Origin of the sequence: Dermacoccus abyssi, assembly GCF_003515945.1 — a bacterium.
Lineage (GTDB): Bacteria > Actinomycetota > Actinomycetes > Actinomycetales > Dermatophilaceae > Dermacoccus > Dermacoccus abyssi.
In genome coordinates this window covers 113,011-169,514 of record NZ_QWLM01000001.1, presented here as the reverse complement: position 1 = coordinate 169,514, position 56,504 = coordinate 113,011, and the positions used below count along the sequence as shown (strand labels likewise).

The window sequence follows — 56,504 nt, the reverse complement described above, 5'->3', positions numbered from 1 at the left end:
GCACCGTGATGACAGCAATGGCGGCGCAAAAGGTCCAGACGAGAAGCGCGAACGATCGGCCGGCGAGGAGCCACTCACGCATGGCGAGGCCGACGCAGGTGGCCGACACCGCAGCGAATTCGGGACCGACGACCATCGCGCCGACGACGAGCACCGACGAGTCGGTGAGAACCGCGATCGACGCGAGGGCCGTGGCGATGACGAGGAACGCCAGGTAGTTGACGGTGATGTGGCTTGCGCCCTTCGCGCGTTCGACGAGGAGGCGCCAGATGACGGCGTCGTCGGGGTCGCCGTGGGCCGCACGCTCCACCGATGAGGCGCGCTGGAACGGGGTGGCGAGGGGCTCGCTGAGGACGATGCCGCCGGAGTCGCCGAGACCCATGTCGGTGAGGTCGTCGATGACGAAACTGACGGCCTCACGGGCGACGTCGGCCTCGATGAGGTCGCCTTCGGGCTTGAGTACCGCACCGGGGGAAATAGTGACGTTGGTGACGGCCTCGTCGTCGACGAGGCGGGTGCGAACCTGCGACGACAGTGCGCTCGGCACGGTGAGGCGCAGGTGCATCAGCATGCGCTCACGATACGGCGGCCGCAGGGTACGCCCGGCGAATAGGTCGACCGATGGTCGGTCGGTAGAATCGTCGATCGTGGCACTCACCATCGGAATCGTCGGTCTCCCCAACGTCGGCAAGTCGACGATGTTCAACGCACTGACGAAGAACAACGTCCTCGCAGCCAACTACCCGTTCGCAACGATCGAGCCGAACGTGGGCGTCGTCCCGTTGCCGGACCCGCGCCTCAAGGTGCTCGCGGGCATCTTCGGCTCGCAGGCGATCCTGCCGGCGACGGTGTCGTTCGTCGACATCGCGGGCATCGTCAAGGGCGCCTCGGAGGGAGAGGGCCTCGGCAACAAGTTCCTCGCGAACATCCGTGAGGCCGACGCGATCTGCCAGGTCGTGCGTGCGTTCGTCGATGACGACGTGCACCACGTCGACGGCAAGGTCTCGCCGAGTTCGGATCTGGAGACGATCAACACCGAGCTGATCCTCGCCGACCTGCAGACGCTGGAGAAGGCGGTGCCGCGCCTCGAGAAGGAGGTCAAGGGCAAGAAGACGGACAGGGCCGTGTACGAAGCCGCCGTCGCTGCCCAGAAGATCCTCGAGGAGGGCAACACGCTCTCCAGCCAGGGCTTCGACGTGTCGGACATCCGTGAGCTCGGCCTGCTGACGGCGAAGCCGTTCATCTACGTGTTCAACGTGGACGAGTCGCAGCTGACGGACGAGGCGTTCCAAGCCGAGATGCAGAAGCTGGTGGCTCCGGCGGACGCGATCTTCCTCAACGCGCAGCTCGAGTCCGAGGTGGCCGAGCTGGACGAGGACGAGGCTAAGGAACTGCTCGAGTCGGTCGGCATCACCGAGCCGGGCCTGGAGCAGTTGGCGCACAAGGGCTTCAACACGCTCGGGCTGCAGACGTACCTGACGGCCGGCCCGAAGGAGACGCGCGCCTGGACGATCCACAAGGGGTGGACGGCCCCGCAGGCCGCGGGCGTCATCCACACCGACTTCCAGAAGGGCTTCATCAAGGCCGAGATCATCAGCTTCGACGACCTCGTCGAGTGCGGATCCGTTGCCGAAGCCCGCGCCAAGGGTAAGGCCCGCATGGAGGGCAAGGACTACGTCATGGCCGACGGCGACGTGGTGGAGTTCCGGTTCAACGTTTAGTCGCGTTCCGCCTCAACATCTGATTCGAGTGCCCGGATCTCCCACAGGGAGATCCGGGCACTCGATCTACGTGCGACCAGCAGGCGAGTCGCCGCAGCATGGGGCTAGCGAAATGTTCGGCTGATCGCGCTGCCAGTCTGGAACAGGGTGATCCACACCAGGAACTTCTGGATGGGACGTAGCGGCCATGCGACAAGTCCTCGCCACCCTCGGCGTCGCGACCAAGACCTAGTGATCCGCAGCTGTGTGCCACCGGTCGCGTTCGCCAAGGCGAATTCAGTCAGAACCGAATTGCTCTGCGCGACGTCGGGATAGCCGAAGCTCCATGCGATCCTGTCCGGTCGGTGAATTGCGATGAGCTCAACACTGCGTCGACGAAACTGAGGTTTGATCTTCACAGGCTTGCCGTCTGGATAGGTTGCGGGTGCCGTGCCCTCCCAGACCGTACCCGGCTTCGCTTCTTGACTGGTCTGGTCGAGAGTGCCGATGCTCGGCTCCCACTCGGGGATACGTGCGGGATCTGTGAGGAACGCCCATACTTCGTCCAGTGGTGCGGATATGAAATTCTCAGTCGGTCCCGTGGTCCGCCCCTTCACTTTCGCTGAGACGGGCATGGACTTCATAGAGGGCGAGTCGGCCCGATCGAGGCGTTCGATGAGCGCATCGGATGTCGTGCCAAGGCGGCCGAGGATACCGGTGATAAGGCCGCTGGGTTCTGCGACGAGTTCCCGGAGAACGGCGGCAGCGTCGCCTGGCTTGCCTTTGCTGCTGGACTTCGCGATGAGGTCCCGAGCGCGACGAGTCCACTCGTACCCATCCGTCTCATGGAACACGATGCGCCCGGCCTCGGGGAACGACGCCTCGATGCCGAGTGAGGTCAGCTGTGCATCACGTTGTTCCTCCACGGCGAGACGGGCGCTATCAAGGTCGATATCCAGCTCGCGCAGTGCGCGGCCGGCGGATTGGTCGTTGATGACCAATGCGAGGAACAGGTGGTCGATGTCGGCTTCGCGGAGCCCGAGCCGGGATGCTTCCTCCATGGCGGCCAGGGAAAGCGCTTGGCTGGTCTGAGCGGCGCGGACGAGTCTGTTCATCTGTTCCTCCTGGATGTCGAGATCGCGGGGTCAATTCTTTTGGAATGCTTCTTGTGGGCGGCTTGTCGCGTCACTCCGAGCGCGTCGGCGATCTCCTGCCAACTCATGCCCGAACGCAACGCGGCCTCGACCTGCCGAAGTTCCAAGGTGTCCGCGAGCACGCGTAACGACGCTACGGCCCGCAATCCTGCTTTCGGGTCGCTGGTATCGGCTGCTACTGCTGCGATCCGTGGAGACTCCATGCCGTCAACCTATGTTGCTAAGTGACGAGTTGTCAACCTGGGTTGCTTCCTCGCTCGTCAGGCTTGGTATTCGCAGGGTCAGGAGAGGGACGACGCTTCGGGGGAGTCGCCGGGTTCTGAGAGGTTGGTATGTGCCGGAACTCGGTTGAATTCAGGTTCAACGTATAAGCACGTGCGAGTTGCTCTTGCGATGTCTGCATGAATTCTCTCCGCAGGTGGCCGCAGAGTGCGTGCCGCGATGGGCGGCTTCTTGTTCGCTCGGACAGATGCCGGGCTGGGAAGTTCGCTGACGCGAGGGCCGTGCGAATCGCGGGTCACGACCGTTCGAGCGTGAGGGCCCAGAGCCGGTCAAGGCCCACTCCTGCAGGCGAATCAGGCTGCCGCGGTGACGCGAAGGAGATCGAGCTTGTTCTCGTCCGAGGAACCTGCGGCAGCGGTATAGGCGACGATGCGCAGATCGGCTCCCGGGACGGAGAGAACGTCGCAGTCGAGCGTGATCGCACCGACCTCGGGGTGCTCGATCGTCTTGCGGCTGCTGGTGTGCTCGGCCGGCGTAGCGTCCTTCCAAAGCCGAGCGAAATCGACAGAGCCTGTCCGGAGTTCACGCACGAGCGAGGCGAGCCGCCGGTCGCTGGGATATCGGGCCCGTGCATGCTTCAAGTCGGCGACGATGCTGCGCTCGAAATCATCGGCAAGTGCCGGTGACGAGGGATGCAGGGATCTCTGCGCGGCACCGTCGCCGAAGATCGCCCGAGCGAGATTGCGTTCCGGCAGTGGAAGTCTCTCAGGGGATCCGTGGAGCGCTGACCAGGTCGGGTTCCAAGTCAGCAGCGACCAGTCGGCGGCGAAGACGCCGACGGCTGCATCGCCGAGTCGGGAGACGAGGCGTTGTACGCCGGCCGGGATGAAATCGGAAACCATGCCATCCCTGGGTGGCAGCAGCCCGGCGGAGATGAACAGGGCCTCGCGCTCCGCGCGCGACAACTGCAATGCCCGGGCCAGCGAGGCGACGACCTGAGCCGACGGGCGGGTGGCCCGGCCTCGCTCGAGACGCACGATGTAATCGACCGACAGTCCCGCGAGCTGTGCGAGTTCCTCTCGCCGCAGGCCGGGGGCGCGACGGCGCAGTCCTGCTGTCAGGCCGACATCACCGGGGGTGAGCCTGTCACGCCACCGATGCACAAGATTCCCGAACTCCGACGCTCCCATGTCCTTCATTCTTGCGCGACCGCGCGCCCGGAGCCTAGGCACCGCCAGTCCTCCGTCTCCACGGAGCCCTGGGCGGCATGCGACCGACGACGAAGACTCGTCTTCCCGGGATGCTCGACGTCCGTCAGCATCGACGCCAACCGCGAGGAGGAGCCCATGGCTCAGCACACCATCGTCATGACCGGAGCCACACGAGGGATCGGCCGCATCGCTCTCGATCGCATCGCCACGCTCGACCCGGACGCCCACCTGGTCCTGCTCGCCCGTGGCGAGACCAGCTCCCGATTAGCCGCCGAACTCACCGCGGCAGGGCGCGCGGCATCGGGTATCGCCGTCGACCTGCTGTCCCTCGCCGGCACGCGACAGGCTGCTGACGAGGTCGCGCGGGGACTGGATGATGGCGAACTGCCGCCGCTGCGCGGTCTGGTCGGCAATGCGGGACTGCAGTTCACGAACGACCTCACCGAGACCGCCGAGGGCTTGGAAGCGACGTTCGCCATCAACGTGCTCGCCAACCATGTCCTCCTCCGTCGCCTGCACGATCGGTTCGTGTCAGGCTCGAGGATCACGCTCACCGTCAGCGATACTCACTTCGGCGATTTCCGCCACAATCTCGGTATGGTGCCTGGCCCGTCTTGGCAGGAACCGGAACGTCTGGCGCGGATCCGCGCGTTCCCGAATCCCGAGAGCGTGGTGGCGGGTCGTACCGCGTATTCGACGAGCAAGTTGGCTGCCATCCATCTCATCCACGAGCACGCGCGCCGTCTGCCGGACGGAGTCGACATCGTCGGATACAACCCAGGGTTCGTTCCCGGCACCGACCTCACGCGGGCCGCAGACGCGTTGTCGCGCTTCGCGATGCGCAGGATCATGCCGCTGATGACCCTGACGCCGCAGGCGACCAGCAAGGACGCCGCCGGGCGGTATCTCGCCGACGCGGCGCTCGGCCGCACGCGGGCGACGAGCGGGGCCTATATCAATCGCGGTGCCGAGGAGCGTTCGTCCGCGGAATCTTACGACCCGATTCGCGAACGTCAACTCTGGGACACCGCCGAGGAACTCACGCGATCGCTCGGCTGAGCGGCAACACGGGTCGGTCCAGTCGAGGCTATCTCCGCCGTCGGCCTTGGTCGCTGCGGCTGTCTGAAGCAGCTGTAGCGTAGCTGCGCCGAGACGCAACGATTCAGGCGCAGGTGACAGGACGGAGGGGAACCATGGGATCGACCGGCGAAAGCTTGACTATCGGAGAGGCCAGCCGTCGCACCGGGCTGAGCATCGACACGCTCCGCTTCTACGAGCGCGAGAAGCTCCTACCCGCCCCAGAACGGAGTGCGACGGGGCGCCGAATCAGACCCCGACCCCTCACCACAAGACGACCAGGCTCAGGTGGCGGGGAGCGTCTTGAGGTATGGCCAGAGCCATGACGCGCAGGTAGCCGCCGGGTTCGGTTGGCGCGGGCAGCAGGAACGAGGTCTGCGGCCCGCCGAGCATCGCGCGGGGCCGCGGCCAGTACTGGCGAGCGGGGGCGGAAGGCGGGGTGGTCGGGCAGTCCGGGCAGGGCCATGACGTCTCGTGACTGGCTGGACCTTGACCTCATTCCCCAGCATCCGCACCGACCTGCGCAACACCGGCGCGAATGTGGTGGACCATGGGGGTGGCTCGAGACGGGAACCTGGTCACCAGCCGCTCACCCGATGATCTCTTCCCTCTGTTCCGCCGTGGGAGTACTGTTCAGTCCACCGACGCCGGAAACTGCTCGTGAGCAGCCCGGTACGCCACATGGCGCAGGCGGGGCTGACCAGCAGCTCGACACCCGGCACCTCGGTAGCTCCAACCCTCCTGGAGGTAGGTAGCGCATGAGATGAGCTGCGTCCGGGCCGTCTTCCAAGTCGACCGATGACCCACGCAGTAAGCCAGCACCGGTCGCGGACGCGCCGGCCCTTCGAGGATCTCAGCCCACGTCCCACCTCAGGACAACCAGAAGGAAGTGATCGCGGATGCGACGGATAACGCTGCCGAGCGGGGAGTCCATCCCTGTGCTGGGCCAGGGCACCTGGGGCTGGGGTGAGGACCCCGGCCGCCGCCGCGACGAGGTCTCAGCGCTGCACGCCGGCCTCGAGCTGGGCATGACGCTGGTCGACACCGCCGAGATGTACGCCGACGGCGCCGCGGAGGAGGTGCTCGGTGAAGCATTGGCGGGGCGCCGCGACGAGGCGTTCGTGGTCAGCAAGGTCATGCCGTCCAACGCCTCCCGTTCCGGCACGATCGCGGCCTGCGAACGCAGCTTGAAACGCCTGGGCACCGATCGGATCGACCTCTACCTGCTGCACTGGCAGGGCAGGTACCCGCTGCAGGACACCGTCGCGGCCTTCCAACAGCTCGTCGAGGACGGGAAAATCCGATACTGGGGCGTCAGCAACTTCGACCACCGGGCCCTCGCCGACCTGCAGGACGTGCCGGGCAGCAGCGGGCTGGCCACGGATCAGGTGCTGTACAACCTGTCGCGGCGAGGACCGGAGTACGACCTCCTGCCGTGGTGCGCCGACCACCAGCTGCCGGTCATGGCGTATTCGCCGATCGAGCAGGGCCGCATCCTTCACGACACGACACTGAACGACGTCGCGGCGCGTCACAGCGTCAGCGCCGCGGCGGCGGCCATCGCCTGGGTGCTGCGCCGCGACTCGCTCTGCACGATCCCCAAGGCGAGCAGCCCGCAGCACGTGCGAGACAACGCCACAGCACTGGACGTGGAGCTGACCCGCGAAGACCTGGATGCTCTGGACCGTGCGTTCCCGCCCCCGAGCGGACCGCGACCACTAGAAATGCTGTGACCCTGACCAAGGGCGCAGCCCGGTTGGTCCGGACAGCGCGGCAGCACCGTCGGTGAGGATGGGAGTTGTCGGGCTTGAAAGAGGATGATTTCGCGGATGTCAGAGAACTCTGAGCCGGGCAGCGAGGCCGACTCGCGGGACAGCGACAGCGGGTCGGTGGGCAAGCTAGAGCTGTTCTTCGACCTGGTGTTCGTGTACGCCATGGCGCAGCTGACCGAGCTGGTGCGGGACGACGTTTCGTGGCGGGGCTTAGGTCATGGTGTGCTCGGCCTACTGGCGGTGTGGTGGGCCTGGGTCTGCTACACGTGGCTCACCAACACCTTCACTACGAATCGGGTGGTATTTCGCTGCCTGGTCATCGCCGCCATGGCTGCGATGCTGCTGGCCGCAAGCGCACTCCCGACCGCGTTCAGCACCGGAGCCCTCGTCTTCGGGCTTGCCCTGCTCGCCATCCGCGTCATCCACCTGGTCTTGTTCGTCGTGGACGCCTCCCACGACGACGAACACCTCCGCGCAGGCCTCCTGCGGCTGGCCCCGAGCCTGCTCATCGCACCAGTCCTGATCGCCGTCGCCGCCTTCCCAGCCCCATACCGAGAGCTGCTCTGGATCGGCGCAGCCATCATCGACTTCGGCGGACCCCTGGTCGCCGGGGTCGAGGTTTTCCGGGTAGTGCCCTCCTACTTCGTCGAGCGCCACGGCCTCATCATCATCATCGCGCTCGGTGAAGCCGTCGTCGGGTTGGGCACCGGGGCCAGCGAGCACCTGCAGCAACCGGTCGTGCTCGCCGCCGCCGTCCTCGGAGTCCTGATCGCCGCCTCGTTGTGGTGGACCTACTTCGGTCTGACCGCCGGCGCCGAGCAACGCCTCAAAGACACCGACGGGCCCGAACGCGCCCGACTGGCCCGCGACGCCTACAGCTACCTCCACCTTCCCCTAGTGATTAGGCGGGGCTGGTTGGGAAGGATAATGGCGAGCGCGCGTAGGCGTTTATTCTTTGGTTGCGCGCGTAGGCGAACTGCTCGGAGGCGCTTACGTATCGGAGGTATTGGTCCGTTGTTTGTGGAACGGCCGGGGTTTGGAAATCGTGGAAGTCGTGGAAGAACTTTACGTTTCCCGTGGTCTCGTCGACCAGATCTTCGAGCAGGAAGAACTCTACGTACTTCTCAAAATCAACAAACAATGTGAAGAAGTCCGAGTAGCGAGTCAGGACATCTGATAGGGGGTTCGGAACTCCTGCGTAAAATCTTCGGATGCATTCCAGGCTGAGGTCGAATCGATCTGCAATGCGGGGGTGAAAGCCGCGAGCAGCGTTTATGGTGGCCATTCCCTCTCTTCGATCACCGGGGAAAATGATCGAACGCCCGATCGTGTACTGCACGGGAGACGGTTGCCTGTGTCTTGGGATCCTAGTGATCACCTTGGAGGCCCTGCCGGGCAAGTTCGTTGTAATGGCATCGCTTGATAGGTAGTAGGTGCCTATGGGGGAGCGGTGCACGAGGTACGCCTTCTCTTCGGACGCGAGTGTGAAATCGATGCCTGAGGGGAGTGGTTTGCTCCAAAGGAGCTGGTGATAATACTTAAGAGTGGGGCTGGCCGCGTCGCTGTCCTTGCCCGGTGGCGTGTCACTGTGAAAGTCGAAGGACGTGTCTATGGATAGGCTCATGCGATGAGCCTATCAGCGGCTTGTTTGCGAAGACAAGACGTCGGCGATGATCCGCATACCTATCCACTCGACATACCTATGCACTCGACACGTGGCCAAATTCTGTCCACCCTCTTGAAAGACAGTTGTTTCATGACTGGGCCATCACGTTGGTCTGATGCGAAAGAACTGAGTGCCTCAGGCTCGAAATGTTCGCACCGTGATTGATTGGCCACCTGATTCCTCATGTTCGACGAGTGCGGAACCCTGTCGAATTTAGATTCAAAGTGTGATGTGAATGCCATCCCGTATGCCGCGGCCTCCCCTTCATCAGATAAATTGCCGAACGTTGGGTCCTTCCGCGGCGCGGATTTGTGTCGCGGGTCTGGAGTGGCGACCCTGCTATTCTCGACATTCCATAGTTCAGTTGAATCTGGTTTGCCGTGAAGGGCTCAAAGCGGCGCACGCGCATGAGGAACTGCTGGCACGAAAGATCAGTCGAATAAGATCCGGCTGATGGAAGCCGCCGAGGAACTCGAGGACATCGCAGCCTACGACGCAGCCAAGGCCGAGACGGGCGAGAGTGTCTCGCTCGATGAACTCCGCCGAGAGCTCGGTCTTTGATGTACTCGGTTCGGATCACACCCGCCGCGCGTCGGCAGATTCGCACGCTCCCTCGGGACGGCCAAAAGCGCGTCACTGCGGTGCTTGCGCTCCTCGCCGATGCACCTCGACCGCCGGCGGCGAAGAAACTTACCGGTCGGCACGCGTGGCGCGTGCGCACGGGGGATTGGCGGGGCATCTAGGAAATTCACGATGACCAGCTCCTCGTTTTGGTCGTTGCGGCCGGTCATGGGCGCGACGTCTACCGGCGTTGACGCAGGATGCGGCGCGTCGCTGGAACAACTCGGCGGCGTTCCGCCTCAGTCCGCTGTCCACGACGAGACGCCTGACGTGCCCGATCGCCGCCCGCCGGCCCCGGTGCGGCACGGCGACGTATGAGGCGCTGTTCGATTTGGGCCGACGGGTTCCAGGTCGAAGGGTCGCTCAGCGGCCCCTCCGCTTTCTCTTTGTCGCCGACGGTCGGCCGTTGCGGGAGCTCGCGCGGTTCGCGGACGTGCGGGTGGGTTTGCCGCGATCATTCTCGGCGGAACCGCGGGCCGGGGAGGCAGGCCCATTCTGGGTCGTTCGCGAGCTGTTGACCGTGCGGCCTCGGACCACGCCGATGAAGTCCTCGAGGCATGCGTTCTCATCGTCCATTCGCCAGGCGAGGGCGACTGGGGCGGGTTCAGCGTCGATGATCGGTCGGTAGGTCAGGTCGCGCCGGCTGGCACCGCGGGCAATGGACATCGGCACGACCAGCACAGCGCCGCCCAGCACGAGATCTGTTGCTGCGGCGTTAAGCTCGGTGACCACCTGCTCGTCTTCGAGGTCTGCGAGCCTCACGTCGTCCACAGCCGAGATGGGGTGCTCCTTGGACACCCACGCCACCATCTGCTCCTCGTAGAGCGGGATCGCGTGGAGACCCTCTCGGTCGATGGGCAGACGTACGAAGCACATGTCGAGGCTTCCGTCGCGCAGGCCGACGAGCTGTTCGGCGTCGGCCACATCGCTCACGGCGAGGGGGGACGCGAAGCGCTCGCCCCACACCCGCTGCCAGTTGGTGAGAGTGACGCCGCGCACCTTCCCGATCCGTAGTGCCGCGACCTCGGGGCTGTTCTCGCTCACGGGGGCAGGCTACCGCCGTCGCATGCTCAAGGAGTCGGTGTGGCATAGGCTCTTCGGGTGAGTCAGACCCTCAAGCCGTCCACGGCAGCCCAGAAGCTCGGCATTCTGCTGACCGCCGCGCCGGAAGACTTTCAGAACACCCCGATCACGCGCGCGCAACTCGACGCCCTGCGCGCGGACCCGCCGGCATGGCTGATCGACCTGCGCCGTAACGGTCCGTTCCCGCGTGAGGTCACGGCTGCGAAGCTGGGGATCTCCCACTCGGGGTTGCGGCGCAGCGGTGTCACCGAACCGTTGAACGCCGACCAGGTGGGTGAGCTCCTCACCGACCCGCCGGAATGGCTCGTCCACGAGCGTCAGGTTCACCGCAATGTCATCGCCGAGAACGCCAGGCTGAAGGAACGGCAGAAGGGCTGAGCCCGAGACGGCGGGTGGTCCGGCAGCGGTCGTGATCGGGCCTGGCCGAAGCCGGCCCTCGCCCTGAACTCCGAGAGAACCTGCGCGTTGCGTACGCGGAAATTGACGTCGCAGAACGGGGAGCCCCGATCGACGTGACGGCCGCGCTCGGTGACATGGTGACCTACAAGGGCGGCCGGCCGTTGGCCTGCCTGGCCTGAGCGAACGCCCGCAGGCTCATGGCTCGACCGGGCGGTGGGAGGAGCGACTGGTGCTCGCGCGCGGATGTCGAGGCGGCGTTTCGCCACGGCGGATCAACGAGATCGTCCACGGCAAGCGGGGGATTACGGCGGACAGGCGCTGCGCCTGGCGAAGTACTTCGGCACCTCTGCAGAGTTCTGGATCAATCTGCTAAGCCACTACGAACTGGACCGTGCCGAAGACCGTGCAGGGGAGCAGATCGCCTCCATCACTCCGTTGAGAGTCGCGTAAGGAACGTCCGGCAGATATCAGGCGGTCAGCTTCTGGTCTGGTCCGTGCGGAGCGGCGACTTGGCCGGGTTAAGCGCTCTCAGAGTTTCGCGTCGAGTTCGGTGAGGAACTTCTTCACCGTCTTGGCGTTCTTGCGCCCGTCCAACAGGGCCTTCGGGGAGTTGGGCACGTTGTCGTAGTCGACGCGAACGTCGGTACCCGAAGCGCCGGGTGAGAGCGTCATCGCCATCGCAACGCCCCAACTGTGGGCCGTCCGCTTGGTGTTCAGCTCGTAGCGCGACCCGTCGGGGCTCACCGAGCCGAGGTGGTGGCCCTGCTCCTGGCATACGGCTGCGATCGCCGCTCCCACGGCCTCTGGCGGTGTCACATACGTCTTCTCGATCGTGCCGTTCGACTCGAACATGGTTGCCTCCTGTGCTCCGGTGGTCCTTGTCGCGAACGTAGCACGGCTATGACGCGCGTCACAGGAAGGGTGGATGGCAGCGACCAGCTTCGCTCACGGGGTCTGGCGGGAACATCGGAACGGCGAGCAACGAGGCCGCGTCGCTTCGGTCGCTCGGTGCGGCGCGAGTGGGAACCGCCCAGCTGCCCAGGTGCTCACTTCAGAACTCCCAAGGTTGGGCGTGGGGCAGCCGGCGTGGCTCCGTTCGGCTGCAGAACTCCCAGCGTCGTGTGTTGTACAGGCGGTGTTGGGCCGTTCGGCTGTAGAACTCCCAAGGTCGGGCGTCTGCCCGCTGACGCCGCAGAGCCCGCCCGCTCGATCCCCGACGTCCGACCGCCGGGTGGGGGCGTCCGGGCATTCGGCTTCGGCGGGCCACCTCGATACCGTGACAGCATGCGTGTTCCCGCGGACGTCCTTGAGCTCGCCCACGCGGCGTGTGAGCTCACCGTTCTCACAGGCGCCGGAATGAGCGCCGAGAGCGGTCTCGCCACCTTTCGCGATGCACAGACCGGGCTGTGGGCGAACCAGGATCCCGCATCCCTGGCAACTCCGGAGGCGTGGGAGGCAGACCCGGCCCGCGTCTGGGCCTGGTATCGCTGGCGCATGACGCTCATGACCCGCGCCCAGCCCAACGCTGGGCACCGGGCGCTCGCCGAGTGGAGCGAGGTCGGCGATGCACACCTGTGGATCGTCACCCAGAACGTCGACGACCTGCACGAACGCGCGGGCAGCGACGTGCTCGCCCACCTGCACGGCAGCATCTTCGCGTTGCGCTGCTCCCGCTGCGGGCAGGACGCCGACGCCGTCGGCGAACCGCTCACCGAACCAGTCGAGCGCCTCGACCCGCCCGTCTGCGTCCACTGCGGGGGCCTCGTGCGGCCCGGCATCGTCTGGTTCGGCGAAGCACTCCCGCAGGATGCTCTGGAACGAGCCGAGGCCGCGACGCTCTCCGCCGACCTGGTCCTCGTCATCGGTACCTCCGGGATCGTCTACCCCGCAGCCGGCCTGCCGATCATGGCGCACCACCGCGGTGTTCCTGTCGTCGAGATCAACCCTGAGGAGACCGACCTCAGCGACATCGCCACCGCCACATGGCGCGTCCCAGCGGGTGAAGCCCTACCCGCGCTGCTCACGGCTCTTCGTGAGAACACGGCATAATCGATCAAAACCCCACACGATCCGTCGGCGTGATCCGTCGGCGCTTAGGAGGCACGCCATGTCCCCGACTCTGCACCCCCGGCTCGAGCCGGTCCGCGAGACGATCCTCAAGCGCAACCCCGGTGAGGCCGAGTTCCACCAGGCCGTGGACGAGGTGCTCATGAGCCTCGGCCCGGTGCTCGAACGCCGCCCCGACTACGTCGAGGCCAGCATCATCGAGCGCCTCGCCGAGCCCGAGCGTCAGATCATCTTCCGCGTGCCGTGGGTCGACGACCAGGGCCGCGTCAACGTCAACCGCGGCTTCCGCGTCGAGTACAACTCGGCCCTGGGCCCGTACAAGGGCGGTCTGCGCTTCCACCCGAGCGTCTACCTCGGCATCGTGAAGTTCCTCGGCTTCGAGCAGATCTTCAAGAACTCCCTCACCGGCCTGCCCATCGGCGGCGGCAAGGGTGGCGCCGACTTCGACCCCAAGGGAAAGAGCGACGCCGAGGTCATGCGCTTCTGCCAGTCGTTCATGACGGAGCTCTACCGCCACATCGGTGAGTACACCGACGTCCCGGCCGGCGACATTGGCGTCGGCGGCCGCGAGATCGGTTACCTCTTCGGCCAGTACAAGCGCATCACCAACCGCTACGAGGCGGGTGTGCTCACCGGTAAGGGCCTCTCCTGGGGCGGTGCCGCGGCGCGCACCGAAGCCACCGGCTTTGGCACGGTCTTCCTCACCCAGGAGATGCTCGCGACGAAGGGCCGCTCCTTCGACGGCACGAAGGTCGTCATCTCCGGCTCCGGCAACGTGGCCATCTACGCCGCGCAGAAGGTCGCCCAGCTGGGCGGCACCGTCATCGCGATGAGCGACTCCGGCGGCTACGTCGTCGACGAGAAAGGCATCGACCTCGAGATCGTGCGCGACCTCAAGGAGAACAAGCGCGCCCGCATCAGCGAGTACGCCGACCTGCGCAAGCAGTCGACGTTCGTCGCCGACGGTTCGATCTGGGACGTCGCCTGCGACGTCGCGCTGCCGTGTGCCACGCAGAACGAACTGCCGGCGGACGCGGCGAAGACGCTCGTCAAGAACGGCTGCATCGCCGTCGCCGAGGGCGCGAACATGCCCACGACGCCGGACGCCACCGACATCCTCCAGGAGGCCGGCGTCCTGTTCGCACCGGGCAAGGCTTCCAACTGTGGCGGTGTCGCCGTCAGCGCTCTCGAGATGCAGCAGAACGCCTCGCGTGACTCGTGGAGCTTCGAACACACCGAGCAGCGCCTCGAAACCATCATGAAGGGCGTCTTCGAGCGCTGCCAGAGCACCGCCGACGAGTTCGATGTGCCCGGCGACTACGTCAAGGGCGCCAACATCGCCGGCTTCGTCAAGGTGGCTGACGCCATGCTCGCCCTCGGCGTCGTCTGACCCGGACACTTCGCCGCAGAGCCCGCTCTAACCTCGCGTTCGGGCGGGCTCTGCGCGTTACAGCCGCCAACCGGTGCGGTAGCCGTGCAGCGCCGCGCGAAGGATCTCGGGCGGCTCGCGCGATGTGGCGAAGATCGGCGGGACGCTCCACACCTCGGGCGGGGTGAAGGCGTTCTCGACCCGGCCCGCGCCGGCACGACGGCGAGCGGCTGCTTCGGGTGTGAGGACGCAGTTGACCATGGTCGTGGTGCGCAGCCTGACCACCGTGATGTCGACGACGTCCTTCCACTCGACGGCCGCTACCTCTCCCTCGGATCCTCGCAGGAACCGCACGCCACCCCGGTCGATGACGAGTGCCGGCGGACGGACCAGCTGTGCGAGGAGGATGAACAGCCCGAGACCGAAGAAAGCCGAGCCGAGCAACGCGCCCCACGCGCCGGGGTGGGCCAGCGCGCCGGAGAACCCCCGATCCGTGACGATCGAGACGAGGGCGAAGAGGCACGGGGCGGCGCACAGCGCGGTGGCAGCGATGAGCAACGCCGACCTCGCGTGGTAGGGACCGATCGTGGTGGAGCCGCGCTGCCGCAGTTGCGCGACATGAGCGGCGACGATGTGCTGCCGCGGCTTCATGGCGCCCACCGTAACGAGGGCCGAAAGGGACTCATGGCGATCGGGATCAGCGAGGCAGGCGCCAACCGGTGCAATAGCCGTGCAGCGCCGCCCGAAGGATCTCGGGCAGCTCGCGCTGGTACTTGAAGATCGTCGGCACGGTCCACACCTGGGTACCGACGACTGCCGCGTCGCCCGGGCCAGGCCCCGCGCGACCGCCCCCGACGTCGCACGCCGGAGATCGGCCGCCTCGGGCGTGAGGACACAGTTGGTCATCGACGTACTCCGGTGACGGAACTGGCTGACCTCAGCGACGTTCTGCCACGCCAAGGCTGCAACCTGGCGCCCATCGCCGCGCAGCACGCGTACCCCCTCGCGTTCGATGACGAGCGTTTGGCGACGTAGGAACTGGATCGTCAACGACGGGATGCCGAGCACCCCGAAGAACAGCACCGCGACGAGGCACACCCACGAGCCCGGTGTGCTCGTGAACGCGCCGAGCACGCCGCGCTCGCCGATGACGACCGTGAGACCGGCGCCGCCGATGGCCGTGAAACCGAGCGCGCCGACCATGCACGCCACGAGCTTGCCGGTGCTCGACACGATACGCGTCGCGCCCGTACGCCACAGCTCCTGCACGTGGGCGTCGATGATCTCGGGGCGCGCCTTCATGCCTCCCAACCTAACGAAGCGGTAGGCGCCTGCGGCCCCGTTGCAGGGGAGGGACTTCTACCGTGGGTGGCATGGACGCGATCAACCTCGGACGCAGGATTCAGGGCGACATCTACGGCGCCGGTGTCTACGGACGCACCCCGGTGGTTCCCGTCGAACCGGGGCGACTGCGCGAGGCCACCCGCAAGGCGATGAGCGATCGTGCGTTCGCCTACGTCGACGGCAGCGCGGGACGGGGACGCACGAACGACGCCAACGTCGAAGCCTTCGGGCGCTACCGCGCGGTGCCCCGCATGCTGCGCGACGTGCGTGAACGCGACCTCGGCGTCGACCTCTTCGGCCGTCGCTACGCGCACCCGCTCCTGCTCGCGCCCATCGGCGTCCTCGAAATGGCGCACCCGCAGGCCGAGCGCGCCGTGGCGAAGGCCTCAGTGGCCACACAGACGCCGATGATCCACTCGACGCAAGCCAGCGTCGCCATGGAGGAGGTCGCCGCCGAACTCGGCGAGACGCCGCACTGGTACCAGCTGTACTGGAGCAACGACGACGACCTGGCCCGTTCGCTCGTCCAGCGCGCCGAGGCGTGCGGTGCGGAGGCAGTCGTCGTCACGCTCGACACGCACCTCATGGGGTGGCGGCCCGAGGACCTCGACCTCGGGCACCTGCCGTTCGCGCGTGGCCAGGGCCTCGCGCAGTACCTCAGCGACCCGGTCTTCATGGCGCGGGTCGAGGAGCGCGCAGCCCGCGGATCGGCCCGACCGACCGAACGTCCGACGCCCGCGGCGGCCCGCTCGCTGGTGTCGATCGCCCGGCACTACCCGGGCGACCTGCGCGAGAACCTCCGTTCGCCGCTGCCGCGCGCCGCGGTCGAGACGTTCCTCGACGTGTTCCCCTCGAGCGGTCTCACCTGGGACGACCTGGCCAAGCTGCGCGAATGGACGTCGCTCCCGATCCTGCTCAAGGGCATCCAGAGCGTCGACGACGTGCGCCTCGCCGCCGATCAAGGGCTCGACGGCATCGTCGTGTCGAACCACGGCGGCCGGCAGGTCGATGGCGCCGTCGCCTCGCTCGACGTCCTCGCGAGCCTGGGTGACGAGGTCGGCGATCTCACCGTGCTCTTCGACTCCGGGGTGCGCTCGGGCTCGGACGTTTTCACGGCGCTCGCGCTCGGGGCAGACGCCGTCATCCTCGGGCGGCCCTACGTCTACGGTCTGGCGCTCGCGGGCGCCGAAGGGGTGCAGGCCGTCGTCGAGCACACCCTCGCCGAGCTCGACCTCACGATGGCGCTGACGGGTCACGCGTCGGTGGCCGAGATACACCGCGGCGCGCTCGCTCGGTGACCGAACGAACGCGCCGCGACGAGGCTCGCGCTCAGGAGCGCGGGTGCTCCGCGAGGTACTCGGCGACGTAGTCGACATCCTTGTCGCCGCGCCCCGAGAGATTGGCGACGACGATGCCGTCCTCGCCCAGCTCCCGAGCCAACTTCATGGCGTGGACGATGGCGTGCGAGCTCTCCAGCGCCGGAATGATGCCCTCCACTCGCGAGAGGGTGCTGAAGGCATCGAGACATTCGTCGTCCGTGGCCGTCACGTACGTGACGCGGCCCAGCGACGCGAGGTACGCGTGCTGCGGGCCCACGCCCGGGTAGTCGAGACCTGACGCGATGGAGTGCACCGCCGACGGCTCGCCGGACTCGTCCTGCAGCACCGTGGTGGCCATGCCGTGCAGGGTGCCGGGGGTGCCCTTCGTCATCGTCGCGGCGTGACGGCCGGGCACCTCGACGCCCTCGCCGGCCGGCTCGACGCCGTAGAGCGCGACGCCCTCGTCGTCGAGGAAGCCGCTGAACAGGCCCATCGCATTCGACCCTCCACCGACGCACGCGACCGCGGCGTCCGGCAGGCGGCCCTCGAGCGACAGGATCTGCTCGCGCGCCTCGCGCCCGACGACCGACTGGAACTCGCGCACCATCGACGGGTACGGGTCGGGGCCGACGACGGAGCCGATGCCGAAGAAGACGTCCTCGAAGTCACGGGCGTAGGTGTCGAACGCCGAATCGACGGCCTCCTTGAGCGAACGCCCGCCGAACTCGACCGGCACGACCTTCGCGCCGAGCATCTCCATGCGCACGACGTTCGGGTGCTGCTTGGCGACGTCGATCGCACCCATGTGGATCTCGCACTCGAGACCCATGTACGCGGCCGCCGTCGCGAGAGCGACGCCGTGCTGGCCGGCACCCGTCTCCGCGATGAGCTTCTTCTTGCCCATGCGCTTCGCGAGCAGGGCCTCGCCGAGGCAGTGGTTGATCTTGTGCGACCCGGTGTGGTTGAGATCCTCACGTTTGAGGTAGATGCGCGCGCGCCGACGTGGCGCGTCAGGTTGTCGGCGGGGAACAGCACCGACGGGCGGCCCGCGTAGAGGGTGAGCAGACGCTCGTACTCGCCGAGGAACGTCGGGTCGGCCTTCGCCTCGGCCCACGCGCGTGCCACCTCGGCCATCGGCTCCTCGAGGTGCGGCGGCACGAAACGGCCACCGAACTCACCGAAGAATCCTTCGGCGTTCGCGTCGTATGAGGTCATGGTCGAACTTCCTTTCGCGGGTGGGGCGTGGCACGACCGTAACCGGCGGGAGGATGCTCGCCGCACCCTCGAGCGGCGGACGGGCCGGCCGTCTCAGCCCGTGATCGTCATGGGGCTGCGTCAGGCGGTGGTCAGGCCTGAGAGGCCGAACTCAGCGTCTGCTTGACGTCCTCTTGAGCACCTTGCCGACCTCCGAGCGCTTCAGGCCGGGCCACACGGAGACCTCCTTGGGGGCCTTCACGCTGCTGATGCGTTCCTTCGTGAAGGCCGCCACCTGCGCCGGATCCGGGTTAGCGCCGGGCGTTGGCTGGACGACAGCGACGACCCACTCGCCCCACTTCTCGGGGCGCGAGCCGTGTTTCGATGCCTTCGCGTTCTCCTTCCGAGGTCTTCCATCACCCGGGCACGGTCCAGTCGCTGCTCGAGCCGGCCCCGCGTGACGAGGTCGCCGCCATCTACGCCCGGTTGGAATCGAGCGGGCGTGTGTGCTCCTCGACGCGCTGGTTGCTCCGTCGACAGCGTGACGCACCAGACTTTTCCTCTTGTTGACCAAAAGGGGTTCGATCGGGCTACTCTTTTTCCGGTACGACTTTGTGCCTAACTGACGAAAAGAGTGCCCATGTCCATGACGACCGAACACCGAACTCGCGAGGAGCGTCTCGACGCCCTGCCGTTCAACCGTCGTCACCGTTCGTTGCTCGTCGGCTCCGGCCTCGGCTGGGCGCTCGACGCCATGGACGTCGGCCTCATCTCCTTCCTCATGGTTGCCGTGAAGAAGGAGTGGGGCCTGTCGACCACCGACCTGTCGTGGCTCGCCTCGATCGGCTTCATCGGGATGGCGATCGGCGCCGGCGCCGGTGGCGCCCTGGCCGACCGCATCGGCCGCCGCACGGTCTTCGCCGGCACGCTCGTCGTGTACGGCCTTGCAACGGGCCTGTCAGCCCTCGCACCGACGTTCCTCGTGCTGTGCGCTCTGCGCTTCGTTGTCGGTCTGGGCCTCGGCGCCGAACTGCCCGTCGCCTCGACGCTCGTGAGTGAGTACGCGCCGCGCCGACTGCGGGGCCGCATGGTCGTCGCTCTCGAGTCGTTCTGGGCCGTGGGCTGGCTGCTCGCCGCCGTCATCGGCTTCACCGTGGTGCCGCGCGAGAACGGGTGGCGTTGGGCCATGCTCCTCGGCCTCGTGCCCGCGCTCTACGCGGTGTGGGTGCGTCGAGGCCTGCCCGAATCCGTGCGCTTCCTCGAACGCGCCGGACGTGAGGAGGAGGCCGAGCGATCCGTCCGCGAGTTCGAATCGGCGTCCGGCATCGAAGCTCCGAAGAGCGCCGCCGTCGCGCCGACAGACCACGAGGCTGCGCCCAAGCCGAAAATGACCGACGCCTTCGCGCCGGCGTACCGCACCCGCACCGCCGCGCTGTGGACCACGTGGTTCGGCGTCAACTTCGCCTACTACGGCGCGTTCCTGTGGATTCCGACGTTCCTCGTCGCCGGTGGCTACCCGGTGGCCAAGTCGTTCGGCTTCACGCTCATCATCACGATCGCGCAACTGCCCGGGTACCTCGCGGCTGCGGTGCTCGTCGAGAAGATCGGCCGACGTCCCACGCTCGCCGCCTTCCTCGCCGGCTCCGCGCTCTCGGCGCTCGCGTTCGGCAACGCCGGCTCCGAAGCCACGATCATCGCGGCCGGATGCGCACTCAGCTTCTTCAACCTCGGCGCCTGGGGTGCGCTCTACGCCATCACGCCGGAGATCTACCCGACCGCGATCCGCGCCGCGGGTGCCGGAAGCGCGACGGCGTTCGGCCGCATCGCGTCGATCGTTGCGCCGCTCATCGTGCCGGTCGTCTTCACCGAGCACGGCGAGGTGTGGACGTTCGCGCTCATCGCGTTCGCGTTCGCCGTCGCCATGGTGGCGTCACTGCTCCTGCCCGAACGACGTGGCGCGAGCCTCGAGGAGGCCTGAGCAGGCTCGTTGGGTGTCGCTCAGGCGCCTACGCGCTCGTCCTGCGGATCGCGCAGGGCGGGCGTGAACGTCAGCGCGGTGAGCAGCAGGCCCGCCACGAGCGGTAGGAGCATCGCGCGCTGAATGTCGAAGTGTGAGCTGAGGTAGCCGATGACGCCCGGCCCGGCCAGGAACGCGGTGTACCCGAAGCCGGTGACGATGGCGAGCACCCGACCGCCGCCGATGTGGCCCGCGATCGCGTAGATCTGCGGCGCGATCATGCCGACACCCAGGCCCACGAGCAGCCAGCCGGCGAGGATGACGGGCAGGGACGACGCCACCACCGTCACCGCGAAACCGGCGACGGCCACCGGAGCTCCGAATCGGACGACCGCGACGCGTCCGTAGCGGCGCACGAGCGCGTCGCCGACGAGGCGGATGGCGACCATCGTCGCCGACACCGCGACGAGACCTGCTGCGCCGGTGCCGGCGTCGACCTTCGCGACGTCGGTGACGTGGATCGAGGCCCAGTCGATGGCCGTTCCTTCGGTGAAGCCGAAGAACAGGGCCATGACGCCGAGCAACCACGCCTGCGGCGGGATGCCCGTGGCCTTCGTGGACGCCGAAACGTCGGCCTCATCCGTCTCCTGCGCGCCTGCGTCGTCGTGGGGGGCCTTGGGGGTGCGGGCCAGCAGCGCGGCGAGCGCGAGGAGCGCCGCGACGGCGATGACGATGAGGGCCGAGCGTGGATCGGCGTCGTCCTGCAGGCGGGCGAACGCCACGACGATGACCGCGCCGACGAAGCCACCGAGCGAGAAGAACGCGTGGAAACGACTCATCGCCGGTATGCCGGAGGCCTTCTCCGCGTCGATGCCGAGGGCGTTCATCGCGACGTCCATCGTGCCGTTGCTCGCACCGATGAGCGCTCCCGCGAGGACGAGAGCCACATAGTTCGGTACGAACGCGAGGAGTCCGACAGCCGCAGCCATCGCGACGCCGCTCACGAGAGACGGCAAGCGTGGGGTGATGCGGTCGGAGACGCGCCCGCCGATCTGCATCGAGACGATGGCGCTCGCGCCGGTGACGAGGAGAACGGCGCCGATGCCGCCCGCGTCCGTACCGACGCGCTCACGCAGGCCCGGCAGCGAACCGCCCCATGCGCCCATCATCACGCCGTTGACGAAGAAGATCGCGAAAACGGCGCGCACGAGCGCACGTCCCTGCTCGCGCGTGAAGGCTGTGGGGGATTCAGGCATACCGACCATTGTGACGCGCGGCCCTAGGCTGGTCGAATGGACGACAAGGCGATGCTCAAGACCTACCTCGACTCATTGCGTTCCGCGGTGTTGTGGAAGCTCGAGGGGCTCGACGAGTGGCAGGCGCGATGGCCCATGACGTCGACGGGCTCGAACGTCCTCGGCATCGTCAAGCATCTTGCTGCGATGGAGTACGGCTATCTCGGCATCGTCTTCGCCCGCCCCGGTGAGGAGTTGCCCTGGATCGGGCCGGGTGCGGAGCCCAACGCGGACATGTGGGCGACCGGTGAGGAGTCGATCGAGGACGTCGTGCTCCTGTACCGCCGCGCTGTTGCCCACGCCGACGCGACGATCGATGCCCTCGATCTTGAGGCTCCGGGCAACGTGCCCTGGTGGCCCCAGCCCGACGTGACGCTGCACCGGATTCTCGTTCACCTTGTCGTCGAAATCGCTCGGCACGCAGGGCATCTCGATATTCTGCGTGAGCAGCTTGACGGACGCGTGGGGTTGCGTGAGGCGAACCCGAACCTGCCGTTCGGTGACGACGCGTCGTGGGCCGACCACGTCGATCGGCTGCGCGACGTTGCCATCGAGGCCCAGTGGCCGGGAGCCCGCGCCGGCCTCTACGCATTCCCGGGTCCGCTACGCGACACGCTGCTCGCCGCCATCATCAGCGGTACGAAGAGTTCCACGTCGGCATTGCTGGAGGGGTACCGCGCGGACGGTGAGCCGCTGCCCGTCGTGGGGGAGCGTGAGGTGCTCATCTCCTCGACCGGCCTGCCGGTCGGCATCACGGAGACGACCGAGGTGCGCGTCGTCAGCCTCGACGAGGTCGACCTCGATCACGCCCTCGACGAGGGTGAAGGCTTCCGGGACGTCGCCGAATGGCGGGAAGCGCACGAACGTTTCTGGACGAGTGACGACGTGCGCGCCGAGTTGGACGACCCGAACTTCACGGTGAACGACGACACCCAGGTTGTCCTCCAGCGCTTCGCGCTCGTGAAGAAGCTCTGAACGCGCCCTCTGGTTGACTGGGCACAGCCGCTCGATTCCACCGCAACGCAAGGAGAAGTCATGCGTGTCGCCATCGCCGGCTCGACCGGCCTCATCGGAACCAAGCTCGTCGAGCTGGCTCGCTCCGACGGTCACGACGTCGTCGAGGTGTCGCGTTCCTCCGGCTTCGACCTCACGGACGAGGCCGTCCTGCCCCGCCTCGCCGAGGCGCTCGCGGACGTGGACGCCGTCGTCGACGTCACGCAGGGCGCGAGCTTCGAGGAGGACGAGGCGGTCAGCTTCTTCCGTTCGGTGGCCGGCCATCTCGGCCAGGCAGCTCACGAGGCCGGCGTGCGACGCACGGTCGTGTTGTCGATCGTCGGCATCGAGGAGAGCCCCGACTACGGCTACTACGTCGGCAAGGTGGCACAGGAGAAGGCCCACCGGGAGAACTCCCCGGGCGTCCTCGTTCTGCGCGCCACCCAGTTCCACGAATTCCCGGGCCAGATGGTCGAGTGGTTCACCACCGACGGCGTGGCCGACGTCATGGACGTGGAATTCCAGCCGGTCGACTCCGCCGAGGTCGTTCGTCTGCTTGCTCGAGATGGCGACAGGGTCGTTCGACGGCGATGTCCAACTCGCCGGGCCGCGCACCGAGAGCCTCGTCGGCCTGGCCCGCGCGCACGTTGCGGCCAAGGGGCTCGATGCCGCGGTGAAGCCGGGCGAAGCGCCCGCATCCATGGCCGAGGGCGGCATGTTGCCGCGGCAGGAGGACGCCGTCATCGTGCGTGGCCGCTCGTGGCACGAGTGGATGGATCAGGAGAACTGACGCTCCCGCGCTGATTTCGGCGCGTGGCGCGAACGAGGGGCGCCGCACTCGTCGTGAGTGCGGCGCCCCTCGTCAATCGTGGTCGTGGCTCAGACGCCCGCGGTCTGACGGATCCAGGCGCGGTGGCCGGTGATGTTGGAGTAGTTCGAACCGGCGTGGATGTTGCTGCCCGGGTCGGCCGTGTCGCCCGTCGAGCAGACGCCCACGATCTGACCGTTGATGACGAGCGGGCCTCCGGAGTCACCGTGGTTCGAGGCGCCGTTGATGCCCTGGACGTGGATCGCGCGGCCGCGGTAGGCATCCGTGCTCGAGCCGAGGACGGTGACGTTCGCCTTGAACAGGCCGGTGGACTGCCGGCTGTTGGCGCGAAGGCCGTAGCCGCTGATGACGCCCGTCTGCCCACGCTGCGCCGTGTACGAGTTGGCCATCTGCATCGGGTTGACGCCGACCGGCTTGGCGAGGTGGACGAGTCCGACATCTCCGTAGGGGGAGTTGACGAGGCGGTCGCCGGAGACCGGCGTGCCGGGATTCGTCGTCGAGTTGGAGGTGTAGACCTTCATCCGGCTGCTGCCCTCGGTGCAGTGACGTGCGGTGAGGACCCACTGCGCGGCGATGACCTCGCCGGTGCAGCCGTACTGACCGCCGTCCTGCGTGAAGACGAGTTGTACGACGGACGGGTTGGAGGCCTGGGAGCCTCCGACGATGTACTCGGGCTTGTCGACCGTGGGGGAGGCGCCTGCCGTGGGGGCGAGCGCGAAAGCCATGGTCGTGCCGGCCGCGGCAGCGGCGAGGCGGAGCGTCGGTCGGGTCATTTTCATGCCTCTCTTCGCGTCGACCCCGGGAGGTGGGGTCGTGAGTGCCCACAACGCTTACATAGGCGATGCAAAGAGAGTGCATGAGCGAGGTCACAATAAAGTTACAAATTGTGAACCGTGGAACTATGTTGGTCAGTCGAGGAGATTGTTTTCCGTCTCGAACTCGCCGCGCAGCGACTCGAGGAAACCGACGAACGTCGCGCCGAGTTCGCTCAGTTCCTCACCCGTGCCGCGTTCGACGTCGACCCAGCGCGTCGGGTGGCCGGGAACGACACCGAAATCCCAGTCCTCACCGCGACCGAACACGCACGCCTCGCCCACCTTCGTCACCGAACTCGGGTGCAGCACACGCAGGTACGGGCCAGGACCGCCGTCGGCGGTGAGTACCTGGCCGTTGAAGGTGGCTGACGTCAGCCAGAAGGCACGCAGGTCGTCGGGGAACGTGACGCCGAGGGCCTCCTCGGCGTGAGCGATCTCGTCCTCGGTGGCGGGGGTGTCGAGTTGGTCGGACGCGAAGTACTCGGAGTAGGACATGGCGCCAGTCTGACATTCCCTGAGCCCTCCCGCGCCACGTCGTTCGAAGCGCTCTGGGGTCCTGGCCGAAGGCTATCGGGGCGAGCTTCTGCGTCGCCCGGCCGCAGACCGCACCGCGTGTGGAAGTGGGGGCTGGAGCGTGCCTAGAGTGAAGGTATGGCTACGCGTACTGAATCCGACAGCATGGGGCAGATCGAGGTCGACGAGGCGGCGTACTGGGGTGCTCAGACCCAGCGCAGCATCGAGAACTTCGACATCGGCCGCGACACCTTCGTGTGGGGTCCGGCGATGGTGCGGGCCCTGGGCATCCTCAAGAAGGCCGCGGCGCAGGCCAACGCGGAACTCGGCGAACTGCCCGCCGACGTCGCCGAACTCATCGAGCGTGCGGCGGACGACGTCATCGAGGGGCGTCTGAACGACCAGTTCCCGCTCGTCGTCTTCCAGACGGGCTCGGGCACGCAGTCCAACATGAACTCCAACGAGGTCATCTCCAACCGCGCCATCGAACTGGCCGGCGGCGAGCGCGGCTCGAAGAAGCCGGTTCACCCCAACGACCACGTCAACCGCGGCCAGTCGAGCAACGACACGTTCCCGACGGCCATGCACATCGCCGTCGTCCTCGACCTCGTGGAGCGCCTGTACCCGGCCGTCACCGAGTTGCGTGACGTGCTCGCCGCCAAGGCCGACGAGTTCGCGGACATCGTCAGCGTCGGCCGTACGCACCTGCAGGACGCGACGCCGATCATGCTCGGCCAGGAGTTCGGCGGCTGGGTGGCCCAGCTCGACTTCGCGCTGGAGCAGGTGCGTCAGGCGGAGCAGGCCACGCGCGCTCTCGCGATCGGCGGAACGGCCGTCGGCACGGGCCTCAACGCCCACCCGGACTTCGGCAAGCTCGCCGCGAAGAAGATCTCCGAGATCTCCGGCCAGGAGTTCCGTCAGGCCGACAACCTCTTCGCCTCGCTGTCGGCCCACGACGAACTCGTGGCCGTGTCCTCGGCGCTCAAGCTGCTCGGCGGCGCGCTCATGAAGATCGCCAACGACGTGCGCTGGCTGGCCTCCGGCCCGCGTAACGGCATCGGCGAACTCAACATCCCCGAGAACGAGCCGGGCAGCTCGATCATGCCGGGCAAGGTCAACCCGACGCAGGCCGAGGCCATGACGATGGTCGCGACGCGCGTGTTCGGCAACGACGCCACGGTGGGCTTCGCCGGCTCGCAGGGCAATTTCCAGCTCAACGTCTTCAAGCCCGTCATGGCGCACGCCGTGCTCGAGAGCATCCGCCTCATCTCCGACGCGTGCCGCTCGTTCACCGAGCACTGCGCACGCGGCATCGAGCCGAACCGCGAGCGCATCGAGGCGAACCTTGCCTCCAACCTCATGGTCGTCACGGCCCTCAACCGCCACATCGGCTACGACAAGGCGGCCGCCATCGCGAAGAAGGCCCACAAGGAGGGCACCACGCTGCGCGAGGCCGCAGTCGCCTCCGGTGAGGTCTCGGAGAAGGACTTCGACGCCTGGGTCGTGCCTGCCGACATGACGCACCCGTCGGCCTGACCCGCACACGCGAAGCCCCGGAGACGCCAAGGCTGTCTCCGGGGCTTCGTCGTGGCTGCTCGGCCGCCGCGACGTTCGTCAGGTCGCGCGCAGGTTCGCGTCGTCGACAATGCGCCCGAGCACCTCGGCCGAGTGGGCGAGGCCGGCTGCTTCGGCGTCGGTCAGGCTGAGTTCGACGACGCTGCGCACACCCTTGCGCCCCAGTACCGCAGGCACACCGAGGTAGAGATCGGTGACGCCGTAGGGCCCTTGCAGGTACGTCGAGATCGGGATGGCTGCGTACTCATCGCGAAGGAGCGCCCGGGTGATCCGCGCAAGGGCCATGCCGATGCCGTACGACGTCGAGCCCTTGGCGTCGATGATCTGGTAGGCGGCGGTGCGTGTTTCGTCGAAGATGCGCTCGATCTCGTCGCGTCGGCCGGGCACGGCGTCGAGGTCCCGCGCGAGGGGAGCACCGGCCACGTTCGCCGACGACAGCGCGGGCACCTCGGTGTCGCCGTGCTCCCCGATGATCGCGGCGTGCACCGACGTCGGCGCCACGTCGTACAGCTCACCGAGCATGAAGCGCAGGCGCGCGGTGTCGAGCGCGGTGCCGGAACCGATGACGCACTCCGACGGCAGGCCGGAGAACTTCCACGTCGCGTACGTCATGACGTCGACGGGGTTCGTGGCGATGAGGAAGATGCCGTCGAAGCCTGTCTCCATGACCGAAGCGACGATGGAACGGAAGATTTCGACGTTGCGGCCCACCAGGTCGAGGCGGGTCTCGCCGGGCTTCTGTGCGGCGCCCGCCGTGATGACGACGACGTCGGCGTCCGCGCAGTCGGCGTATTCGCCCACGGTGACGCGGGTCGGTGTCGGTGCCCAGACGACACCGTGATTGAGGTCCATGACCTCGCCGAAGACCTTCTGCTCGTTGATGTCGATGATCGACAACTCGTGCACGAGGCCCTGGTTGACGAGGGCGTAGGCGTAGGCGACACCGACGTCTCCGGCACCGATGAGAACGACTCGATCACTCATGAATCCACCGTAGGTGGGCCGGGTGAACGCCAGGTGATCGACCGGGCGTCAACGGGATTCGAGCGCGACGCCCTCGGAGCCCGGAACGAACTGTACGGACGCCAGGGATGCGACGACGGCGTCGGCGTCGAGTGCTTCGGCGGGCGTCGTCGACGTGAGCGCGAGCGTGGCGCATCCGGCGGCCTTGGCGGCAGCGAGACCGCTCGGCGCGTCCTCGACGACGAGGCAGTGGGTTGGGTCCACGCCGAGGCGTTCGGCGGCGAGGAGGAACGGATCGGGGTGCGGCTTGCCGCGCTCCACGTCGTCGAACGTGACGACGGCGTCGGGCAACGGAATGCCCGCTGCGGCGAGTCGGGCGAGGCCCAGCTCGCGCGTCGCCGACGTCACGACGGCGCAGCGCTTCGGGCCGATGGCCTCCACGGCCTCGATGGCGCCCGCGATCGCACGGACGTCGTCCGTGTCGGCGACCTCGAGTTCCGTGATGCGCGCCAGCGCGGCCCGTGCGTCGAGGTGCGGGGCGATGCTCGCGATGATCCCGGCAGCCGGCACGCCGTGATGTTGACCGAGCAGCGCGGGGTCGACGTCGTACTCACGAGCCCACGCGAGCCACGAGCGTTCGACCGCCGGGGTGGAATCGACGAGCGTCCCGTCGTTGTCGAAGAGGACGGCGGCGTAGGTGCGCCCGGTCAGAGCGGTGAGGTCGTCGAGCGTGGGCATGGGCTCATCCCATCATGTCGACGCGGGACGCTGAAGGGCACGCTCCGCGAGCTGCGGCGCGTGCCCTTCGGCGAACGATCAGCGGGAACGATCAGTTGCTCGAGCGGTTCTGCAACGACGCGGCGAGCACGGCCGACACGTCCTGCGGCGTCTTGGCCGTGTAGACCGTGCCACCGCTGCCGGTGATCTTCGCGATGTCGCTCAGTTCCTTCGTGTTGACGTCCTCGCCGATCGCGAGCGTCGAGATGTCGACGGGGCGCTTCGGGTCGACGGCGTCCCGCAGCTTCTTCTTGAGCTCGCTGAGCGACAGGCCGCCCTTCGGGTCGTCGTTGCGGCCGTCCGTGACGAGCAGGACCGTGCTGATCTGGCCGTCCTTGTAGTCCTTCTGGGCGGCCTGGTAGGTGGCCCAGATGGTGTCGTAGAGAGCGGTGTCGCCCTTGACCCGCTGCGGAAGGGTGTCGATCGAGGCCTGGATGCGCTTGAGCTTGGCAGGGTCGGAGATCGGCGACATCGGAATGCGCTCCTCGTAGTCCTTCTTGCCGTCGAGCTCCGTCGAGAACTCCCACACGGCGATGGACGTCGATGCGGGCACCAGGGAGAGTCCGTGCTTCGTCGCCTTGGAGACAGCCTCGATACGGCTGACGCCGCGGGTCTTCTCGCGCATCGAACCGGACACGTCGACGACTGTGGTCAGACGCAGCGGCTTGGTGGCCTCGGCCCAGCTGGCGACGACCTGGCTGACGCTCTCGTCGCTCGCACCGGAGGTAGCCCGCACCGCGTCGGCGCCTGCGGGCGCATTCGAGGGCGGGTTCGACCCGTCTGCGGTGCGGTACCCGGCCGCAGCGAAGGCCTTCTGGCCCTCGGCGGAGGTGAAGCGCGACATGAGGTCCCTGTAGGCCGCGTCCGTCTGCGGGTCGTCGGCGATGAGCTTGGCCGCGGTGACCTTGACGAGCGGTGAGCCGCCCTCGAGTCCGATCTCGGAGAGCTTGGTCGAACTCTTCGCGTTGCGAGCTGCCAGGGCGGCCTCGGATGTCACGTGCGGAGCGTCCGAGGGAATGCTGTCGCGGGCCGTCAGCGCGAGCCGGCCGAAGACCTCGCGGGCCTTGGATTTGTCGGTACCCAGCGCCTGGGACGCAGCGGTCACGGCGAGGGCGCTCGCACGATCACGCGTGATGTTGGCGACGGTCAGCGGTGGGTTGGCTGACAGGACCTTCGTCCATGCCGCCTCGTCCGTGCCCAGCTTCTTCAACTGCGCGCTCGGCCCGCTGATGATGACAGGCGATGAGGCGAAGGCGGTGCCCGGCGTGATCTTCGTCCCGGCGGCCTCGGAGGCTTCGTCGAACGAGCCGGGGTTGTCGCTCACCCAGATCTGGGCACTGGGGGAGCCGCTCTTGATCTGCTGCAGGGTCTCCGAATCCGTGGCGGCCTGCACGGCGTATGTGCGTTCGCAGCCCTGCTCGTCCTGGCCGCCCTTGTACCCCTCAAGGGCCTTCGAGAGGGGGCCGGACAGCGTCGGGTTCGCGGTGATCGTGATCTGGGCTCCGGCGCACTTGTCGCCACTGGCGGCGGCGTTCTCACCGTTACCGCCGTTGTCGTCACCCGCCTTGTTGCAGGCCCACGCTCCACCGCCGATGGCGAGCAGGGCAACGACCACCGCAGCGACGGTCTTGCCTGAGTTGGAGCGCGCGGACTCGCGACGGCGCGCAGAACGGCTCGTGTAGTCGGCCTCAGTCACGATGAACCTGCCTGGGGAGCGAAGCGACGGCGGCTGCTGCACCCACCGGCGCGTCGCCCGCACGGCAGTGCCCGAGAGACGACTACGTCGCGCGTCTCGCACCGGTAGTCTAGGGGGTCGACGTGATCGATGCCTCGGGTTCAGCGTTCGCGCGATGGTGCGACAGGCGCGGTCGAGCTCACGGGCACAAACCGGGGGCCGTGCGCGTTACCCACTGCTCGCACGCTCGATCCTCAGGTCACCAGGAAGGTTGCTTGCCATGCTCCGCACGATGATGCGCGCCAAGATCCATCGCGCCACGGTCACGCATGCCGATCTGCACTACGTCGGCTCGTGCACGATCTCCGCCGACCTCATGGAGGCCGCGGATCTTCTCGAAGGTGAACAGATCGACATCGTCGACGTCGACAACGGCAACCGCCTCACCACCTACGTCATCGAGGGGCCGCGCGGTGAGGGCCGCATCGGTATCAACGGCGCGGCGGCGCACCTCGTGGGCGTCGGTGACACGGTGATCCTCATCGCGTACGGCCAGTTCGGCCCGGACGAGCTCGCCGCCCACGAACCCCGCGTGGTGTTCGTCGACGGCGACAACCGCATCGTCGAGAAAGGCAGCGACCCGGCGCACGCGCCGCAGGGCTCCGGCCTCGTCGACCCGCGCGAGGGCTGACCGGTCGCAGGTGCCGTGTCGCAAACGTGACACGACGGGCAGTGTCGGGCTCAGCCGACGCCGGTGCCGACGAGCGCGCCCACGCCGAAGGTGATGGCCATGGCGAGCAGGCCGCCACCGACGTTGCGTACGACGGCGCGCTTGGGTGCCGCGCCGCCGAGACGGGCACTGACGAAACCCGTGACGGCGAGCGCCAGGACGACAGCGACGACGGTCACCGGAACCCGCAGGTTCGTCGGGGGCACCAGGATGGCGAGCAGCGGCACGAGAGCACCGAGCGCGAAGGCGAGGAAGGATGCGCCCGCGGCGCTCCACGGGTTCGTCAGGGCCTCCGGATCGAGGCCGAGTTCGGCCTCGGCGTGGGCCCTCAGAGCGTCCTTCGCCGTGAGTTGCTCCGCGACCTGACGGGCGAGCTCCGGCTCGAGCCCCTTGTCGACGTAGATGTCAGCCAGCTCGGCGAGTTCCTCGTCGGGAAGGTGTGCCAGTTCCCAGCGCTCCTTGGCGATGAGGGCCCTCTCGCTGTCGCGTTGCGTGGAGACGGAGACGTATTCGCCTGCTGCCATCGACAGCGCGCCCGAGACGATGCCCGCGATGCCGGCGACGAGAATGGGCGTGCGCTGCGTCGTCGCGCCGGCCACACCCATGACGAGACCGGCGACGGACACGATGCCGTCGTTGGCGCCGAGCACCCCGGCACGCAGCCAGTTCAACGTCGAAGCGTGAGTTGCATCATGCGGCTCTCCGGCATGCGCGGCAGGTGCGGAACTCGTCATGATCGTCAGTGTGAAGAACCAGCCTGCCCGCGCCAAGGTAGGAAAGCCTTGTGTCACTCGCCCGAGCGCCGACATGGTCACCACGGCGGCCGCAGCTCACGCCGCCGACGCCAGCGCCTCCGCCACCTCCATCGGCCCCGTGCACTTCTGGGCGTCGCGTGCCGTCGCGGCAGGTGTCAGACGATGTGTGCCTGGTCATGCTCCGAACGACGTGTCCTCGAGCACGGAAAAACCCTGCGACAATGGGAAGTATGGCTTTGAAGTCCCGTAACGACGTCCGAAACGTCGCGATTGTCGCCCACGTTGACCACGGTAAGACCACGATGGTCGACAAGATGCTCTGGCAGGCCGGCGTCTTCGCCGAGCGCGCCACGGTCGAGTCGACCGGTGAGCGAGTCATGGACTCGGGTGACCTCGAGCGCGAAAAGGGCATCACGATCCTCGCGAAGAACACCGCGATCCACTACAACGGCCCGGCGGCCAAAGAAGTTGCCGGTCTCGCCGACGGCGAATTCGTCACCATCAACATCATCGACACCCCCGGCCACGCCGACTTCGGTGGCGAGGTCGAGCGCGGCCTTTCCATGGTTGACGGCGTCGTCCTGCTCGTCGACGCGTCCGAGGGCCCGCTGCCCCAGACGCGCTTCGTGCTGCGCAAGGCACTCGACGCGAAGATGCCGGTCATCCTGTGCATCAACAAGGTCGACCGCCCCGACGCGCGCATCGGCGAGGTCATCGACGAGGTCTACGAACTCTTCATGGATCTCGACGCCGACGAGGACCAGATCGAGTTCCCGATCGTGTACGCCTCGGGTAAGAACGGCATCGCCTCGATGACGCGCCCCGAGGACGGCACGCTGCCCGAGGGTGACTCGGTGGAGCCGCTGTTCCGCACGATCCTCGACACGATCCCGGCGCCGACGTACGACGACGAGGCGCCGCTGCAGGCCCACGTCACCAACCTCGACTCCGACAACTTCCTCGGCCGCCTCGCGCTGCTGCGCGTGTTCAACGGCGAGATCGCCAAGAACCAGCAGGTCACGTGGTGCAAGGCCGACGGCACGCAGCAGAAGGTGCGCATCACCGAACTGCTCATGACCGAGGGCCTCGAGCGCAAGCCGTCCGAGAAGGCCGCTGGGCCCGGCGACATCATCGCCGTCGCCGGCATCTCCGACATCACGATCGGTGAGACGCTCGCCGACGCCGAGAACCCGATCCCGCTGCCGCTCATCACGGTCGACGAGCCGGCCATCTCCATGACGATCGGTACGAACACCTCGCCGCTCGTCGGCAAGGAGCGCGGCACCAAGGTGACGGCGCGCCTCGTCAAGGACCGCCTCGACAAGGAGCTCATCGGTAACGTCTCGTTGCGCGTTCTGCCCACCGAGCGTCCCGACGCCTGGGAGGTCCAGGGCCGTGGTGAGCTCGCGCTCGCCATCCTCGTCGAGCAGATGCGTCGAGAGGGCTTCGAGCTCACCGTCGGCAAGCCGCAGGTCGTCACGCGTGAGATCGACGGCAAGCTGCACGAGCCGACCGAGCGCCTCACGATCGACACCCCCGAGGAGCACCTCGGTGGCATCACGCAGCTGCTCGCCGCCCGCAAGGGCCGCATGGAGCAGATGACGAACCACGGCACCGGCTGGATCCGCATGGAGTTCGTCGTGCCGGCGCGTGGCCTCATCGGCTTCCGGACAGAGTTCCTCACCGAGACCCGCGGTACGGGTATCGCGCACAGCATCCACGAGGGTTACGAGCCGTGGTTCGGCGTCATCACGACGCGCGTCGCCGGATCGCTCGTCGCCGACCGCAGCGGCCCCGTCACGTCGTACGCGATGGTCAACCTGCAGGAGCGTGGCGTCCTGTTCGTCTCCCCGGGCACCGAGGTGTACGAGGGCATGATCGTCGGCGAGAACAGCCGCGCGGACGACATGGACGTCAACATCACCAAGGAGAAGAAGCTGACGAACGTGCGTGCGTCGTCGGCCGACAACTTCGAGAAGGTCATCCCGCCGAAGCAGCTCTCCCTCGAGCAGAGCCTCGAGTTCTGCCGCGAGGACGAGTGCTGCGAGGTCACGCCGACCGCCGTGCGCATCCGCAAGGTCGTGCTCAACGCGAACGAGCGTGCCCGCGCCACGTCGCGTGCGAAGAACGCGGCCAAGAGCTGACGCTCGCGTCTGACGAAGGCGGTCACCCTCTCGGGGGTGGCCGCCTTCGTCGTTGCCGGGGACGCTTCACGAACGCTTTGCGTTTCGATCGATCCCGTACGAAGGTTGACCTCATGGCCCGTCTGCTCTTCGTTCACGCACATCCCGACGACGAATCGCTGTGGACGGGCGTCGCGTTGGCCCATCATGTCGCCGCGGGCGACGAGGTGCACGTGCTCACGTGCACGCTGGGGGAGGAGGGCGAGGTCATCCCCGACGACCTCAAGCACCTCGAACTTCCCGCAGGCGAGGCGCGCGATCCTGATGCAGCCGACCCGCTGGCCGAGGTGCGCCGCGACGAGTTGCGCGCCGCGATGGAGGCCATGGCCGTCACCTCGTCGGTCGTCTTCGGCGACGAGGAGTTCCGTCGCCTCAGCGGGCGCGAGTCGGCGCCTGCGTTCCGCGACTCCGGCATGGCCGGCACGCCGTCCGCCGCGCACCCGCGCGCCTTCGCGAGCTGTGACATCGACGCCGTGGCGGCCGATGTTGCGGCCTACGTCGATGCGCTCGCCCCGGACGCCGTCGTCACCTACGACGAGCAGGGCGGCTACGGCCATCCCGATCACATCCGCACCCACGACGTCACCGTCGCCGCCGTCGCGGCGTCGCGAACACAGCCGCAGTTGTTCATCACGCTGACGCCGCGCTCGTGGGCCGTCGAGGACCGGGCCTGGCTGCACGCGATGTGCTCCCCGCAGTTCCTCGAGGAGACAGGCTTCCTCGTGCCCTCGGCCGACGACCCGTTCCCGCCGTCCGTCGCGGACGATGCCGAGGTGACGCACGCCGTCGTCGACGAGCAGGCCGTCACAGCGCAGATCCGGGCGCTTCGAGCCCACCGCACGCAGGTCACCGTCGCCGACGAGGTGTACGCCCTGTCCAACGACATCGCTGCGCGACTTTCCGGACGTGAGGGGTACGCCCGCTATGACGCCGAAGCGCGTGCACGTGTCGGTGCCGCGGCTCCCGGCGAGCACGCCGGGCCGGGAACCGACGGCCACCGAGCACCCCTGGTGACGCGATGAGCAGCCACCACGAACCGGTCGACCCGGACCACTACCGCAAGGCCATCGGGCGATTTGCCACGGGCGTCAGCGTCGTCACGACGAAGGCCGGCGGTCTTGATCACGCCATGACGGTCAACTCCCTGACGAGTGTCTCGCTCGAGCCCGTCCTCATGCTCATCAGCGTCGAGCGCGAGGCGCGCTTCTGGGATGCCGTCATGGAGTGCGGCGAATGGGGTGTGTCCCTGCTCGGTGCGGACGCTCAGAAGACCGCGAGTTGGTTGTCGACGCGTGGCCGTCCCCTGCACGGGCAGCTCGACCGCGTCCCGCACCACCGTGGCGAGGTCACCGATGTCGCACTCCTCGACGGTGCGCTGGCAGAGTTCGAGTGCCGCACGACCAGCACGCTTGATGCCGGCGACCACACGCTCGTCGTCGGTGAGGTGCTGTCGCTGGCGATCGGCGACGACCCCGGCGATGCCCTCACGTACTACCGCGGGGCCTTCGGTCGCCTCGTATGACACTCGTTCGGGTGAACGGCGGCGCGTCGAGCGTCAGAGTGCACGCCGCAGCCTCGAACTCGTGTTGCAATGGGTGTTCACACGACGAACGGTATTCAAGGGGTTTCAGTGAGCGACGACGCACGGAACGCATCTGCGCGCCGAGGGAAGAAGGGCCTGCTCATCGGCAGTGGCGTCGGTGTCGTCGCTCTCGCCGCGGCCGCCTACGTCGGCGCGTGCTACCACTACAAGGACGCCATCCCCGAGGGCACGACCGTCGCGGGTAAGAGCATCGGTGGCATGACGTCCGAACAGGCCACCCGCCAGGTCCTCACGCTCAAGCACCCGAACGCCTCGACGAAGGCGGACGTCACGGCCGGCGATCAGTCCTTCGATTTGGTGCCGGCATCCGCGTGGAAGCCCGACGCCGAGAAGACCTTGGACGGCGTCACCGAGTTCAGCCTCTCCCCGAGCCGACTGCTCGATCAGATCAACGGCGGAGGCGAGAAGATCGAGCCGGTGTACACCGTTGACAAAACCGCTCTGACCACCTTGGTCAAGAAGGCCGCGGAGTCGAAGATCGACGGCGCTCCGAAGCAGGGACGCGTCAAGTTCATCGGTGGCAAGGTGTCCATCGTCGACGGGGGACCGGGCCACGGCGTCGACGAGAAGAAGGTCGCCGACGCCATCGCGAGCGGCTGGCCGAAGAAGACGGACTACACGACCGAGCTCGTCGAGAAGAACTCCGACGCCTCGGACAACGCCGTGCAGGCTTTCGCGGAGGGCGACGCCAAGAAGGCGATGTCTGCCCCGCTGGTGGTCAGTGCCAACGGACAGAGCGTCACCCTGACGCCGGCTCAGGTCTCCGACGTCATCTCCTCCACGACCGGGGCCGACGGCAAGCCGGCGATCAAGGTCGACACCAAGGCTCTGCTGACGGCGGTTCTCTCGCGCGGCGACAAGATGCGCGTTCCGGCAGTCGACGCCAAGGTCGTCTGGAAGGACGGTCAGCCGTCCGTCGTCGAGGGTCGCTCGGGTAAGGAGATCGACGAGTCGAAGGTCGCCAAGATCGTCGGTGACGCCCTCGTGGGCGATCACAGGGCCACGCTCGCCATGAAGGAGCAGAAGCCGGCGGTCATGGCCAAGGACGTCAAGGTCGAGGCGCTGCCCACGACGTCGATGGCCCACTTCGAGTCAACGTTCCCCACGGGCCCGAGCCAGCAGGCGCGCATCCACAACATCACGACGGCGATCAATCGCCTCAACGGCATCGTCGTCCAGCCCGGTGAGCAGTTCAGCCTGCTGCGCGCCCTCGGGTACGAGTTCACGAAGGAAGCCGGCTACGTCGAAGCGGGCACGCTGCAGGGTGGTCTGCACCTCGACGGCATGGGCGGCGGTGTCTCGCAGGTCTCCACGACGATGTACAACACCGCGTTCTTCGCCGGTGTCCAGCTCGATGAGCACACGGCGCACGCCGTCTGGATCCCGCGTTACCCGATGGGTCGGGAGGCGACGATCTGGAACCCGGATATCGACAACAAGTGGACCAACGACACGGGCAAGCCGATCCTCATCAAGGCCCACGTCGAGTCGAACAAGGTCGTCATGGACTTCTACGGCACGAAGAAGTACGACGTGGCCACGAGCAGGAGCGGCAAGTACAACATCCAGGAGCCGAAGCACCGCACGGTCAAGAACGTCGACGGGTGTGAGGACACCGTCGGTGGCGGTACGGCGGGCTTCGACGTCGACGTCTACCGGGTGCTGAAGTCGGGTTCCACGACGGTGCGGACCGAGAAGATCCACACCACGTACAAGCCCGACGACATCATCACCTGCCAGAACTGACGCGGGCGGTAGCTGACGTCTTGACTCGTGACAGGGTGGCGCAGCGCCAGGGCGGCTCGGGGACAATGGCGACGTGACCACGATGCCGAAGCCTGCCGCCGAAGTGACCGCTCACGCCGCGACGATCGACGTCGAGACGATCGAGCACGAGCTGCGTCACCACGAGGTCGGCGACGTTCTCGTCGACGGTACGAACCGCGCCGCCTACTCGAGCGATGCAAGCCTCTACCGCGTGCTGCCGCGGGCGATCGTGCGTCCGCGCAACACCGACGACGTGCTGGAGACTCTCGCCGTCGCACGCATGCTCGGGGTGCCGATCACGCCCCGCGGCGCCGGTACGTCCTGTGCGGGCAACGCCGTGGGCCCGGGCATCGTGCTCGACTTCAGCAAGCACATGAACAAGGTGCTCGACGTCGATGTCGCAGCAGGCCGGGCCGTCGTCGAGGCGGGCGTCGTGCACCAGAGCCTGCAGAAGGCCGTCGTGCCGCACGGCGTGCGATTCGGGCCGGACCCGTCGTCGCACACCCGCTGCACGATCGGCGGCATGATCGGCAACAACGCCTGCGGTTCGCGCGCCCTCGCGTACGGCAAGACGAGCGACAACCTGCTCGGCCTCGAGATGGCCACGGCGGGCGGTGAGCTGCTGCGCCTCGAGCACGGAGTCTCCCGTGACGCCCTGCGCGGCGCACACCCCGACCTCGAGCGGCTCGATGCCCTCGTCGCCGGCAACCTCGCGACGATCCGTCAGGAGTTCGGCCGCTTCGACCGCCAGGTCTCCGGCTACGCCATGGAGACGCTCCTGCCCGAGCGCGGCTTCGACGTCACCCGCTTCATGGCGGGCACCGAGGGCACCCTCGGCGTCCTCACGGAGGCGACGGTGCGTCTTGTCACCGACTCGACGCACCGCGTCCTCGTCGCCCTCGGCTACGAGGACATGGCGAGTGCCGGCGACGCGGCACCGCTCGTGCGCGCCTTCGACCCCATCGCGTGTGAGGGCATGGATCGTCGCTTGGTCGACGTGCTCATCGCTCGCCGCGGCGCGCAGGCCGTGCCCGCGCTGCCGAAGGGCTCGGGGTGGCTGCTCGTCGAGATCGCGGGTGACGACCACGCCGAGGTCATGGCGCGCGCTGAGGCCTGCCTCGTCGGCTGCAATGCTCTCGACGGACGCGTCGTCACCGATGTCGCCGAGTCGACGGCCCTGTGGAAGGTGCGCGAGGACGGCGCCGGCCTGGCCGGGCGCTCGCCCAAGGATCTGCCCGCGTGGCCGGGTTGGGAGGACGCCGCCGTCCCGCCGGAGAAGCTGGGCGCGTACCTGCGTGACTTCGACGAACTCATGGCCGGTTACAACCTTTCCGGCCTGCCCTACGGTCACTTCGGCGACGGGTGCCTGCACATCCGCATCGACTTCCCCCTCGGCGCCCCCGGCGGCACCGACGTGCTGCACGAGTTCCTCGGTGAGTCGGCGAAACTCGTGGCCCGTTACGGCGGTTCGATGTCCGGCGAGCACGGCGACGGGCGGGCCCGCAGCGAGTACCTCGCCTCGATGTACTCGCCGGAGGCACTCGGGCTGTTCGCCGGCGTCAAGGAGATCTTCGACCCGACGAACCTGCTCAACCCCGGTGTTCTCGTCGACCCCAGCCCTGCTGCGGCCGACGTCCGGATGACACACGTCGCGCCCCTGACGAGGAACCTGGCTCTTGCCTACGCCCACGACGGCGGCGACTTCGCGAAGGCCGTCCACCGGTGCACCGGTGTCGGAAAGTGTCGCGCCAGCACGCTCGGCACCACGAACGTCATGTGCCCGAGCTACGCCGCCACCGGTGACGAGAAGGACTCGACGCGCGGTCGTGCTCGTCTGCTGCAAGAGATGGTGAACGGCGGCCTCGACGGCGGTTTCGTGCGCGACGGCTGGAAGTCGAAGGAGGTGCACGACGCGCTCGACCTGTGTCTGTCGTGCAAGGGCTGCACCTCTGATTGTCCGACCGGTATCGACATGCCAGCGCTCAAGTCCGAGGTGTTGCACCAGACGTACAAGGGGCGCGTGCGGCCGCGCTCGCACTATGCGCTCGGTCAGCTGCCGCGGTGGGTTCGCCTGGGCCGTCGCGCGACGGGGCTGTTCAACCTCGCGCTGGCCACGACGCAGAAGGTGCCGGTGCTCAAGAAGGTGGCCGGCGTCGACCCGCGCCGCAGCGTTCCTGCGATGGCGCGTGAGTCGTTCCGCGACTGGTGCCGCACCCACGACGTGGGCTTCTTCGAGGACGCCGACCGCGCCGGCACGGTGAGTGAGAACGCCGTCGTCATCATGGTCGACACGTTCACCGACCACTTCTCGCCCGACGTCGGTCATGCCGCCGTGCGCGTGCTGCGTCGTGCGGGATGGGAGCCCTACATCGTCGAACGCGCGGGCTGTTGCGGGCTGACGTGGATCTCCACCGGCCAGCTCGACGGGGCCAAGAAGCAGCTTCGCGGCCTCGTGGGGGATCTCGCGCCGGTCGCGCGCCGCCACGTGCCCGTCATCGGGCTCGAGCCGTCGTGCACAGCTGTTCTTCGGGGTGATTCCGCCGAACTGCTGCCCGGTGACGAGGACGCTGCTCTCGTCGCGCGATCGACCTCGACGCTCGCGGAGTTCCTCGCCGGGGACGACGCCTGGACCGCACCCGACTTGAGCGGCACCGACGTCGTCGCCCAGCCGCACTGCCACCACCACGGCGTCATGGGTTGGTCGCCAGACGCGAAGCTGCTCAAGGACGCCGGCGCGAACCTCCAGCAGCTCGGCGGGTGCTGCGGACTCGCCGGCAACTTCGGCGTCGAACAGGGGCACTACGAGGTCTCCGTCAAGGTCGCCGAACAGCAGTTGCTCCCCGCCATGGATGCCCGTCCCGACGCCGACGTGCTGGCCGACGGGTTCTCCTGCCGCACCCAGATCGCCGACCTCACGGAGCGTCGGGGCATCCACCTGGCGCAGCTGCTCGATCGCGCCCAGAGCGAGCAGTAGGGCAGTTCGGCGCGTTCGCGCCGCGTGGCCGTGCGGCGCGTCGACGGTGAACCCACGAGCGAAGGGACAACCGATGACGCACTGCAGGGCCACCGATCAGAGGGTGCCTGCGCTCCGCAGCGACCCGGGGTGGTCGTCGTGAGACGCAGTACGTCGATTCCGGCGGTGCTGCTCGCGGCCGTCGTCAGCTTCTTCATGGCTTGGTTCGGGTTCGTCGCGATCTTCGCCACGAACAACGGGTTCGACGGCCCGTCGGCCCTCGGTTCGACGCTCACGGTCGTCACCTGCGTCGGCACGGGCGTCGTAGCGCTCGTGTGCGTGTTGCGACTGTGGACCTCGCGCGTGGGCGATCTCGGCCGCGCCTTCGCCACGATCCCGTTCGTCCTCGTCATCGTGGCGGCGATCTGGTTCCTCGTCAGTGCGTTCGGCGGTGAGCAGGGCCACGACTTCGGCCTGGCCGGCCCCGATGGCGCCTGGCTCGCACTCGTCCTCACCTGCTTCAACCTTGCCCTCGCGGGCGGTTTCGTGGCCGGCCTCGGGGCGATCGAGCGGCATGCCGACCGGCGGTCGCAGACCCTGCTGGCCCCGCACAGTGCCGTCGAGAGTGCCCCCGTGGCGCCGAGCTCCTCGGCGGTGCCTCACGCCGGCAACCCAGTGCTCCGCGGCGTCGGCCAGTTGCACGAACTGCCGACGTGGTTCGAGTGGAGCAGCGCCGTCGCGGCGGTTGTCATTGCGCTCGCCCTGGCCCTCGTCAACCCCTACGTCGCGCTGTCCACCGTCAGTGGAAGCGGGAGCGCTGGAGCGTCGGGCCAGCGGGCTGTCATCGGGCTGATCGCCACGGCCCTCCTCCTCGTCTCGGCGATCGGGTGTGTGCTCGCGGTGCGTGGACAACCCCTCAGTTTCGGTACGCGCGCCGTTGCCTTCTCCGCCTACGGCCTCGCCGCGTTCGGTATCGGCACCGGGCTGCTCACCGAGATCGTCGCTTCCATCGCGTTTCCCATCACGGGCAGCGGCGGAGGCGGTCCGGGTGACTACGGGGTGCTCGTTCCGGCGCTGCTCTCGCTCGTCCTCCCGCAGTTCGTGCGACGTGGTGCCCGCACCGACGTCACGCAGCTTCCCGTCGGCTGACACGCGACGGGCACAGCCATCGCCACAGTGGCGCAGATCGGTTGCAACCGAACGGAGCGTCCCTGCGTCCTAGGGGTTGAAGGCGGTCGGCGAACGTCGATCGAACAACTGCAGGGGGTTGGTCATGGCCATGTGGGAAGCCACGCAGGAGCACGAGACGTCGTTCACCGAGGAATTCGGGCGTGACCTGCTCGTCCTCGCCGTTGGAATGGGCGTCGCTGCGACACTCGGCGCCGTTGCCGTCTGGGTCGTCGAGCCTGTCGGCCTGCTCACCGGGTGGAACCGCAGCGCCGCACTGTGGAGCCTCGTGCCCGCGCTGGCCTTACTCGTCGCGCACTGGCAGGTGGCCAAGGCCTGGACGGGCGGTGCGCGGGTTGCCGGGTTCGATTCGCGTGCCACGATTCTCGCGGCGCTCATGCTGGCGCCCGCCGTTCTCCTCCTGAGCGGAGCCCTCGTCGCGGCTCTCGTCGGTCTCGTGGGTGGGCCGAGGCACACCAACCTCGTGGCCGACGACCTCACGACGGGCGCGCACCTCTTGCGCGCCGGGGTGGGCGTGGTGATCGGCGTCGGGGTCGCCCTCGCCGCACGTCGCCTCACGCACCGTCGCTGAGGGAACCTCCGACCTCCGCGGTCACTCGGCCAGGCTCGGTCAGAGCGTTCGGCGCTCGCAGACGAAGCGCACGCGGGTGCCGGGCCGAGCCTGAGCGAGATGGTCGACGTCCTCGTCGCGGATCACGGCGATGACGGGGTAGCCGCCCGTCGTGGGGTGGTCGGCGAGAAACACGATCGGCTGACCGTTCGCGGGTACCTGGATCGCTCCGCGCACGAGTCCTTCGCTCGCCAACTCGCCAACGCGCGACCGCTCCAGAGCTGACCCCAGCAACCTGACGCCGACTCGATCACCCTCGGCGCTCACCTCCCACGCCTTCGCCGTGAACGCGGTGCGAGCTTCGTCGGTGAACCAGTGGTCACGTGGCCCCCACACCGCGCGGAGCAACAGGTCACCGGAGCGCACGAACGCGGTGCCGGCATCGACGCCCGGTACGTCGCCTGCGGTGTCGTCGCCGAACGGCAGTTCGTCGCCGACCGTCACCGGGGCGGGCCCCAGGCCTGTCGTCGGGTCGCTCGAACGCGATCCGAGCACCGGCGCCACCGCAAAGCCACCGCGAACGGCGAGGTAGGTACGCAGGCCGTGCGTCGGCGCACCGACGGCGATGTCGTCACCCGCCCGCACGTGCACGGCCTCGCCGAAGGCGACAGGACGCCCGGCCACGTTCACTGCCGCGGGCGCTCCGGTGAGCGCGATGACGGCTTCGGTCGTCACGCTCGCGCGCAGACCCCCAAGAAGCACCTCGACGGTGGCCGCATCCTCTGCGTTGCCGACGAGGGTGTTCGCCAGTCGGTGGCTCGCTCGATCGGCCGCGCCGGAGGGACACACCCCGAGGTGGCCATACCCGGGGCGTCCGAGATCCTCGACGAGGGCCAGCGGCCCGAGCGCCTTCACGACGAGGCTCATCGGTCCTCCTCGACAAACCGCACCCGCGTGCCTGGTACGAGCAGGGCCGGCGGCGTGCGATCCGCGTTCCACAGGTCGACGTCGCTCGTTCCGATGAGCTGCCAGCCACCGGGGGAGGAGCGGGGGTAGAGGCCGGTGAAGTCGCCGGCGAGCGCAACCGAACCGGCAGGAATCCGGGTTCGAGGTGACTCGCGGCGGGGAACGGTGAGGCCGCCGTCAGAGCCGATGAGGTAACCGAACCCCGGCATGAACCCTGCGAATTCGACCGTCCAGAGCTGGCCGGTGTGGCGCGACACGACCTCGTCGGCGTCGATGCCCAGGTGCTCTGCCACCCAGTCGAGATCCTCGCCGTCGTAGCGCACCCTGAGCTCGACGACGTCGCTCGTCGCTTCGTTGCCATGAGCTTCTTCGGTCAGGTCGAGCGCCCGCACAGCCGCTGCCACTCCGGCCACGGCGTCCGGATCGGTGCAGCGCACGAGCACGGTCGTCGCTGCCGCAACCTGCTCGACGACGCCGTCGATCGACGTGCGGCGCAGAGCCGCGTCGACCCTGCGACGTTCTTGGGCATCGGTGAGGTCGATGAGGAAGGCACGCTCCCCGACCGGGCGCAGCTCGAACGTCACACGAACGCCGCGATCGCCGCGCCGGCTCCGGTGAGCGACTCCTTGACGCGTACCGCCATGTCCACGGCACCGGGCGAATCGCCGTGGACGCAGATGGACTCGGCGTCGACGCGCACCCGCGAACCGTCGATGGCTTCGACCTCGCCGGTCGTCACGAGCGAGAGCATGCGCTCGGCGACGAGGGCGGGGTCGTGGAGGACGGCGCCGGGTTCGCGCCGCGGGACGAGGGTTCCTTCGGCGGTGTAGGCGCGGTCGGCGAAGGCCTCACGCACGGCGCGGATACCGCGGGACTCGGCGAGGTCGAGCACGACGCCACCGGGCAACCCCAGGATCGCGAGCGGCTGCCGCGCGGCCGCGTTGAACCGCTCGACGGCTCGGACGACGGCCTCGGCCTGCGCTTCGTGGTGAACGATGGCGTTGTAGAGCGCCCCGTGGGGTTTCACGTAACCGACGCTCGTGCCGTGCGCGCGGGCGACGCCGTCGATGGCGGCGAGCTGGTAGAGCACCTCGGCCTCGAGGCGGGCGGGTTCGACGTCGACGAAGGTGCGCCCGAAGCCGGCGAGGTCGCGGTAGGCGACGTGCGCGCCGATCGTGACGCCCCGCTCGGCCGCTGCGCCACACGTGCGGGCGAGGACGAGGGGGTCGCCGGCGTGAAAGCCGCAGGCGACGTTCGCCGAGGAGACGACATCGAGGAGGGCCGCGTCGTCGCCCATCGTCCAGGCCCCGAAGGATTCGCCCATGTCGGCATTGAGGTCGATGGTGCGCGCGTCGGCAGACATGCAGGCAGAATCGTCGACTCGCACGGGCGCGTCAAGCGGTTCGCGGGCTCGCCGGTTCGGGCGCGCGAAGGTAGACGTAGGTGTGGTGCACCGTGAACCCAAGGCTCTTGTAGAGCGCAACGGCAGGCGTGTTTTCGGCACCGACCTGAAGGTAGAGCGAGCGCGCACCGCGGCGAGCCGCTTCGTCGGCACACCGCCCGACGAGGGCTCGCGCGAGACCGCGTCGGCGCCGCTCGGGCGTGACGGCAACCTCGAACAACCCGCCCCAACCCTGAGCGAGGGCCATGCGCCCGTGCGCCACCGTCACGCCTTCCTCGCGCACTGTGACGAAGGCCTGATTCGGCGAGCCGGTGAGGATCCGTCGTGCCACGGCGTCGTGCGAGCGGGCGCGCTCGTCGGCGAGTTGCCACCACTCGGGCGTGATGTCCGCGTCGACCTCGACGTCCAGTGACCTCGCCGAAGGCTCGGTGCCTCGGTCGCTCACCTCGGCGCTCGCCGCCGTCATGACGAGCGTCGGGGAGGTCACCTGCCACCCCAGGGCCGTGACCTCACGGACGAAGTCGTCGTCCTGCGGTCCGAAGCCCGGTGCGAGCGGTACCTGGAGCAGGGGCGGCAAGCCTCGTTCGCGGTACCAGGTGATGATGTCGTCGAGCGCCGTCACGGTTTCCCGCTCGGTGGGCCCGAGAACGAGGCACGAGTTGGCCCGCCGCGTGTAGCCCTCGCCGGCTCGCAGCAGCCAGCGCCCACGGCGTTCGACCTCGAGCGGGCGCCAGCCGTCCACCATGAGTTCCTCGAGGTCGCTCACCGTGACGGCCCGGTGTGGGCGGCCTCGCCGCCCGGGCGACGGCGGAATCTCCTTGGCGGCCACGACATCCGACACCGCGATCTCGACGTGCGGCCCGCGCCGCGGTTCGACGACGAGCGTCGAAACATCGCGACGCACGAGGGTGCCGACGACGTCGGTGAGGGTGTGCCCGGCGTCCGGCGTCCCGGCGGCAGAGGCCCTCTCGGCGTCGCTCAACCGGCGGCGCACCATGACGCGGGTGCCCTCCCGCAGCGCGGACGTGGGGTCGGGCCGATTTCCAGGCGAGTTGCTCACATTGGCATACTAGGAGTGGGACTCGGAACGTTGGTAACGTAATGTTCTGAAATGCATAACGTTCGCTTTTGCTTCCGCAGTCGAAAGCGCAACGCACGACGATCAGCGAGGAGCTATTCGTGACCTACGTCATCGCCCAGCCCTGTGTCGATGTCAAGGACAAGGCCTGCATCGAAGAGTGCCCGGTCGACTGCATCTACGAAGGTGAGCGTTCGCTCTACATTCACCCTGACGAGTGCGTCGACTGTGGTGCCTGCGAGCCGGTCTGCCCGGTCGAGGCCATCTACTACGAGGACGACACACCCGAGGAGTGGGCCGACTACTACAAGGCGAACGTCGAGTTCTTCGACGACCTCGGCTCGCCCGGTGGCGCCGCCAAGATGGGCGTCATCAAGAAGGACCACCCGATCATCGCGGAGCTGCCTCCGCAGAACGAGGAGTGAGGCGAAGCCTCTTCGTCGTTACCGACGCTCGGCCCGTCGTCCCGTGTGGGGCGGCGGGCTTCGCGTATTTCCGAGAGCGTGGTCACCCGGATGTGTGGACAGCGCGAATCCCGCGTCGCACCCGGTGAGAGGATGGACGCATGGCGCTCGATCTCCCCGATTTCCCCTGGGATTCCTTGGCTGCGGCCAAGGCGAAGGCCCAGGGGCACCCCGACGGCATCGTCGACCTCAGCGTCGGCACCCCCGTGGACCCCACGCCCCGCCTCCTCCAGGAGACGTTGGCCGAGGCTGCCGACGCGCACGGCTACCCGCAGGTCTGGGGCACGCCGCCGCTGCGCGAGGCCATCGCGGGCTGGTACGCGCGCCGGCGCAACGCAACCGGCGTCAACCCGGACGGCGTCCTGCCGACGATCGGATCGAAGGAGCTCGTCGCGTGGCTGCCGACGCTGCTCGGCCTGGGCTCCGGCGACGTCGTCGCCTTTCCCGAGGTGGCCTACCCGACGTACGACGTCGGAGCGCGCCTCGCCGGTGCAACGCCGCGTCCGATGCGCAACCTCACCGAGTTCGGCCCCGAGGTGCCGAAGCTGCTGTGGCTCAACAGCCCCGGCAACCCGACCGGGCAGGTGCTGCCCGTCGAACACCTGGCCAAGGTCGTCTCGTGGGCGCGTGAGCGGGGCGTCATCGTCGCCAGCGACGAGTGCTACGCCGAGCTCGACTGGCGCGAAGGTGCCGCCAGCCCCGGCAACCTCACGGCGCCGAGCATCCTCGACGACCGCGTGTGCGGTGGCGACCACACGGGCCTTCTCTCGGTTTACTCCCTCAGCAAGCAGTCGAACCTCGCCGGCTACCGGGCGAGCTTCGTCGCCGGGGACCCGGCGATCGTCGGACGCCTCGTCGAGGTGCGCAAGCACGCGGGCATGATCGTGCCCCGTCCGGTGCAGCGGGTTCTCGAGGTGGCCGTCGGGGACGACGAGCACGTGGCCGCGCAGAAGAGGGTTTACGCCGCGCGTCGCGCGATGCTGCGCCCCGCCCTCGAGAAGGCGGGCTGGCGCATCGATCACTCCGACGCCGGGCTGTACCTCTGGGCCACCCAGGGCCGCCCGTGTCGCGAGTCGGTCGCCGACCTCGCCGAACTCGGGATTCTCGTCGCGCCCGGCGACTTCTACGGCCGCGCCGGGGAGGCGCACGTGCGCATCGCGCTCACCGCGACCGACGAGCGCATCCAGGCCGCTGTGACGCGCCTCACAACAATTTGACAGTCCGTCAACGATTTCCGACTACGTACGAGTAGCGGATTAAAAGCAGGGGAAATTCTCGGGTAACGTCGTGCTCGCTACTCCGGTACAACCCTGCCGGTCCGCAAGGAGGAACAACCGAATGACTTCACAGGGCAACGCCACGTTCTCGGTCGACGGCAAGGAACTCGAGTTTCCGCTCGTGCCCGCGGTCGAGGGCTGCAGTGGTTACGACATCTCGTCCCTCATGAAGGAGACCGGCAACGTCGCGCTCGACGTCGGCTTCGTCAACACGGCGGCGTGCAAGTCCGCCATCACCTACATCGACGGTGACGAGGGCATCCTGCGTTACCGCGGCTACCCGATCGACGAACTGGCCGAGCACGCCACCTTCCTCGAGGTCGCCGCTCTGCTGTTCGACGGTGAACTGCCGTCCCAGGAGCGCCTTTCCACCCTCAAGGAAGCCGTGCGCGAAGCGTCCGTGCTTCCCGAGGGCCTCGAGAAGATCTTCGACGCCTTCCCCGAGGGCGCGCACCCGATGCACATCCTCTCCTCGGTCGTCCCGGCGCTCGGCACCTACTACGCCGACTCGCTGTCGATCAAGGACGAGGACGCTATCGAGAAGGCCTCGGCCGCTCTCCTCGGCGCCATCCCGACGCTCGCGGCCTACGCGTACCGCAAGTCGATCGGCGGGAGCTTCATCGCTCCCGACCCGTCGCTCGAGTACGTCGAGAACTTCATGCACATGATGTTCGGCAAGAAGGAGGACAAGGAGACGGTCGATGCACTGGCCATGCTCTTCGTCCTGCACGCCGACCACGAGCAGAACTGCTCCGCCTCGACGGTGCGCATGGTGGGCTCCTCGGAGGCCGACCTCTTCCAGTCGATCACCGCAGGCATCGGCGCACTCTCGGGTCCGCTGCACGGCGGCGCCAACTCGGCCGTCCTCGAGATGCTCGAGACAATCCAGTCGACGGGCGACACGGCAGAGTCCTTCATGGACAAGGTCAAGAACAAGGTCGACGGCGTGAAGCTCATGGGCTTCGGTCACCGCGTCTACAAGAGCTACGACCCGCGTGCGGCCATCGTCAAGAAGACGACGCACACGATCCTCGAGAAGAACGGCAAGGACGAGCAGCTCGAACTCGCCATGGGCCTCGAGGAGACCGCGCTCAAGGACGACTACTTCGTCCAGCGCAAGCTCTACCCCAACGTGGACTTCTACACCGGCCTCATCTACAAGTCGATGGGCTTCCCGACGGACATGTTCACCGTGCTGTTCGCCATCGGCCGTATGCCCGGTTGGATCGCGCAGTGGCGTGAGCAGAACCAGGACCCGGCCAAGAAGATCGGCCGACCGCGTCAGGTCTACACCGGCGCCACCGAGCGCAGCTACCCGGCCTGATCGCCGAGTTGCCGAAGCGGCCCGCCACCCCTCGAGGGGTGGCGGGCCGCTTCGCGTGGTCGTGGGTGGCCTCAGAACAGGCGGATCCAGCCGAGGACGATGAGAAGAACAGGAGCGAGAACCGCCACGAGCAGGAGCCAGGCCACGATCCGGTTGCTGCGACGCTCACCGTTGAGCTGAGAGGCGAACTGGAGGCCGGGGGCTGTCGCGGCTTGGAGGCCGTGGGTACGAACCGGGTCCGGGCGCTCGGGAATCCTCGAGTCGTGTGAGGTCGTCATGGCGCGTCCTTCCGGTGCCGGGGTTGGTGGGCTCACTATGACACGCGGTGGGGCGCTCGGACACCCCTTGCGATGCCTGCAATTTCGCTGTGAACGACGAGCGGAACGAGCCGTGGCGTCAGTTGGCGTGCAGATCGGCGTTGAGCTCGATGCCCTTGCCCGCACGCGCACGGCACTCGACGGCGCCCGTGGCAGAGTTGCGGATGAACAGCATGTTGTTGCCGCCGGAGAGTTCGACGGCCTTCTTCACGCTGCCGTCGGGCATCGTCACCTTCGTGCCTGCGGTGATGTAGAGGCCCGCCTCGACGACGCAGTCGTCACCGAGCGCGATGCCGAGGCCGGCCTCCGCGCCGAGGAGGCAGCGCTCGCCGAGCGACACGCGCTGCGTGCCGCCGCCGGAGAGAGTGCCCATGATCGATGCTCCGCCGCCGATGTCGGACCCGTTGCCGACGACGACGCCCTGGCTGATGCGCCCCTCGACCATCGAGTGCCCGAGCGTGCCGGCGTTGAAGTTGACGAAGCCCTCGTGCATGACGGTGGTGCCCTCGGCCAGGTGCGCGCCCAGGCGGGCGCGGTCGGCGTCGGCGATGCGCACGCCGCTCGGGGTGACGTAGTCGGTCATGCGGGGGAACTTGTCGATGCCGTGGACCGAGACCTGCCCGCGCTGGCGCAGCCGGGCGCGCGTCATCTCGAAGCCCTCGACCGCGCAGGGGCCGAAGTTCGTCCAGACGACGTTGGCGAGGGCGCCGAAGAGGCCGTCGAGGTTGATCGTGTTCGGCGCGACGAGGCGGTGGCTGAGCAGGTGCAGGCGCAGGTAGGCGTCCGAGGCGTCGCGCGGGGCGGCGTCGAGGTCGACGACGGTGCGCACGACACGCAGGGTCACGCCGCGGTCGGCGTCCTTGCCCTCGAGGACGAGGAGCTCCGCCGGGGCGCCGGCGTCCTCGTCGGGTTCGCCCAGCGCTGGGGCGGGGTACCACGTGTCGAGGGTGGTGTCGTCATCGGTCACGGTGGCGAGGCCGAAGCCCCAGGCGGTACGTGCGTCAGTCATGCGCCCGAGCCTAGCGACCGGCCCCCGCTGCGGGCAGGTCGTTTCGTGAGCCGAGCACTTAGGGTGGGCGCATGGCTTCTCTCGATCTCACGCAGGACGTCGTCACGCTCACCGAATCGCTGTGCAACATCGAGTCGGTCTCGTTGAACGAAGCCGCACTCGCCGACGCCATCGAGGCGGAGCTCGCGAAGCTCGATCACCTCGAGGTCGTGCGGGACGGCAACTCGCTCGTGGCACGCACGAACCTGGGCCGTGACGAGCGCATCGTTCTGGCCGGGCACATCGACACCGTGCCGCTCACGAGCGAGCCGGCGAACCTGCCCGTCAAGCGCGTGAACGGCAAGCTGTGGGGGCGCGGTACGACCGACATGAAGGGCGGGGTCGCCGTCCAGCTCAAGCTCGCGCACGACCTCGTCGCACCCAACCGCGACATCACCTTCGTGTTCTACGAGGGTGAGGAGATCGAGGACCAGTACAACGGTCTCGGGCGCATCGCGCGCACCCGTCCCGAACTGCTCGAGGGCGCGGCCTTCGCCGTCCTGCTCGAACCGACGAACGGCGGCATCGAGGGCGGCTGCAAGGGCACGCTGCGCGTCCACGTGCGCACCAAGGGCCTCGCTGCGCACTCGGCGCGCCCGTGGAAGGGTGACAACGCCATCCACAAAGCGGCCGACATCCTGAACCGCCTGCGCGAGTACGAGCCGCAGACAGTGAACGTCGACGGCCTCGACTACCACGAGGGCCTCAACGCGGTGAACATCTCCGGTGGCATCGCGGGCAACGTCATCCCGGACGCCTGCACCGTGACGGTCAACTACCGCTTCGCCCCCGACAAGAGCGCCGACGAGGCGCTCGCCTACGTCACCGCCTTCTTCGACGGCTTCGACCTCGAATGCGACGACCTCGCCGGGGGAGCGCGCCCCGGACTCGACCGCCCCGCCGCGAAGGCCTTCGTCGAGGCGCTCGATCTGCCCGTCGTGGCCAAGGAGGGGTGGACCGACGTGGCCCGTTTCTCGGCCGTCGGCGTGCCCGCGGTCAACTTCGGCCCCGGCGACCCGAACGTCGCCCACATGGACGACGAATGGTGCCCCGAGGACCAGATCGTCGACGCCCTCGAGGCGCTCACCGGCTGGCTCGCCTGAGCGATCGGGTGCGGGAGGACGCTGTGAGCGAACCCGACGGACGGTCACCACTGGCGCGTCGTCTCCTGCCGGACGGCGAGGAACCCGACCCGCGCTTCACCCTGGCCAACGAGCGCACCTTCCTCGCGTGGATGCGCACCGCGCTCGCCTTCGTCGCGGGCGGCGTGGCCGTCGAGGCCTTCACGAACGACTTCATGCCCGAGGTGTGGCGACGCGTCGTTGCTGTGCTGGTCGTCCTCACCGGCCTCGTCATCTCCGTCATGGCGGGCGCTCGATGGCTGAGCGTCGAACGCAGCATGCGAACCGGGCGGCCCCTGCCGGTGCCGTTGCTCGTTCCGCTCCTGTGCGGCACGGGCGCTGTGGCGTCGATCGTGACCGTGCTCATGATCGCGACGCTGAACCGGTGACCGACCTGCACCCGGCGAGGCGTCGTCCCGGGTCCGCCGAGCGGCAGCACGCCGATCCGGGGCTGCAGCCCGAGCGCACCACCCTCGCCTGGGGACGAACGTGCCTCGCCCTGTTCGTGGCGGGGCTCTTCCAACTGCGCTTCGTCCCTGATTACGGCGTGGCCGCGCTCGTTCTGACGAGCCTCTGCGCGGCTGCGGCGCTCGTCCTGTCCGCGACGGCACGCCTGCGTCATCGCAACGCCACCCGGCGGCTGTTGCGCGAGCGGCGCGAGCCCGCGCTCAAGAGCGTCATCGGGCTGAACGCCGTCGTCGTCGTGCTCGGCCTCGGAGAGATCGTTCTCCTCCTGCGCGGCTGAGGGGACTCCGACTCGGCGCCTGCAAATTCGTGGTTTTGCGCGGCTGGTTCGGCGTGGCTGATCTTCCAACTAAATCGTTGGAATCAAATCCAGGAGACCACCTCATGTCTCAGGTGAGCCTGCTTCTGCGGCTGCGCCGCCTCGCCCGAACCGGCGCCTACGACACCGACTCGGACTGACCCCGCACATCTCATCGCCCCAAGGGGGATGCCCCGTGGACGTCGAAGACAAGGACAAGTGGACCGCCCCTACATCCAGGACCGCAGCCTCGACGACCCCGAGGCGCAGTGGCCCGTCGAGGCCGGCCGCTACCGGCTCATCGCCGCTCGAGCGTGCTCCTGGGCCAACCGCTCGGTCATCGTGCGCCGTCTGCTCGGGCTCGAGGACGCCATCTCGCTGGCCCTTCCCGGGCCGACCCACGACGAGAACTCCTGGACCTTAGACCTCGACCCTGGCGGCGTCGACCCGGTGCTCGGCATCCCGCGTCCCAAGGACGCGTTCGAGGAGCGCCACCCCGGCTATCCGCGCGGCATCACTGTGCCGACGATCGTCGACGTGCCGAGCGGCGAGGTCGTGACGAACAACTTCCCGCAGATCACCGAGGACTTCTTCTTCCAGTGGAAGAGCCACCACCGTGAGGGTGCGCCGAACCTCTGGCCGGACGAGGTGCGCGACGAGATGGAGGAGGTCATGGAACGCGTCTTCCGCGGCCGCAACTCGGGCGTCTACCGTGTCGGTTTCGCCACGGAGCAGGGCCGCTTTGAGGCTGCGTACGCGCAGCTGTTCGAGACGATGAACTGGCTCGAGGAGCGCCTCTCCACCCGTCGCTACCTCATGGGCGAGCACATCACCGAGGCCGACGTGCGCCTCTTCACGACCCTCGCGCGTTTCGACGCCGTCTACCACGGCCACTTGAAGTGCAACCGCAACAAGCTCACCGAGATGCCGGTGCTGTGGGCGTACGCGCGGGACCTGTTCAGCACGCCCGGCTTCGGCGACACGATCAACTTCACGCAGATCAAAGAGCACTATTACGTCGTCCACACCGACATCAACCCGACGCAGATCGTGCCGGTCGGCCCCTCCCTGGAGAACTGGGCGGAGCCGCACGGGCGTGAGGAATGCGGGGGAAGCCCGTTCGGCGACGGCACAGCTCCAGGTGCTCCCAGCGCCGCCGAGCGCATCACGCCGGCCGACAACCCGCTGCAAGATGACGAGGGGCTCGTCCGTCGTCGATCTCGGAAGGACGCTCCGCCCAGCGAGAGCGTCGGCGCTCACTCATATCCGTACGGAAGGAAGAACACTCGTGCTGCCGCTCGATTCCCGCACCACCCTCGTCGTCGACGACGTCCAGAAGGGCATCCTCGCGATGCCGCCCAAGGAGGTCGCCGATCAGCTCGTCGAGGCGAACGTAACGCTCGCCGACGCCTTCCAGGCGGCGGGGCTGCCCGTCGTCTGGGTGCACGCCACCGGTCTGCCGCCGGGACGCGTCGAGCGCCCGATTCCCGAGGACGACGAACTGCCCGAGTGGTTCGCCGACCTCGATGGGCGGCTGCCTGCCCGCGAGGGTGACCTTCACATCGACAAGCCGCGCACCATCAGTGCCTTCTCCCGCACCGACCTCGCGGAGAAGCTGCGCGCCGAGGGCGTGACGCAGGTCGTGTTCACCGGCATCGCCATGGGCGCGGGCGTCGAGGCGAGCGCGCGCAGCGCGTTCGACGAGGGCTTCACCGTCACGGTCGTCTCCGACGCCGTCGTGGACGGTGACCCCGAACGTCAGCGCGCCTCGCTCGGCCACGACATCCCCTCGGTCGGTGGCCTCGCGACCGTTGCCGAGGTGGTGGCGGACCTCGGGAAGCGCTGACCACGCGAGCGAGCTCACCCGAACGACGAAGGGCGAGGTCGAACCTTTCGGCGGTTCGACCTCGCCCGTGCGCGTGTTCGACCGGCCGCGTCAGAAGCCGTGTGAGTCCACATCGCCGCGGGCGCCCGCGACGTCGCACTGACCGAGCAGGTTCTTGGCCGCCTCGATGACGTTGCGTCGGCGGGTGTCGAGGTCGACGCCGTCCGGGTCGGCGCTCATCATGTGCGCGATCTGCGGAACGGACGACCACCAGCCGGCCAACGACAGCAGGAGGAACGCGAGGACGTCGGCGTCGACGTTCGTGGCGATCTCACCGTTCTCCTGCCCGGAACGCACCGCCGAGACGCGCGCGGCGTAGTACTCGCTCCGGCGCGACTCGTCGAGGATGGTTCCGTTGTAGGTCAACCCCTCCCACAGGACGAGACGGTTGAGGTGCGGATGCTCGCGGTGATAGTCGAACAGGCCGCCGATGTAGGCGTCGATGTCGAGTCGCCCCGTGGCTGAGACGGGCACAGCCTCGGAGATCTTGCGCAGTTCCCCGTCGAGCACGACGCCGAACAGGGCCTGCTTGTTGCCGAAGTAGTGGTAGATCCGCTCCTTGTTCACGCCGGAGCGCCGGGCGACGTTGTCGATCGTCGTGCCGGCCGGACCCTTCTCGGAGAACTCGAGCAGGGCTGCTTCGAGGATGCGACTCTTCGTCTTCTCGGTGTCCCACGCCATGCTCGTGCCCTGTGCCTTCCCACCCCTGGGCGTCGCACGGTGGTGCGCCGCAACATTCTTCGCAGCAACGTAACAGTTGGACCTGCACTGCGGGTTGTGGCGAACGCGACGCGACGACGTCGCCCCACCCTGTGGCGGGGGCGCGGCACGCCGTACGTCCTCGGTGAGGGGCAGGACGTGCCCGGCCCCATCGTTTCTGAGAAGCTGTCTTCCGTGAGCGCACCAGAGCGGCAGCAAGCCGACGTCGACCTGCTCGACGACAATCCCTACACGCGGGTGACGCGCGCCGATCGGGGACTCTTCGGCTGGCGCGAGCTCGTCGCCACGCGCTGGCGAGCCATGCGCATCCAGTCGGAGTTCATCCGCGGTTTCTCGGCGCTCGCCGAACTCGGCCCGGCCATCAGCGTCTTCGGCTCCGCGCGTGTGGCCACCGACGATCCCGCCTACCAGGTCGGAGTCGACGTGGGTCGCGCCCTCGTCGAGGAGGGCTTCGCCGTCGTCACAGGTGGCGGTCCGGGTGCGATGGAGGCGGCGAACAAGGGTGCCCGGGAGGCGGGCGGTGTCTCCGTCGGGCTCGGCATCGAGCTGCCGTTCGAGACCGGCCTCAACCCGTACGTCACGACCGGCATGAACTTCCGCTACTTCTTCGTGCGCAAGACGGTCTTCGTCAAGTACACGCAGGGCGCGGTCGTGCTGCCCGGCGGCGTGGGCACGCTCGACGAGATGTTCGAGGCGCTCACCCTCGTGCAGACACAGAAGGTCAACCACTACCCCATCGTGCTCGTCGGCGCCGACTTCTGGGAGCCTCTGCGCGAGTGGATGCGCGAGACGCTCCTTTCGCGCAGCATGATCTCGGCTGCCGACGTCGAGCGTCTGCGCATCGTCGACACGGCCGACGAGGCGCTCGCCTTTATCCGTGAGGCGCACGCAGCTGCTCTGGAAGCCGACCCGGAGGACGTCGCAAAGGTTCGCGCCCAGCAGTCGAACGACCAGGAGGCCACCTCATGATGATCTTGCTCATCGTCGTGCTCGTACTCGTCATCGGTGGCGTGGTCGCCGTCGTCGTCGGGCGCGTGGGGGCCGACACCATGAGTTCGCCCACGGCGACGTCGGCATTCGACCTGCCGAAGGGCAAGCTCGGCTCGGCGGGAGTCGATGCCGTGCGCCTCGACCAGTCGCTGCGCGGCTACAACATGGCGCAGGTCGACGCCGTGCTCGACCGGCTCTTCGACGAGATCCACGACCTGGAGGCCCGGCTGGAACGGAGCGAGCACGACGAACCGCGCGGCGAGAGGGTGCCGGTGTCGCGTTTCGGTGCCGGACGCGTCGAGCCGGAGCGCGCTGACCGCGCCGCGGACGTCGTGCAGTTCCGTCGCCGCCGCGGCGAAGGCGACGATGCTGACGCATGAGCCCGACGGCATCGCGCGATGCGGTTGGGTGACGAGTGCGCCCGACTACCTGCGCTATCACGACAGCGAGTGGGGCCGACGGGTGCGCGGTGAGCGCGAGCTGTTCGAACGCCTCATGCTCGAGGCTTTCCAGTCCGGGCTGTCCTGGCTGACGATCCTTCGCAAGCGCGAGGCGTTCCGGGCGGCCTTTCGTGACTTCGACCCGGACACCGTCGCCGGCTTCGGTGACGCCGATGTCGCACGGCTCATGGGCGATGCCGCCATCGTCCGTAATCAGCGCAAGATCGATGCGACCCTGACGAACGCGCGTGCCGTCGTGCGGCTGCGTGACACGGTTGGCCTCGAACGGCTCATCGAGGAACACGCGCCCGCCGAACACTCGCGTCCCGGCGCGCCGGACGAGGTCGTGGGGTTCTCGAGCGAGTCCACCGCCCTGTCGAAAGCGCTCAAGCGTCACGGCTTCGCGCACGTGGGCCCGACGACCTGCTATTCGCTCTTCCAGGCCTGCGGGTTCGTCAACGACCACGCGGTCGGCTGTGCTGCGGGCGACGAGATCGCGGGGGAGTGAACGCCCTAGCCCTTCCGAGAGAGCCGGGGTGGTCAGGGCGTTCCTCGCCACCCCGGCTCGTCACCGTTCGGCGACGTTGCGTCATCGGCCCTCGAAGGTCGGCTTCTCCTTGGCCAGGAACGAGGTCACGGCGCGGCTGTGGTCCTCGGTGGCACCCGTCGCCATCATGCGCGGCTCCTCGAAGTCGAGCGACTCGTCGAGGGAGTGGGTCGAGGCGAACATGAGCGCTTCGCGCATCGCGGCGTAGGCCGCCGTCGGGCCTGCCGCGAGACGGGCGACGAGAGCATCAACCGTCGCGTCCAACTGGTCGTCGGCCACCACCGTGTTGACGAGGCCCAGCTCAAGGGCGCGATCGGCCTTGATGGGTGTTGCGTCGAAGAGGAGCTCGCGGGCGTGCGCAGGGCCGACGAGGCGTTGCAGGGACCAGCTCGCACCCGTGTCACAGCTCAACCCGATGCCGGCGAAGGCCGTGGTGAAAGTGGCTGATTCCACGGCGACGCGGAAGTCGGCCAGCATGGCGATCGACAGGCCGGCCCCAGCGGTGACGCCGTTGAGCCGGGCGACGACCGGCTTCGGCATCCGTGCGATCTCCCGCGCGATCGGGTTGTAGTGCTCGGCAACGGTCGACAGGGTGCTCCCGCTGCCCCCACTGGCGAGTTGTTCGGCGTGTTCGCGTAGATCCTGTCCGACGCAGAAGCCGCGCCCCTCGCCGGTGAGGACGACGACGCGCGCCGACTCGTCGGAGGCGGCTCGACGCAGCGCTTCGAGCAGTTCGACGCGCGCCTCCGTGGTGAGCGAATTCAGTGCCTTGGGGCGGTTCAGGGTGATGGTTGCGACCGAATTCGAGACGTCGTAGAGGACGGGAGCATCAGAAGTCATGCC

55 protein-coding genes and 4 pseudogenes (1 of these 59 running past the window's edge) are annotated in these 56,504 nt (G+C 68.0%); 34 read left to right on the top strand and 25 right to left on the bottom strand.

The features are described from left to right. On the bottom strand, positions 1–571 hold the 5' portion of the coding sequence (locus tag D1832_RS00840; protein ID WP_118912211.1) for a DUF389 domain-containing protein. The gene continues 404 nt to the left of window position 1, outside the view; the window shows 571 of its 975 coding nt (coding positions 1–571); its start codon is at positions 569–571; the stop codon falls past the left edge of the window. 76 nt (positions 572–647) lie between these two features. Between D1832_RS00840 and ychF the strand changes: the two genes are divergently transcribed. Further along, entirely contained in the window at positions 648–1,721 is a 1,074-nt protein-coding gene (ychF, locus tag D1832_RS00835) for a redox-regulated ATPase YchF (protein WP_118912210.1), read from the top strand. A 104-nt stretch (positions 1,722–1,825) separates the two neighbouring features. Here ychF and D1832_RS00830 read toward each other — a convergent pair whose 3' ends face one another. From D1832_RS00830 to D1832_RS00820, 3 genes are all read right to left on the bottom strand, one after another. Next, a complete protein-coding gene (locus D1832_RS00830; RefSeq protein ID WP_118912209.1) occupies positions 1,826–2,815 on the bottom strand; it encodes an SRPBCC family protein in 990 nt (329 codons plus the stop codon). Then, entirely contained in the window at positions 2,812–3,057 is a 246-nt protein-coding gene (locus D1832_RS15650) for a hypothetical protein (protein WP_118912208.1), read from the bottom strand. The genes D1832_RS00830 and D1832_RS15650 overlap by 4 nt, the downstream gene beginning before the upstream one ends. 372 nt (positions 3,058–3,429) lie before the next feature. Continuing rightward, positions 3,430–4,266, bottom strand: a complete 837-nt coding sequence (locus D1832_RS00820; protein WP_241510796.1) for a helix-turn-helix transcriptional regulator — start codon at positions 4,264–4,266, stop codon at positions 3,430–3,432. Between the two features lie 156 nt (positions 4,267–4,422). Here D1832_RS00820 and D1832_RS00815 point away from each other — a divergent pair, with 156 nt between their 5' ends. The 5 genes and pseudogenes from D1832_RS00815 to D1832_RS00795 all read left to right on the top strand — a co-directional run. Next, a complete protein-coding gene (locus D1832_RS00815; RefSeq protein ID WP_118912206.1) occupies positions 4,423–5,346 on the top strand; it encodes an SDR family NAD(P)-dependent oxidoreductase in 924 nt (307 codons plus the stop codon). Positions 5,347–5,480: 134 nt separating this feature from the next. Next, positions 5,481–5,690, top strand: coding sequence for a MerR family DNA-binding transcriptional regulator (locus D1832_RS15500; RefSeq protein WP_206609328.1), 210 nt, complete (start codon positions 5,481–5,483; stop codon positions 5,688–5,690). A 145-nt stretch (positions 5,691–5,835) separates the two neighbouring features. Continuing rightward, a pseudogene (locus tag D1832_RS16305) lies at positions 5,836–6,028 on the top strand (DJ-1/PfpI family protein); the annotation flags it as partial. 235 nt (positions 6,029–6,263) lie between these two features. Continuing rightward, on the top strand, positions 6,264–7,097 hold the full coding sequence (locus D1832_RS00800; protein WP_118912205.1) for an aldo/keto reductase: 834 nt from the start codon (positions 6,264–6,266) through the stop codon (positions 7,095–7,097). A gap of 84 nt (positions 7,098–7,181) precedes the next feature. Beyond that, positions 7,182–8,027, top strand: a pseudogene (locus D1832_RS00795) (low temperature requirement protein A); the annotation flags it as partial. A 10-nt stretch (positions 8,028–8,037) separates the two neighbouring features. On the opposite strand, the gene D1832_RS16155 reads toward D1832_RS00795, so the two are convergent. Together D1832_RS16155 and D1832_RS00780 are read right to left on the bottom strand one after the other, a co-directional pair. Then, a complete protein-coding gene (locus tag D1832_RS16155; protein WP_118912204.1) occupies positions 8,038–8,760 on the bottom strand; it encodes a DUF6994 family protein in 723 nt (240 codons plus the stop codon). Between the two features lie 1,026 nt (positions 8,761–9,786). Next, complete coding sequence (locus D1832_RS00780; protein WP_118912203.1) at positions 9,787–10,467, bottom strand: LysR substrate-binding domain-containing protein; 681 nt, start codon at positions 10,465–10,467, stop codon at positions 9,787–9,789. A gap of 57 nt (positions 10,468–10,524) precedes the next feature. On the opposite strand from D1832_RS00780, the gene D1832_RS00775 reads away from it, so the two are divergent. Next, positions 10,525–10,884 (top strand): DUF5997 family protein, encoded by a 360-nt coding sequence (locus tag D1832_RS00775; protein ID WP_118912202.1) that lies wholly within the window; start codon positions 10,525–10,527, stop codon positions 10,882–10,884. 247 nt (positions 10,885–11,131) lie between these two features. Continuing rightward, positions 11,132–11,355 (top strand): annotated as a pseudogene (locus D1832_RS15635) (HigA family addiction module antitoxin). Between the two features lie 78 nt (positions 11,356–11,433). Here the strand turns inward: D1832_RS15635 and D1832_RS00760 are convergent. Further along, entirely contained in the window at positions 11,434–11,757 is a 324-nt protein-coding gene (locus D1832_RS00760; RefSeq protein ID WP_118912201.1) for a hypothetical protein, read from the bottom strand. Positions 11,758–12,189: 432 nt separating this feature from the next. Here D1832_RS00760 and D1832_RS00755 point away from each other — a divergent pair, with 432 nt between their 5' ends. Together D1832_RS00755 and gdhA are read left to right on the top strand one after the other, a co-directional pair. Further along, entirely contained in the window at positions 12,190–12,954 is a 765-nt protein-coding gene (locus tag D1832_RS00755) for an SIR2 family NAD-dependent protein deacylase (RefSeq protein ID WP_118912200.1), read from the top strand. 70 nt (positions 12,955–13,024) lie between these two features. Then, positions 13,025–14,362, top strand: a complete 1,338-nt coding sequence (gdhA, locus tag D1832_RS00750; RefSeq protein WP_206609333.1) for an NADP-specific glutamate dehydrogenase — start codon at positions 13,025–13,027, stop codon at positions 14,360–14,362. 57 nt (positions 14,363–14,419) lie between these two features. Here the strand turns inward: gdhA and D1832_RS00745 are convergent, their stop codons facing one another. Further along, positions 14,420–15,643, bottom strand: a complete 1,224-nt coding sequence (locus D1832_RS00745) for a hypothetical protein (RefSeq protein WP_118912198.1) — start codon at positions 15,641–15,643, stop codon at positions 14,420–14,422. A 71-nt stretch (positions 15,644–15,714) separates the two neighbouring features. On the opposite strand from D1832_RS00745, the gene D1832_RS00740 reads away from it, so the two are divergent. Beyond that, entirely contained in the window at positions 15,715–16,983 is a 1,269-nt protein-coding gene (locus D1832_RS00740; RefSeq protein WP_118912197.1) for an alpha-hydroxy-acid oxidizing protein, read from the top strand. Between the two features lie 31 nt (positions 16,984–17,014). On the opposite strand, the gene trpB is transcribed toward D1832_RS00740, so the two are convergent. Beyond that, entirely contained in the window at positions 17,015–18,118 is a 1,104-nt protein-coding gene (gene trpB / locus D1832_RS00735) for a tryptophan synthase subunit beta (RefSeq protein ID WP_338067265.1), read from the bottom strand. Between the two features lie 252 nt (positions 18,119–18,370). Then, positions 18,371–18,748 carry an AMP-binding enzyme gene (locus D1832_RS16065; RefSeq protein WP_338067264.1) on the bottom strand — a complete coding sequence of 126 codons (378 nt, stop codon included), beginning with the start codon at positions 18,746–18,748 and terminating at the stop codon, positions 18,371–18,373. Between the two features lie 90 nt (positions 18,749–18,838). Here D1832_RS16065 and D1832_RS00725 point away from each other — a divergent pair, with 90 nt between their 5' ends. Next, complete coding sequence (locus D1832_RS00725; protein ID WP_206609326.1) at positions 18,839–20,176, top strand: MFS transporter; 1,338 nt, start codon at positions 18,839–18,841, stop codon at positions 20,174–20,176. A gap of 20 nt (positions 20,177–20,196) precedes the next feature. Here the strand turns inward: D1832_RS00725 and D1832_RS00720 are convergent, their stop codons facing one another. Next, a complete protein-coding gene (locus D1832_RS00720; RefSeq protein WP_241510795.1) occupies positions 20,197–21,411 on the bottom strand; it encodes an MFS transporter in 1,215 nt (404 codons plus the stop codon). A 36-nt stretch (positions 21,412–21,447) separates the two neighbouring features. Here D1832_RS00720 and D1832_RS15630 point away from each other — a divergent pair, with 36 nt between their 5' ends. After that, positions 21,448–22,425 (top strand): mycothiol transferase, encoded by a 978-nt coding sequence (locus D1832_RS15630; RefSeq protein WP_118912193.1) that lies wholly within the window; start codon positions 21,448–21,450, stop codon positions 22,423–22,425. Positions 22,426–22,485: 60 nt separating this feature from the next. Continuing rightward, a complete protein-coding gene (locus D1832_RS00710) occupies positions 22,486–23,247 on the top strand; it encodes an SDR family oxidoreductase (protein WP_206609325.1) in 762 nt (253 codons plus the stop codon). 75 nt (positions 23,248–23,322) lie between these two features. Here the strand turns inward: D1832_RS00710 and D1832_RS00705 are convergent, their stop codons facing one another. Continuing rightward, complete coding sequence (locus D1832_RS00705) at positions 23,323–24,045, bottom strand: S1 family peptidase (protein WP_118912192.1); 723 nt, start codon at positions 24,043–24,045, stop codon at positions 23,323–23,325. A 135-nt stretch (positions 24,046–24,180) separates the two neighbouring features. Next, positions 24,181–24,582: an SMI1/KNR4 family protein gene (locus D1832_RS00700; protein WP_118912191.1), complete on the bottom strand. Its 402-nt coding sequence runs from the start codon at positions 24,580–24,582 to the stop codon at positions 24,181–24,183. 156 nt (positions 24,583–24,738) lie between these two features. Here D1832_RS00700 and fumC point away from each other — a divergent pair, with 156 nt between their 5' ends. After that, on the top strand, positions 24,739–26,136 hold the full coding sequence (fumC, locus tag D1832_RS00695; protein WP_118912190.1) for a class II fumarate hydratase: 1,398 nt from the start codon (positions 24,739–24,741) through the stop codon (positions 26,134–26,136). Between the two features lie 78 nt (positions 26,137–26,214). Here the strand turns inward: fumC and D1832_RS00690 are convergent, their stop codons facing one another. The 3 genes from D1832_RS00690 to D1832_RS00680 form a co-directional block, all read right to left on the bottom strand. Beyond that, entirely contained in the window at positions 26,215–27,159 is a 945-nt protein-coding gene (locus tag D1832_RS00690; protein WP_118912189.1) for an L-lactate dehydrogenase, read from the bottom strand. A 48-nt stretch (positions 27,160–27,207) separates the two neighbouring features. Then, positions 27,208–27,876, bottom strand: coding sequence for an HAD-IA family hydrolase (locus D1832_RS00685; protein WP_118912188.1), 669 nt, complete (start codon positions 27,874–27,876; stop codon positions 27,208–27,210). Between the two features lie 91 nt (positions 27,877–27,967). Next, a complete protein-coding gene (locus tag D1832_RS00680; RefSeq protein ID WP_147362582.1) occupies positions 27,968–29,611 on the bottom strand; it encodes a VWA domain-containing protein in 1,644 nt (547 codons plus the stop codon). A 259-nt stretch (positions 29,612–29,870) separates the two neighbouring features. Between D1832_RS00680 and panD the strand changes: the two genes are divergently transcribed. Then, entirely contained in the window at positions 29,871–30,281 is a 411-nt protein-coding gene (gene panD, locus D1832_RS00675; protein ID WP_118912186.1) for an aspartate 1-decarboxylase, read from the top strand. A 50-nt stretch (positions 30,282–30,331) separates the two neighbouring features. On the opposite strand, the gene D1832_RS00670 is transcribed toward panD, so the two are convergent. Then, positions 30,332–31,054, bottom strand: a complete 723-nt coding sequence (locus D1832_RS00670) for a VIT1/CCC1 transporter family protein (RefSeq protein WP_118912185.1) — start codon at positions 31,052–31,054, stop codon at positions 30,332–30,334. A gap of 251 nt (positions 31,055–31,305) precedes the next feature. Here D1832_RS00670 and typA point away from each other — a divergent pair, with 251 nt between their 5' ends. From typA to D1832_RS00635, 7 genes are all read left to right on the top strand, one after another. Next, on the top strand, positions 31,306–33,219 hold the full coding sequence (gene typA, locus D1832_RS00665; RefSeq protein WP_047310325.1) for a translational GTPase TypA: 1,914 nt from the start codon (positions 31,306–31,308) through the stop codon (positions 33,217–33,219). 113 nt (positions 33,220–33,332) lie between these two features. Continuing rightward, on the top strand, positions 33,333–34,280 hold the full coding sequence (locus tag D1832_RS00660) for a PIG-L family deacetylase (protein ID WP_118912184.1): 948 nt from the start codon (positions 33,333–33,335) through the stop codon (positions 34,278–34,280). Then, a complete protein-coding gene (locus D1832_RS00655) occupies positions 34,277–34,780 on the top strand; it encodes a flavin reductase family protein (protein WP_047310324.1) in 504 nt (167 codons plus the stop codon). The genes D1832_RS00660 and D1832_RS00655 overlap by 4 nt, the downstream gene beginning before the upstream one ends. Before the next feature lie 108 nt (positions 34,781–34,888). Continuing rightward, positions 34,889–36,607 carry a VanW family protein gene (locus D1832_RS00650; protein WP_182434601.1) on the top strand — a complete coding sequence of 573 codons (1,719 nt, stop codon included), beginning with the start codon at positions 34,889–34,891 and terminating at the stop codon, positions 36,605–36,607. An 82-nt stretch (positions 36,608–36,689) separates the two neighbouring features. Next, the gene (locus D1832_RS00645; protein ID WP_118912182.1) at positions 36,690–39,602 is read left to right on the top strand and encodes an FAD-binding and (Fe-S)-binding domain-containing protein; all 2,913 of its coding nucleotides are present in this window, start codon (positions 36,690–36,692) and stop codon (positions 39,600–39,602) included. Between the two features lie 138 nt (positions 39,603–39,740). After that, entirely contained in the window at positions 39,741–40,730 is a 990-nt protein-coding gene (locus D1832_RS00640) for a hypothetical protein (protein ID WP_147362581.1), read from the top strand. Positions 40,731–40,854: 124 nt separating this feature from the next. Then, on the top strand, positions 40,855–41,340 hold the full coding sequence (locus D1832_RS00635; protein ID WP_047310321.1) for a hypothetical protein: 486 nt from the start codon (positions 40,855–40,857) through the stop codon (positions 41,338–41,340). 39 nt (positions 41,341–41,379) lie between these two features. Here the strand turns inward: D1832_RS00635 and D1832_RS00630 are convergent, their stop codons facing one another. Genes D1832_RS00630 through D1832_RS00615 form a run of 4 tightly spaced genes read right to left on the bottom strand, consistent with a single transcriptional unit; the run spans position 41,380 to position 44,747 of the window. Then, a complete protein-coding gene (locus D1832_RS00630; protein WP_118912180.1) occupies positions 41,380–42,246 on the bottom strand; it encodes a 5-oxoprolinase subunit C family protein in 867 nt (288 codons plus the stop codon). Then, positions 42,243–42,869 (bottom strand): 5-oxoprolinase subunit B family protein, encoded by a 627-nt coding sequence (locus D1832_RS00625; protein ID WP_197078913.1) that lies wholly within the window; start codon positions 42,867–42,869, stop codon positions 42,243–42,245. Before D1832_RS00625 ends, D1832_RS00630 begins: the two co-directional genes overlap by 4 nt. Then, a complete protein-coding gene (locus D1832_RS00620) occupies positions 42,866–43,648 on the bottom strand; it encodes a LamB/YcsF family protein (RefSeq protein ID WP_118912179.1) in 783 nt (260 codons plus the stop codon). The genes D1832_RS00625 and D1832_RS00620 overlap by 4 nt, the downstream gene beginning before the upstream one ends. A gap of 31 nt (positions 43,649–43,679) precedes the next feature. Beyond that, a complete protein-coding gene (locus D1832_RS00615) occupies positions 43,680–44,747 on the bottom strand; it encodes a GNAT family N-acetyltransferase (protein ID WP_147362580.1) in 1,068 nt (355 codons plus the stop codon). A 119-nt stretch (positions 44,748–44,866) separates the two neighbouring features. Here D1832_RS00615 and fdxA point away from each other — a divergent pair, with 119 nt between their 5' ends. The 3 genes from fdxA to D1832_RS00600 all read left to right on the top strand — a co-directional run bounded on the left by fdxA (position 44,867) and on the right by D1832_RS00600 (position 47,830). Next, entirely contained in the window at positions 44,867–45,190 is a 324-nt protein-coding gene (gene fdxA / locus D1832_RS00610; RefSeq protein WP_047310317.1) for a ferredoxin, read from the top strand. A 140-nt stretch (positions 45,191–45,330) separates the two neighbouring features. Then, entirely contained in the window at positions 45,331–46,446 is a 1,116-nt protein-coding gene (gene dapC, locus D1832_RS00605) for a succinyldiaminopimelate transaminase (RefSeq protein WP_118912177.1), read from the top strand. Positions 46,447–46,567: 121 nt separating this feature from the next. Beyond that, the gene (locus tag D1832_RS00600) at positions 46,568–47,830 is read left to right on the top strand and encodes a citrate synthase (protein ID WP_118912176.1); all 1,263 of its coding nucleotides are present in this window, start codon (positions 46,568–46,570) and stop codon (positions 47,828–47,830) included. Between the two features lie 71 nt (positions 47,831–47,901). Here the strand turns inward: D1832_RS00600 and D1832_RS00595 are convergent, their stop codons facing one another. Together D1832_RS00595 and dapD are read right to left on the bottom strand one after the other, a co-directional pair. Beyond that, entirely contained in the window at positions 47,902–48,108 is a 207-nt protein-coding gene (locus tag D1832_RS00595; RefSeq protein ID WP_118912175.1) for a hypothetical protein, read from the bottom strand. 118 nt (positions 48,109–48,226) lie between these two features. Next, positions 48,227–49,156 carry a 2,3,4,5-tetrahydropyridine-2,6-dicarboxylate N-succinyltransferase gene (gene dapD / locus D1832_RS00590; protein WP_118912174.1) on the bottom strand — a complete coding sequence of 310 codons (930 nt, stop codon included), beginning with the start codon at positions 49,154–49,156 and terminating at the stop codon, positions 48,227–48,229. 71 nt (positions 49,157–49,227) lie between these two features. Between dapD and dapE the strand changes: the two genes are divergently transcribed. The 5 genes and pseudogenes from dapE (at position 49,228) to D1832_RS00565 (ending at position 52,925) form a co-directional block, all read left to right on the top strand. Further along, the gene (gene dapE / locus D1832_RS00585; protein ID WP_118912173.1) at positions 49,228–50,298 is read left to right on the top strand and encodes a succinyl-diaminopimelate desuccinylase; all 1,071 of its coding nucleotides are present in this window, start codon (positions 49,228–49,230) and stop codon (positions 50,296–50,298) included. Positions 50,299–50,321: 23 nt separating this feature from the next. Continuing rightward, positions 50,322–50,705, top strand: coding sequence for a YidH family protein (locus D1832_RS00580; protein WP_240730072.1), 384 nt, complete (start codon positions 50,322–50,324; stop codon positions 50,703–50,705). After that, complete coding sequence (locus D1832_RS00575) at positions 50,702–51,061, top strand: DUF202 domain-containing protein (RefSeq protein WP_182434600.1); 360 nt, start codon at positions 50,702–50,704, stop codon at positions 51,059–51,061. The genes D1832_RS00580 and D1832_RS00575 overlap by 4 nt, the downstream gene beginning before the upstream one ends. A gap of 207 nt (positions 51,062–51,268) precedes the next feature. Beyond that, positions 51,269–52,267 (top strand): annotated as a pseudogene (locus D1832_RS00570) (glutathione S-transferase C-terminal domain-containing protein); the annotation flags it as partial. A gap of 4 nt (positions 52,268–52,271) precedes the next feature. Continuing rightward, positions 52,272–52,925: a cysteine hydrolase family protein gene (locus D1832_RS00565; RefSeq protein WP_118912170.1), complete on the top strand. Its 654-nt coding sequence runs from the start codon at positions 52,272–52,274 to the stop codon at positions 52,923–52,925. A gap of 90 nt (positions 52,926–53,015) precedes the next feature. Here D1832_RS00565 and D1832_RS00560 read toward each other — a convergent pair whose 3' ends face one another. Further along, positions 53,016–53,645 (bottom strand): TetR/AcrR family transcriptional regulator, encoded by a 630-nt coding sequence (locus tag D1832_RS00560; RefSeq protein WP_118912169.1) that lies wholly within the window; start codon positions 53,643–53,645, stop codon positions 53,016–53,018. A gap of 213 nt (positions 53,646–53,858) precedes the next feature. Between D1832_RS00560 and D1832_RS00555 the strand changes: the two genes are divergently transcribed. Genes D1832_RS00555 through D1832_RS00545 form a run of 3 tightly spaced genes read left to right on the top strand, consistent with a single transcriptional unit; the run spans position 53,859 to position 55,622 of the window. After that, the gene (locus tag D1832_RS00555; RefSeq protein ID WP_241510793.1) at positions 53,859–54,653 is read left to right on the top strand and encodes an LOG family protein; all 795 of its coding nucleotides are present in this window, start codon (positions 53,859–53,861) and stop codon (positions 54,651–54,653) included. Beyond that, positions 54,650–55,054: a DivIVA domain-containing protein gene (locus D1832_RS00550; protein WP_082128597.1), complete on the top strand. Its 405-nt coding sequence runs from the start codon at positions 54,650–54,652 to the stop codon at positions 55,052–55,054. Before D1832_RS00555 ends, D1832_RS00550 begins: the two co-directional genes overlap by 4 nt. Then, entirely contained in the window at positions 55,041–55,622 is a 582-nt protein-coding gene (locus tag D1832_RS00545) for a DNA-3-methyladenine glycosylase I (protein ID WP_118912168.1), read from the top strand. The genes D1832_RS00550 and D1832_RS00545 overlap by 14 nt, the downstream gene beginning before the upstream one ends. Before the next feature lie 81 nt (positions 55,623–55,703). Here D1832_RS00545 and D1832_RS00540 read toward each other — a convergent pair whose 3' ends face one another. After that, the gene (locus D1832_RS00540) at positions 55,704–56,501 is read right to left on the bottom strand and encodes an enoyl-CoA hydratase/isomerase family protein (RefSeq protein WP_118912167.1); all 798 of its coding nucleotides are present in this window, start codon (positions 56,499–56,501) and stop codon (positions 55,704–55,706) included. Positions 56,502–56,504 lie beyond the last annotated feature (3 nt).

Coding starts and splice junctions, on each gene's coding strand:
- D1832_RS00830 (WP_118912209.1), bottom strand. CDS start 2,815: ATGAACAGACTCGTCCGCGCCGCTCAGACCAGCCAAGCGCTTTCCCTG.
- D1832_RS15650 (WP_118912208.1), bottom strand. CDS start 3,057: ATGGAGTCTCCACGGATCGCAGCAGTAGCAGCCGATACCAGCGACCCG.
- D1832_RS00820 (WP_241510796.1), bottom strand. CDS start 4,266: ATGGGAGCGTCGGAGTTCGGGAATCTTGTGCATCGGTGGCGTGACAGG.
- D1832_RS00815 (WP_118912206.1), top strand. CDS start 4,423: ATGGCTCAGCACACCATCGTCATGACCGGAGCCACACGAGGGATCGGC.
- D1832_RS15500 (WP_206609328.1), top strand. CDS start 5,481: ATGGGATCGACCGGCGAAAGCTTGACTATCGGAGAGGCCAGCCGTCGC.
- D1832_RS00800 (WP_118912205.1), top strand. CDS start 6,264: ATGCGACGGATAACGCTGCCGAGCGGGGAGTCCATCCCTGTGCTGGGC.
- D1832_RS16155 (WP_118912204.1), bottom strand. CDS start 8,760: ATGAGCCTATCCATAGACACGTCCTTCGACTTTCACAGTGACACGCCA.
- D1832_RS00760 (WP_118912201.1), bottom strand. CDS start 11,757: ATGTTCGAGTCGAACGGCACGATCGAGAAGACGTATGTGACACCGCCA.
- D1832_RS00755 (WP_118912200.1), top strand. CDS start 12,190: ATGCGTGTTCCCGCGGACGTCCTTGAGCTCGCCCACGCGGCGTGTGAG.
- D1832_RS00745 (WP_118912198.1), bottom strand. CDS start 15,643: ATGAAGGCGCGCCCCGAGATCATCGACGCCCACGTGCAGGAGCTGTGG.
- D1832_RS00740 (WP_118912197.1), top strand. CDS start 15,715: ATGGACGCGATCAACCTCGGACGCAGGATTCAGGGCGACATCTACGGC.
- D1832_RS00725 (WP_206609326.1), top strand. CDS start 18,839: ATGTCCATGACGACCGAACACCGAACTCGCGAGGAGCGTCTCGACGCC.
- D1832_RS00720 (WP_241510795.1), bottom strand. CDS start 21,411: ATGCCTGAATCCCCCACAGCCTTCACGCGCGAGCAGGGACGTGCGCTC.
- D1832_RS15630 (WP_118912193.1), top strand. CDS start 21,448: ATGGACGACAAGGCGATGCTCAAGACCTACCTCGACTCATTGCGTTCC.
- D1832_RS00710 (WP_206609325.1), top strand. CDS start 22,486: ATGCGTGTCGCCATCGCCGGCTCGACCGGCCTCATCGGAACCAAGCTC.
- D1832_RS00705 (WP_118912192.1), bottom strand. CDS start 24,045: ATGACCCGACCGACGCTCCGCCTCGCCGCTGCCGCGGCCGGCACGACC.
- D1832_RS00700 (WP_118912191.1), bottom strand. CDS start 24,582: ATGTCCTACTCCGAGTACTTCGCGTCCGACCAACTCGACACCCCCGCC.
- fumC (WP_118912190.1), top strand. CDS start 24,739: ATGGCTACGCGTACTGAATCCGACAGCATGGGGCAGATCGAGGTCGAC.
- D1832_RS00690 (WP_118912189.1), bottom strand. CDS start 27,159: ATGAGTGATCGAGTCGTTCTCATCGGTGCCGGAGACGTCGGTGTCGCC.
- D1832_RS00685 (WP_118912188.1), bottom strand. CDS start 27,876: ATGCCCACGCTCGACGACCTCACCGCTCTGACCGGGCGCACCTACGCC.
- panD (WP_118912186.1), top strand. CDS start 29,871: ATGCTCCGCACGATGATGCGCGCCAAGATCCATCGCGCCACGGTCACG.
- D1832_RS00670 (WP_118912185.1), bottom strand. CDS start 31,054: ATGACGAGTTCCGCACCTGCCGCGCATGCCGGAGAGCCGCATGATGCA.
- typA (WP_047310325.1), top strand. CDS start 31,306: ATGGCTTTGAAGTCCCGTAACGACGTCCGAAACGTCGCGATTGTCGCC.
- D1832_RS00660 (WP_118912184.1), top strand. CDS start 33,333: ATGGCCCGTCTGCTCTTCGTTCACGCACATCCCGACGACGAATCGCTG.
- D1832_RS00655 (WP_047310324.1), top strand. CDS start 34,277: ATGAGCAGCCACCACGAACCGGTCGACCCGGACCACTACCGCAAGGCC.
- D1832_RS00645 (WP_118912182.1), top strand. CDS start 36,690: ATGCCGAAGCCTGCCGCCGAAGTGACCGCTCACGCCGCGACGATCGAC.
- D1832_RS00635 (WP_047310321.1), top strand. CDS start 40,855: ATGGCCATGTGGGAAGCCACGCAGGAGCACGAGACGTCGTTCACCGAG.
- D1832_RS00630 (WP_118912180.1), bottom strand. CDS start 42,246: ATGAGCCTCGTCGTGAAGGCGCTCGGGCCGCTGGCCCTCGTCGAGGAT.
- D1832_RS00620 (WP_118912179.1), bottom strand. CDS start 43,648: ATGTCTGCCGACGCGCGCACCATCGACCTCAATGCCGACATGGGCGAA.
- dapC (WP_118912177.1), top strand. CDS start 45,331: ATGGCGCTCGATCTCCCCGATTTCCCCTGGGATTCCTTGGCTGCGGCC.
- D1832_RS00600 (WP_118912176.1), top strand. CDS start 46,568: ATGACTTCACAGGGCAACGCCACGTTCTCGGTCGACGGCAAGGAACTC.
- D1832_RS00595 (WP_118912175.1), bottom strand. CDS start 48,108: ATGACGACCTCACACGACTCGAGGATTCCCGAGCGCCCGGACCCGGTT.
- dapD (WP_118912174.1), bottom strand. CDS start 49,156: ATGACTGACGCACGTACCGCCTGGGGCTTCGGCCTCGCCACCGTGACC.
- dapE (WP_118912173.1), top strand. CDS start 49,228: ATGGCTTCTCTCGATCTCACGCAGGACGTCGTCACGCTCACCGAATCG.
- D1832_RS00565 (WP_118912170.1), top strand. CDS start 52,272: ATGACGAGGGGCTCGTCCGTCGTCGATCTCGGAAGGACGCTCCGCCCA.
- D1832_RS00560 (WP_118912169.1), bottom strand. CDS start 53,645: ATGGCGTGGGACACCGAGAAGACGAAGAGTCGCATCCTCGAAGCAGCC.
- D1832_RS00550 (WP_082128597.1), top strand. CDS start 54,650: ATGATGATCTTGCTCATCGTCGTGCTCGTACTCGTCATCGGTGGCGTG.
- D1832_RS00545 (WP_118912168.1), top strand. CDS start 55,041: ATGCTGACGCATGAGCCCGACGGCATCGCGCGATGCGGTTGGGTGACG.
- D1832_RS00540 (WP_118912167.1), bottom strand. CDS start 56,501: ATGACTTCTGATGCTCCCGTCCTCTACGACGTCTCGAATTCGGTCGCA.